The 55,792-nt window shown below is 61.3% G+C and carries 55 protein-coding genes (1 of these 55 cut by a window edge); 32 read left to right on the top strand and 23 right to left on the bottom strand.

Annotated elements, in window-relative coordinates; genetic code table 11:
• The 6 genes from AB9K34_RS17075 to AB9K34_RS17050 form a co-directional block, all read right to left on the bottom strand.
• A protein-coding gene (locus AB9K34_RS17075; protein WP_369955636.1) for a nitric oxide reductase activation protein NorD crosses the window boundary here: on the bottom strand, positions 1–1,297 show its 5' portion. 632 nt of this gene lie to the left of the window's left edge; only the first 1,297 of its 1,929 coding nucleotides appear in the window; its start codon is at positions 1,295–1,297; its stop codon lies off the left edge, out of view.
• 10 nt (positions 1,298–1,307) lie between these two features.
• Complete coding sequence (locus AB9K34_RS17070) at positions 1,308–2,114, bottom strand: CbbQ/NirQ/NorQ/GpvN family protein (RefSeq protein ID WP_369955635.1); 807 nt, start codon at positions 2,112–2,114, stop codon at positions 1,308–1,310.
• Between the two features lie 5 nt (positions 2,115–2,119).
• A complete protein-coding gene (locus AB9K34_RS17065; protein WP_369955634.1) occupies positions 2,120–3,484 on the bottom strand; it encodes a cbb3-type cytochrome c oxidase subunit I in 1,365 nt (454 codons plus the stop codon).
• Positions 3,485–3,499: 15 nt separating this feature from the next.
• The gene (locus AB9K34_RS17060; protein WP_369955633.1) at positions 3,500–3,952 is read right to left on the bottom strand and encodes a cytochrome c; all 453 of its coding nucleotides are present in this window, start codon (positions 3,950–3,952) and stop codon (positions 3,500–3,502) included.
• A gap of 97 nt (positions 3,953–4,049) precedes the next feature.
• Positions 4,050–5,240, bottom strand: coding sequence for an NnrS family protein (locus AB9K34_RS17055; protein ID WP_369955632.1), 1,191 nt, complete (start codon positions 5,238–5,240; stop codon positions 4,050–4,052).
• Complete coding sequence (locus tag AB9K34_RS17050; protein WP_369955631.1) at positions 5,237–7,276, bottom strand: 4Fe-4S binding protein; 2,040 nt, start codon at positions 7,274–7,276, stop codon at positions 5,237–5,239. Before AB9K34_RS17050 ends, AB9K34_RS17055 begins: the two co-directional genes overlap by 4 nt.
• A 112-nt stretch (positions 7,277–7,388) precedes the next feature.
• Here AB9K34_RS17050 and AB9K34_RS17045 point away from each other — a divergent pair, with 112 nt between their 5' ends.
• From AB9K34_RS17045 to AB9K34_RS16990, 12 genes are all read left to right on the top strand, one after another.
• Positions 7,389–9,146 carry a cytochrome D1 domain-containing protein gene (locus tag AB9K34_RS17045; RefSeq protein WP_369955630.1) on the top strand — a complete coding sequence of 586 codons (1,758 nt, stop codon included), beginning with the start codon at positions 7,389–7,391 and terminating at the stop codon, positions 9,144–9,146.
• A gap of 86 nt (positions 9,147–9,232) precedes the next feature.
• The gene (gene cobA / locus AB9K34_RS17040) at positions 9,233–10,015 is read left to right on the top strand and encodes a uroporphyrinogen-III C-methyltransferase (RefSeq protein ID WP_369955629.1); all 783 of its coding nucleotides are present in this window, start codon (positions 9,233–9,235) and stop codon (positions 10,013–10,015) included.
• On the top strand, positions 10,008–10,307 hold the full coding sequence (locus AB9K34_RS17035) for a cytochrome c (RefSeq protein WP_369955628.1): 300 nt from the start codon (positions 10,008–10,010) through the stop codon (positions 10,305–10,307). The genes cobA and AB9K34_RS17035 overlap by 8 nt, the downstream gene beginning before the upstream one ends.
• Complete coding sequence (locus AB9K34_RS17030) at positions 10,304–11,452, top strand: cytochrome D1 domain-containing protein (protein WP_369955627.1); 1,149 nt, start codon at positions 10,304–10,306, stop codon at positions 11,450–11,452. The genes AB9K34_RS17035 and AB9K34_RS17030 overlap by 4 nt, the downstream gene beginning before the upstream one ends.
• Positions 11,452–12,444, top strand: coding sequence for an Lrp/AsnC family transcriptional regulator (locus AB9K34_RS17025; RefSeq protein ID WP_369955626.1), 993 nt, complete (start codon positions 11,452–11,454; stop codon positions 12,442–12,444). The genes AB9K34_RS17030 and AB9K34_RS17025 overlap by 1 nt, the downstream gene beginning before the upstream one ends.
• On the top strand, positions 12,441–12,890 hold the full coding sequence (locus AB9K34_RS17020; RefSeq protein WP_369955655.1) for an Lrp/AsnC family transcriptional regulator: 450 nt from the start codon (positions 12,441–12,443) through the stop codon (positions 12,888–12,890). The genes AB9K34_RS17025 and AB9K34_RS17020 overlap by 4 nt, the downstream gene beginning before the upstream one ends.
• Positions 12,887–13,381 carry an Lrp/AsnC family transcriptional regulator gene (locus tag AB9K34_RS17015; protein ID WP_369955625.1) on the top strand — a complete coding sequence of 165 codons (495 nt, stop codon included), beginning with the start codon at positions 12,887–12,889 and terminating at the stop codon, positions 13,379–13,381. Before AB9K34_RS17020 ends, AB9K34_RS17015 begins: the two co-directional genes overlap by 4 nt.
• The gene (gene nirJ, locus AB9K34_RS17010) at positions 13,369–14,577 is read left to right on the top strand and encodes a heme d1 biosynthesis radical SAM protein NirJ (RefSeq protein WP_369955624.1); all 1,209 of its coding nucleotides are present in this window, start codon (positions 13,369–13,371) and stop codon (positions 14,575–14,577) included. Before AB9K34_RS17015 ends, nirJ begins: the two co-directional genes overlap by 13 nt.
• A complete protein-coding gene (locus AB9K34_RS17005) occupies positions 14,552–16,120 on the top strand; it encodes a cytochrome D1 domain-containing protein (protein WP_369955623.1) in 1,569 nt (522 codons plus the stop codon). The genes nirJ and AB9K34_RS17005 overlap by 26 nt, the downstream gene beginning before the upstream one ends.
• Before the next feature lie 75 nt (positions 16,121–16,195).
• Entirely contained in the window at positions 16,196–16,423 is a 228-nt protein-coding gene (locus tag AB9K34_RS17000) for a hypothetical protein (RefSeq protein WP_369955654.1), read from the top strand.
• 141 nt (positions 16,424–16,564) lie between these two features.
• Positions 16,565–17,200 (top strand): sigma-70 family RNA polymerase sigma factor, encoded by a 636-nt coding sequence (locus AB9K34_RS16995; protein WP_369955653.1) that lies wholly within the window; start codon positions 16,565–16,567, stop codon positions 17,198–17,200.
• Positions 17,197–17,835 carry a ChrR family anti-sigma-E factor gene (locus AB9K34_RS16990; RefSeq protein ID WP_369955622.1) on the top strand — a complete coding sequence of 213 codons (639 nt, stop codon included), beginning with the start codon at positions 17,197–17,199 and terminating at the stop codon, positions 17,833–17,835. The genes AB9K34_RS16995 and AB9K34_RS16990 overlap by 4 nt, the downstream gene beginning before the upstream one ends.
• 47 nt (positions 17,836–17,882) lie before the next feature.
• On the opposite strand, the gene AB9K34_RS16985 is transcribed toward AB9K34_RS16990, so the two are convergent.
• Positions 17,883–18,608 carry an SDR family NAD(P)-dependent oxidoreductase gene (locus AB9K34_RS16985; protein WP_369955621.1) on the bottom strand — a complete coding sequence of 242 codons (726 nt, stop codon included), beginning with the start codon at positions 18,606–18,608 and terminating at the stop codon, positions 17,883–17,885.
• Positions 18,605–19,378 carry a DUF1365 domain-containing protein gene (locus AB9K34_RS16980; protein WP_369955620.1) on the bottom strand — a complete coding sequence of 258 codons (774 nt, stop codon included), beginning with the start codon at positions 19,376–19,378 and terminating at the stop codon, positions 18,605–18,607. The genes AB9K34_RS16985 and AB9K34_RS16980 overlap by 4 nt, the downstream gene beginning before the upstream one ends.
• 127 nt (positions 19,379–19,505) lie before the next feature.
• On the opposite strand from AB9K34_RS16980, the gene AB9K34_RS16975 reads away from it, so the two are divergent.
• Genes AB9K34_RS16975 through AB9K34_RS16955 form a run of 5 tightly spaced genes read left to right on the top strand, consistent with a single transcriptional unit; the run spans position 19,506 to position 24,209 of the window.
• Entirely contained in the window at positions 19,506–20,849 is a 1,344-nt protein-coding gene (locus AB9K34_RS16975; RefSeq protein ID WP_369955619.1) for an NAD(P)/FAD-dependent oxidoreductase, read from the top strand.
• Positions 20,788–21,945, top strand: coding sequence for a class I SAM-dependent methyltransferase (locus tag AB9K34_RS16970; RefSeq protein WP_369955618.1), 1,158 nt, complete (start codon positions 20,788–20,790; stop codon positions 21,943–21,945). The genes AB9K34_RS16975 and AB9K34_RS16970 overlap by 62 nt, the downstream gene beginning before the upstream one ends.
• Complete coding sequence (locus AB9K34_RS16965; protein ID WP_369955617.1) at positions 21,938–22,432, top strand: chalcone isomerase family protein; 495 nt, start codon at positions 21,938–21,940, stop codon at positions 22,430–22,432. The genes AB9K34_RS16970 and AB9K34_RS16965 overlap by 8 nt, the downstream gene beginning before the upstream one ends.
• Positions 22,432–23,658, top strand: a complete 1,227-nt coding sequence (locus AB9K34_RS16960) for an MFS transporter (protein ID WP_369955652.1) — start codon at positions 22,432–22,434, stop codon at positions 23,656–23,658. The genes AB9K34_RS16965 and AB9K34_RS16960 overlap by 1 nt, the downstream gene beginning before the upstream one ends.
• The gene (locus AB9K34_RS16955) at positions 23,655–24,209 is read left to right on the top strand and encodes a DUF3833 domain-containing protein (RefSeq protein ID WP_369955616.1); all 555 of its coding nucleotides are present in this window, start codon (positions 23,655–23,657) and stop codon (positions 24,207–24,209) included. Before AB9K34_RS16960 ends, AB9K34_RS16955 begins: the two co-directional genes overlap by 4 nt.
• An 82-nt stretch (positions 24,210–24,291) precedes the next feature.
• Here AB9K34_RS16955 and lpdA read toward each other — a convergent pair whose 3' ends face one another.
• Genes lpdA through AB9K34_RS16920 form a run of 7 tightly spaced genes read right to left on the bottom strand, consistent with a single transcriptional unit; the run spans position 24,292 to position 31,330 of the window.
• Positions 24,292–25,671 (bottom strand): dihydrolipoyl dehydrogenase, encoded by a 1,380-nt coding sequence (gene lpdA / locus AB9K34_RS16950; RefSeq protein ID WP_369955615.1) that lies wholly within the window; start codon positions 25,669–25,671, stop codon positions 24,292–24,294.
• A gap of 3 nt (positions 25,672–25,674) precedes the next feature.
• A complete protein-coding gene (locus AB9K34_RS16945) occupies positions 25,675–26,940 on the bottom strand; it encodes a dihydrolipoamide acetyltransferase family protein (protein ID WP_369955614.1) in 1,266 nt (421 codons plus the stop codon).
• Positions 26,941–27,954, bottom strand: a complete 1,014-nt coding sequence (locus AB9K34_RS16940; protein WP_369955613.1) for an alpha-ketoacid dehydrogenase subunit beta — start codon at positions 27,952–27,954, stop codon at positions 26,941–26,943. It abuts the gene before it with no gap.
• 1 nt (position 27,955) lies between these two features.
• Positions 27,956–29,179, bottom strand: a complete 1,224-nt coding sequence (locus AB9K34_RS16935; RefSeq protein ID WP_369955612.1) for a thiamine pyrophosphate-dependent enzyme — start codon at positions 29,177–29,179, stop codon at positions 27,956–27,958.
• A 2-nt stretch (positions 29,180–29,181) separates the two neighbouring features.
• Positions 29,182–29,949 (bottom strand): SDR family NAD(P)-dependent oxidoreductase, encoded by a 768-nt coding sequence (locus tag AB9K34_RS16930; RefSeq protein WP_369955611.1) that lies wholly within the window; start codon positions 29,947–29,949, stop codon positions 29,182–29,184.
• Positions 29,946–31,097, bottom strand: a complete 1,152-nt coding sequence (locus AB9K34_RS16925; RefSeq protein ID WP_369955610.1) for an acyl-CoA dehydrogenase family protein — start codon at positions 31,095–31,097, stop codon at positions 29,946–29,948. The genes AB9K34_RS16930 and AB9K34_RS16925 overlap by 4 nt, the downstream gene beginning before the upstream one ends.
• Positions 31,082–31,330 (bottom strand): hypothetical protein, encoded by a 249-nt coding sequence (locus AB9K34_RS16920; RefSeq protein ID WP_369955609.1) that lies wholly within the window; start codon positions 31,328–31,330, stop codon positions 31,082–31,084. Before AB9K34_RS16920 ends, AB9K34_RS16925 begins: the two co-directional genes overlap by 16 nt.
• A 132-nt stretch (positions 31,331–31,462) precedes the next feature.
• Here AB9K34_RS16920 and AB9K34_RS16915 point away from each other — a divergent pair, with 132 nt between their 5' ends.
• Positions 31,463–31,924 carry an Lrp/AsnC family transcriptional regulator gene (locus AB9K34_RS16915; RefSeq protein WP_369955608.1) on the top strand — a complete coding sequence of 154 codons (462 nt, stop codon included), beginning with the start codon at positions 31,463–31,465 and terminating at the stop codon, positions 31,922–31,924.
• Between the two features lie 44 nt (positions 31,925–31,968).
• Here AB9K34_RS16915 and hisD read toward each other — a convergent pair whose 3' ends face one another.
• The 5 genes from hisD to AB9K34_RS16890 form a co-directional block, all read right to left on the bottom strand.
• Positions 31,969–33,237 carry a histidinol dehydrogenase gene (gene hisD, locus AB9K34_RS16910; RefSeq protein WP_369955607.1) on the bottom strand — a complete coding sequence of 423 codons (1,269 nt, stop codon included), beginning with the start codon at positions 33,235–33,237 and terminating at the stop codon, positions 31,969–31,971.
• A gap of 4 nt (positions 33,238–33,241) precedes the next feature.
• On the bottom strand, positions 33,242–33,943 hold the full coding sequence (locus AB9K34_RS16905; protein WP_369955606.1) for an aspartate/glutamate racemase family protein: 702 nt from the start codon (positions 33,941–33,943) through the stop codon (positions 33,242–33,244).
• Positions 33,940–35,133 (bottom strand): DegT/DnrJ/EryC1/StrS family aminotransferase, encoded by a 1,194-nt coding sequence (locus AB9K34_RS16900; RefSeq protein ID WP_369955605.1) that lies wholly within the window; start codon positions 35,131–35,133, stop codon positions 33,940–33,942. Before AB9K34_RS16900 ends, AB9K34_RS16905 begins: the two co-directional genes overlap by 4 nt.
• Positions 35,134–35,147: 14 nt before the next feature.
• Positions 35,148–36,161: a D-cysteine desulfhydrase gene (locus tag AB9K34_RS16895; RefSeq protein ID WP_369955651.1), complete on the bottom strand. Its 1,014-nt coding sequence runs from the start codon at positions 36,159–36,161 to the stop codon at positions 35,148–35,150.
• Between the two features lie 293 nt (positions 36,162–36,454).
• Positions 36,455–38,890, bottom strand: a complete 2,436-nt coding sequence (locus AB9K34_RS16890; RefSeq protein ID WP_369955604.1) for an FAD-dependent oxidoreductase — start codon at positions 38,888–38,890, stop codon at positions 36,455–36,457.
• 177 nt (positions 38,891–39,067) lie between these two features.
• Between AB9K34_RS16890 and AB9K34_RS16885 the strand changes: the two genes are divergently transcribed.
• Positions 39,068–40,588, top strand: a complete 1,521-nt coding sequence (locus tag AB9K34_RS16885) for a trimethylamine methyltransferase family protein (RefSeq protein WP_369955603.1) — start codon at positions 39,068–39,070, stop codon at positions 40,586–40,588.
• A gap of 2 nt (positions 40,589–40,590) precedes the next feature.
• Here the strand turns inward: AB9K34_RS16885 and AB9K34_RS16880 are convergent, their stop codons facing one another.
• Entirely contained in the window at positions 40,591–41,565 is a 975-nt protein-coding gene (locus tag AB9K34_RS16880; RefSeq protein WP_369955602.1) for a LysR family transcriptional regulator, read from the bottom strand.
• A gap of 179 nt (positions 41,566–41,744) precedes the next feature.
• On the opposite strand from AB9K34_RS16880, the gene AB9K34_RS16875 reads away from it, so the two are divergent.
• The 4 genes from AB9K34_RS16875 to AB9K34_RS16860 all read left to right on the top strand — a co-directional run bounded on the left by AB9K34_RS16875 (position 41,745) and on the right by AB9K34_RS16860 (position 45,730).
• Positions 41,745–42,707 (top strand): ABC transporter substrate-binding protein, encoded by a 963-nt coding sequence (locus AB9K34_RS16875; RefSeq protein WP_369955601.1) that lies wholly within the window; start codon positions 41,745–41,747, stop codon positions 42,705–42,707.
• Between the two features lie 72 nt (positions 42,708–42,779).
• A complete protein-coding gene (locus AB9K34_RS16870; protein WP_369955600.1) occupies positions 42,780–43,805 on the top strand; it encodes an ABC transporter permease in 1,026 nt (341 codons plus the stop codon).
• A gap of 6 nt (positions 43,806–43,811) precedes the next feature.
• Positions 43,812–44,876: a glycine betaine/L-proline ABC transporter ATP-binding protein gene (locus AB9K34_RS16865; RefSeq protein WP_369955599.1), complete on the top strand. Its 1,065-nt coding sequence runs from the start codon at positions 43,812–43,814 to the stop codon at positions 44,874–44,876.
• A 341-nt stretch (positions 44,877–45,217) separates the two neighbouring features.
• The gene (locus AB9K34_RS16860; protein ID WP_369955598.1) at positions 45,218–45,730 is read left to right on the top strand and encodes a flavin reductase family protein; all 513 of its coding nucleotides are present in this window, start codon (positions 45,218–45,220) and stop codon (positions 45,728–45,730) included.
• Here the strand turns inward: AB9K34_RS16860 and AB9K34_RS16855 are convergent.
• Complete coding sequence (locus AB9K34_RS16855) at positions 45,720–46,754, bottom strand: FAD:protein FMN transferase (RefSeq protein ID WP_369955597.1); 1,035 nt, start codon at positions 46,752–46,754, stop codon at positions 45,720–45,722. The genes AB9K34_RS16860 and AB9K34_RS16855 overlap by 11 nt on opposite strands.
• 220 nt (positions 46,755–46,974) lie before the next feature.
• Here AB9K34_RS16855 and AB9K34_RS16850 point away from each other — a divergent pair, with 220 nt between their 5' ends.
• From AB9K34_RS16850 to nqrM, 8 genes are all read left to right on the top strand, one after another.
• A complete protein-coding gene (locus AB9K34_RS16850; RefSeq protein ID WP_369955596.1) occupies positions 46,975–47,499 on the top strand; it encodes a CBS domain-containing protein in 525 nt (174 codons plus the stop codon).
• A 120-nt stretch (positions 47,500–47,619) separates the two neighbouring features.
• Positions 47,620–49,005: a Na(+)-translocating NADH-quinone reductase subunit A gene (locus AB9K34_RS16845; protein ID WP_369955595.1), complete on the top strand. Its 1,386-nt coding sequence runs from the start codon at positions 47,620–47,622 to the stop codon at positions 49,003–49,005.
• Positions 49,006–49,007: 2 nt separating this feature from the next.
• Positions 49,008–50,216: an NADH:ubiquinone reductase (Na(+)-transporting) subunit B gene (locus AB9K34_RS16840; protein WP_369955594.1), complete on the top strand. Its 1,209-nt coding sequence runs from the start codon at positions 49,008–49,010 to the stop codon at positions 50,214–50,216.
• Positions 50,209–51,003, top strand: coding sequence for a Na(+)-translocating NADH-quinone reductase subunit C (locus AB9K34_RS16835; RefSeq protein ID WP_369955593.1), 795 nt, complete (start codon positions 50,209–50,211; stop codon positions 51,001–51,003). The genes AB9K34_RS16840 and AB9K34_RS16835 overlap by 8 nt, the downstream gene beginning before the upstream one ends.
• Positions 50,996–51,652 carry an NADH:ubiquinone reductase (Na(+)-transporting) subunit D gene (locus AB9K34_RS16830; protein ID WP_369955592.1) on the top strand — a complete coding sequence of 219 codons (657 nt, stop codon included), beginning with the start codon at positions 50,996–50,998 and terminating at the stop codon, positions 51,650–51,652. The genes AB9K34_RS16835 and AB9K34_RS16830 overlap by 8 nt, the downstream gene beginning before the upstream one ends.
• Positions 51,653–51,654: 2 nt before the next feature.
• Positions 51,655–52,263: an NADH:ubiquinone reductase (Na(+)-transporting) subunit E gene (gene nqrE / locus AB9K34_RS16825; RefSeq protein ID WP_369955591.1), complete on the top strand. Its 609-nt coding sequence runs from the start codon at positions 51,655–51,657 to the stop codon at positions 52,261–52,263.
• A 10-nt stretch (positions 52,264–52,273) separates the two neighbouring features.
• Positions 52,274–53,500, top strand: coding sequence for an NADH:ubiquinone reductase (Na(+)-transporting) subunit F (nqrF, locus tag AB9K34_RS16820; protein WP_369955590.1), 1,227 nt, complete (start codon positions 52,274–52,276; stop codon positions 53,498–53,500).
• Between the two features lie 29 nt (positions 53,501–53,529).
• On the top strand, positions 53,530–53,736 hold the full coding sequence (gene nqrM / locus AB9K34_RS16815) for a (Na+)-NQR maturation NqrM (protein WP_369955589.1): 207 nt from the start codon (positions 53,530–53,532) through the stop codon (positions 53,734–53,736).
• Between the two features lie 65 nt (positions 53,737–53,801).
• Here nqrM and AB9K34_RS16810 read toward each other — a convergent pair whose 3' ends face one another.
• Entirely contained in the window at positions 53,802–54,272 is a 471-nt protein-coding gene (locus AB9K34_RS16810; RefSeq protein ID WP_369955588.1) for an Lrp/AsnC family transcriptional regulator, read from the bottom strand.
• Positions 54,273–54,478: 206 nt separating this feature from the next.
• On the opposite strand from AB9K34_RS16810, the gene AB9K34_RS16805 reads away from it, so the two are divergent.
• Complete coding sequence (locus tag AB9K34_RS16805; RefSeq protein WP_369955587.1) at positions 54,479–55,543, top strand: Glu/Leu/Phe/Val dehydrogenase; 1,065 nt, start codon at positions 54,479–54,481, stop codon at positions 55,541–55,543.
• The last annotated feature ends 249 nt before the right edge of the window (positions 55,544–55,792 follow it).

Genomic DNA, 55,792 nt, shown 5'->3' with positions numbered 1-55,792 from the left:
CGTGGCGATCCGCCTCGGACCGCACGACGGCCTCGATATCCAGCGAGTCACCATCCAGATGGCCGCGTGTCGTCACGCGGGCAGGGCACAGCGCCTCGAATTGACGTTTGACCGCACGTATGCGCCGCGTAGCGGCGGGATCATGTGCATAGGTTTCGTCCGCGGGCGGGGCCACGGATGCCAGAACGCAGGTGTGATCGGGAAGGTATGCGCCGGTGCGACAATCCCATTCCGGATAGGTCAGCCTGTGTGACAGACGCTCGCGATCGACATCCTCCGGTGCAAGATCGAGGTGAAGTTTCAGCTTGGTCGGCGGTGCCTTGGTGATTTGCCCCAGCCCGATTTCGTCCTGGTCATCGGCGGCCTTGCGCGCGTTTTCCGGGTCGTCGTCATCGACGCGCCGGTTGATGTTGAGAAATTCGGCCCAGGACAGGATCGCTTCGAACTTGTGGAGGATAAAGCTGTCGCTGCGTTCGGCCTGATCGGATTTGCGGCGGCGGGCGCGATGTGTCTTGCCCTCGCTATCGTCTGGGGGCGTTTCGCCGGTTTCAGACCCGTCGTTTTCGTGCCGGGCGCTGATTTCGATGGGGCGCAGTTCCGGCCAGAGCGGTACAGGCCGGAACCGGCGGTAGCCGCGCGGCGCGGAAATGTCCGATAAATCGCCGCGTTCGATCGCAGTCCATAGCGGGCGGGCATCGTCGGATAGCGGGGCACCGAGCATGTGGCGTATCGCGGCTTCGACCCGTGCTTCGGCAGCTGGAAGTTTGGGGTCCGGACGCCGGATGCGGATCGCCTCGGCCAGCGCGTCATGGAGTTTGTGCAAGCCCGGAGCGTTTCGCAGTGTTCTTGCGGTCATTTTTCGCGCTGCGCGCAACGCAAGAATATCGCTGCGCAATGGATCATCGTCAAACGCGCGCTTTGGCGCATGCGCCGCGACCGCCGCGAGCCAGACATAGAGCGCGGCATTGGCTTCGCGTGTCGGCAAGACGGACAGCCGCGCCGGCAGGCGCAGTACTTCTCCGTCAAAGCTGGCACGTGGTATCAATTCGGCCGCCGTACCGAGTTTTCGCCGCCAGCTTAGCCGGTGGTGACTTGTCTCTTCCGACACCGGGCGCAGTTCGACGGATGAGTGCCCGCCCAGACCGCGGAAAAGAACCGCCAGCCGCCCGCCGACCTCGGACAGGTCGACCGCGGCTCCCCCGTGCGCCTCAGGCGCATCCAGGCGGCTGGCGAAGGCATGCCACAGTTTCCCGATGCTTTCCTCGGGTTCCCATGGCTCGAACGTGATCCGGGACATCGGCCGAGCCTCACCCAAAGACGGCCGTGACCAGATCGAGGAGCCCGCGTTTGATATCCTCGTCATCGGTGAGCGTTTCCACCATCGCGGCGCGGATCGCCCGTTCCACCGGCATCCCCTGCCGGATGAGCGTCGCGGCGTAGACAACGAGGCGTGTCGAGACACCTTCCTCAAGGTCCTGTCCCCTGAGGCTGCGCAGCTTGCCCGCAAGCCGGACCAACGCCTTGACCCGCGCCGGGTCAAGCCCGCTTTCCTGCGCGACGATCCGTTGCTCTTCTTCCGGTGCGGGAAAACCGAACTCGATCGACAAGAAGCGTTGCCGTGTCGAGGGTTTGAGGGTCTTGAGAATGTTCTGATAGCCCGGATTGTATGACGCGACGAGCATGAAGCCGGGTGCTGCCTCAAGCTCTTCTCCGGTACGGTCAATCGGTAGAATGCGCCGGTCGTCGGTCAGGGGATGGAGCACGACGGTCACGTCCTTGCGTGCCTCGACGACCTCGTCGAGATAACAGATCGCACCTTCGCGCACCGCACGGGTCAGCGGTCCGTCCACCCAGACCGTTTCACCGCCCTTCAGCAGATAACGTCCGATCAGGTCTGCCGCCGAGAGATCATCATGACACGCGACGGTGTAAAGCGGGCGGTCCAGCGTGGCGGCCATATGCGTGACGAAACGGGTCTTGCCGCAGCCTGTGGGCCCCTTCAGCAAGAGCGGCAGGGCATTGGCATGTGCGGCGGCAAAGATGTCGCATTCGCTGCCTTGTGCGAGATAGAAGGGGGCTTGCACCCCCTCCTGCTGGTCAAAGGGTCCATCCATCGATGTCACTCCCCCGGAACCGAAGCTTCATCCGAGATCACTTCCCTGCGCGGCATGGCAAGCGAGTAGATCAGCATCAGCAGGCCGATGAAAACGATCACACCCGAGAGGAAACGCATCCAGTAGAAGATCGCCAACTGGTCCTGCACGTCCATGAAATACTCGCCGATGACCCGCTGCATGTGGGTTTGCACCGTGCCCGCAAAGGTCAGGGTAAACGTCATGAAGCACATGCCGCCGGACATCAGCCAGAATGACGCCATGTTGAGCACCTGATTATAGGGATCGCGGTTGCGCAGGATCGGCATCGCATAGGTGAAGATCGCGATGTTGAGGCAGACATAGGCGCCATAGAACGCAAGGTGCCCGTGCGCAGCGGTGATCTGGGTGCCGTGGGTATAGTAGTTTACCCCGTGCAGGGTATGCAGGAAGCCCCAGACACCGGCGCCGAAAAAGGCGAGCGTGGCACAGCCCAGCGACCAGAGCAACGCCGCCTTGTTCGGGTGGTCGCGGCGACCTTTCCAGACCATGACGAAGGCAAACGCCATCATGGCAAAGAACGGGATCACTTCGAGCGACGAGAAGATCGAACCGATCCACTGCCAGTAGCCGGGTGCGCCGATCCAGTAATAGTGGTGTCCCGTACCCAGGATGCCGGAGAACAGTGCCAGCGCGACGATGACATACAGCCACTTTTCGACAACCTCGCGGTCAACACCGGTCAGTTTGAGCATCAGATATGCCAGGATCGACGCCATGATCAGTTCCCAGACGCCTTCGACCCAGAGGTGGATCACATACCACCAGTATTGCTTGTCCAGCGAAAGGTTGGACGGGTTGTAAAAGGCAAAGAGAAACAGCAGCGCGAGCCCCCAGAGGCCAAGCAACAGCACATTGGTGATGGCCGTCTTCTTGCCCTTCAGCACCGTCATCGAGACGTTGTAGAGAAAGATCAGCGCCGCAACGACGATGCCCATCTTGACCCATTTGGGCTGTTCGAGGAACTCGCGCCCTTCCTTGCCAAGCAGCCAGTTGCCTTCAAACAGGTTGAAAACATAGGTCAGCACCACGCCCAGCGTTCCGATCACGAGGATGGCGAGTTGCAGATAGGCCAGCATCGGCGAGTGAATGTCGCGTTCGGCCTCTTCCGGGATCAGGAAATAGGCGGCACCGAAAAAGCCCAGCAGCAACCAGACGATCAACGAGTTCGTATGCAGCATTCGCAGGATGTTGAACGGTAACAGCTCGGACAGGAAATTCGGATTTACGTAGACAAAGCCGACGAGCAGGCCGCCGATGATCTGAATGGCAAAAAGCCCGATTGCCACTGAAAAATAGGCCAGTGCGATCTTTTGGGATTGGTATTTCATCTGTTGTTCCCTTCCTCAGCCGGCGTCGTTGGGCGGCCAGCCCTGGGTGTCGATCCTGCTCGTCCAGAGCAGGAAATCGGCCAGTGCGCGGTATTCTTCTTCGGACAAGTCAAACGCCGGCATCTGTCGGCGTCCTTCGATTCCCGTGGGCATCGCTTCCATCCAGCTGCGCAGCGTTTCATATGCAGCTTCGGGGTCGTCATCGACGCCCCAGCGGATCATCACGTTGCCGACCTCGGGGGCGAAATATGCGCCTTCGCCAAGCAATGAATGACAGTTGATGCAGGCGTGCTTTTCCCAGACATGCTTGCCAAGCACGACGCTGTCGGTCAGCCCCTCGGAGTCGGTTGACGTGGTGACGATGTAGCGATGCGAATGCACCGTCAGCCCCACGAAGATGAGAATGAAGAACAGTGACCCGCCATAGAAAATGTTTCGGGCCATGCTCTTTGTCATGACTTCGCGCATAGCGCTCTCCTTCGCCCGGTTGTGCTGCGTCGTTATGCCGGGCCGGACGCGAAACAGCCTTAACGAAAGTCAAGGGGCGGCAATTTCCGCGCGAGACTCAGCCTCGGCGGCGGGGGCCGGTCAATGCGGGCCAGAGCGAGACGACAAACAACGCAAAGGCAAGGCACCAGAGGGCCGCCGAGAGCAGGACGAGAGGAAAGTACCAGTTCCCCGCCAGTTCGGACGCCGCCCAACGCAGAGCTGCGGAGACGGGTATCAGGGCATAGGCAATCGCCACGGGGCCAGGTGCCCTGAGCTCTCGCCCGCTGTGGCCGAGCACGGCCCGGCTCATCACCGCGAGGGTCATGCCGCCAACCGCGCCGATACCCAGGACATGCAGTGCCGCGACCTCGCTGCCAAGACCCATCACGGCGAGTCCCCACATGATGAGGCCGAGACCAAGCATCGACAGTCCGGTGTGCAACGCGATCAGGATCGGCTGGCGCATTGCCCAGACCGGCCGCCACCGGGTCAGCCGCAGGACTTGTATGACGCCGAGGGCGATGGCCAGTGGCGCCGCCCAGTCCTGCGCCCCGAACAGGATCGGAACGGGAAGCAGAATTGCAATGGGAATGGCTGCGCGCTCGATCGCGGGGAAATTGCCCGGCAACGCCTCTTCCGGTTCATTCTCGCGCCGCATGGCGTTGCGGGTAAAGGCCGGCGTAACGCGCCCGCCGAGGACCGAGATCAACGCGCAAACGGTAAAGAGCCCGCCATAGAGCCCGCCGGCTAGCGTATCGTCCGTGACGCCGGTCCACTGCAGGTGCGTGAGCAGATTCGAGAGCCAGAACAGGGTCAGGAAGACAAGGAACATCACGTTCTGCGGTTTCGGGCGTTTGGCCAGTTGCCAGGCGACCTGGGCAATGAGGACGGGGAGAAAGGAAAGGTCCAGTGCCGCGACCAGCCAGGGCGGGATGCTGGCCGACCACCACATGGCCATGCGACCCAGCAGCCAGAGAAGCGCTACGAAGCCGATGAAGAACGGCTTGGCCGCGCTGCCGCCGGTCCAGTTTGGCACCGCGGTGAGCAGAAAGCCACCGATGGTCGCGCCGGCAAAGCCGAAAATCATCTCGTGCCCGTGCCAGAAATGCGGTGCCATTGCATAGGGCGGATCGGTGACCAGCCCGCCGGTCATGTGCACGCCGAGATACATGCCCCATGCAAGCCCTGAAAAGACGGCAAACAGACCCGCGGCCAGAAAGAAGACACGAAAGCCGTCGGAAACCACCCTGAGCAGGGCAGCTTTCATGATGCGGCCTGCCGCGCCCGGGCCCGCCGTTTGAGCGTCGGACAGGTGTTGGGGTCGTTGTAAATGATCTGGCATCTCAGGCATAGCACACACTCGTTGGGGTTGATCCGCCCGAGCGGGTCGATCGCTCCGACGGTGCATCGTTGTTCACACAGCCGGCATTCGCGGCCGCATTGCGTGCGTCGGCGAAGCCAGTCGAATATCTTCAGCTTGGCGGGGATCGCAAGGGCCGCGCCAAGCGGGCAGATGTAGCGACAGTAGAAGCGCTCGATGAACAGCCCGGCGCCGAGGATTGCAAATACGAACGCGACAAAGGGCCAGGCCCGTATCATGCGCAGGGAAATGGCGGTCTTGAACGGTTCGACTTCCGCCAGGATCAGAGCGTCTTTCATCGAATAGAACGAGATCGCGAGAATGGCGAGAAAGAGCGTATACTTGATGACCCAGAGCCGTTGGTGGAGTGCAAACGGCACGCTGATCTGTTTCACGCCCAGTTTCTGCGCCGCCTGGTTGGTCAGTTCCTGAAGCGCGCCGAACGGACAAAGCCAGCCGCAGAACACGCCACGTCCCCAGAACAGAAGCCCGAGTGCGACGAAACCCCAGAGCATGAAGATCAGAGGTTCCACCAGGAAGGTTTCCCAACGAAATCCGCTGAGAAGCGATTGCAGAAACGCAACGACCTGCACCACCGAAAGCTGTGCGTTTACCCCCCATCCCAGCCATACGAGCGTGACGGTCAGAAACCCCAGCCGCAGCCTGCGCCAGACACGCGGACGGCGGGTAATACTGTCCTGAAAGAGCAGGATACCTGTCAGGGTCGCAAGCATGATGGCCAGCACCGCGATTGCCGGTCTCTTGCGTTCCCACATCTGTCGCCAGAGCGGCGTTTCCTGCGGCGGAACAGGGAGCAGGAACCTCTCGGGCAGCACATAATCGACACCGATGGGTACCGTAAGCGGACCATCCATCGTAGTGCGGGTGGCGCTCACTTCCACACGAAACGGTGCAGTCGGGTCAAAACCGTCGCCCTCGATACGAAACAGGCTTCGCTCCCTGAGAACCGGGGCACCGGCAATTTCGAGCCGGTCTATACGCAGGTAGCCCTGATCGGTGACGGGGTAACGATTGGCGTTCTGAATGACCGATAGCCGCTCGAACACACCGGATTTGCGCCAGCCAAGGCCGCGATGCGAATGCAGGCCGCGCGATGCAACGAAAAGCGCGGCGCTATCGGGCGGCATGTCCGCCATGACGCCGGAATAATCCCGTTCACCCAACAGGTTTCGGCCGATTTCGGGCGGATCGAGCAGGCCGACATACAGGTCGAGGAATGGCTCTGACCCCGGTTCCGGCGCATTCTCGGCCCCGGAGAAAACCTCTGCCGCCTCTGCCATCGTCATGGTGGCGGATTGCAACCCGCCGATCCGCAGCAGCGCCGTCCAGTCATGCGGCTCAAAACCCATCCGATCGATCCTGCCGGCGCCGGTGCCGCCATCGGCAAGGGCGAGAACGCGCCCCGTGCGCAGGATGGCGTCGCGGATGACCGCCGTCGATACGGTTGCGCGCGAGATATAGCGGGGGGTCTCGCTGCGGTCCGCCGACCGCAGGTCGGTTCCGTCGAAAGCACTGACAAACCGGGCGATGTCGTCGTCGCTCAGGCCAAGTGTCAGGATCGGCTCGGATTGTTGCATGAGGCGGGCCGCAGTGATCCTCGCCTCGGTATCGACGGCCACGAGCATGTCGATGGGGCGGCCCGAATACCCCACGGATGAAGCGATTTCCCAGCTTGATCCGATCCGGCCAATTGCGGTGCCGTCAGAGTCGCGAACCTGCCAACCGGGGACCGGCGCCTCGCTCCGGACCAGCGAGATCGGCAGCGGTACTCCGAACATTTCGGCTGCGAGGGCGGCATCGGGAATGGCCGCCGTGATTTCGGTTTCGAACCCTGTGCGGGACTGGGCAAAAGCCGGAACAGCGCACAGGAATATTGAAACGATAACCGCTGCGAGCCGCATGGGGTGAAACGCGATTTTCATGCCTCCAGCGGTATCTCCGCGCGGTGGTGCGATCCTTAACGAAAGTCAAGGACCGGGATCCGCTACGGTGCAACCTTGCCGTCGGCCTCACCAGCTTCACGGAGACAACGTCATGCAAAGTATCAAAGCCATACGTAGCCGACTGCTGTTGACCAGCGCCGCGCTGGCGTTGGCCGTCGCGGGGCCGTTGACGGCCCAGGAAGACCCGGAACAGGTGCACGATTCAAGCCCGGCCGGATCCTACGTGGGCGAATACGACACGCTGGGAAAACTGAACCTGGAGATTCCGGGACGTCGCCCGAATGACCCTGTGATCAACCAGGATGAGTACAATATCGCGAACAAGATTTACTTCCAGCGCTGCGCCGGGTGTCATGGCGTACTGCGCAAGGGCGCAACGGGCAAACCTCTGACGGTCGATATCACCCGCGAGCTGGGCTATGACCATCTGCACAGCTTCATTACCTATGGATCACCGGCCGGGATGCCGAACTGGGGCACGTCGGGCGATCTGACCGAGGAGGAAGTCGACATCATGGCGCGATACCTGCTCCTGGATCCGGCCTCGCCGCCGGAATGGGGCATGGACAAGATGCGCGAGAGCTGGCAACTCGTGGTCGCCCCCGAGGATCGCCCGACCGAAAAGATGAACGATATCGACATCGACAACCTGATGTCGGTGACGTTGCGGGACGCCGGTCAGATTGCGCTGATCGACGGCGGCACCTATGAAATCCACGCGGTGATCGAAACCGGCTATGCGGTTCACATCAGCCGTATTTCCGCATCCGGGCGCTATCTCTTCGTCATTGGCCGCGATGCCCGTGTCAACATGATCGACCTGTGGATGGAAACCCCGGCGACGGTGGCGGAGATCAAGATCGGCATGGAGGCGCGTTCGGTCGAGACGTCAAAGATGGCGGGTTACGAAGACAAATACGCCATCGCGGGCGCGTACTGGCCACCGCAATACGTGATCATGGACGGAGATACGCTTGAGCCGCTCAAGATCAAGTCGACCCGTGGCAACATCTATGACGAACAGACCTATCACCCGGAACCGCGCGTTGCCGCGATCCTGGCGAGCCACTACCGGCCCGAATTCATTGTCAACGTCAAGGAAACCGGCAAGATCCTGTTGGTCGATTATACGGATCTGAAGAACCTCAAGACCACTGAAATCGAAGCCGAGCGGTTCTTGCACGATGGCGGTCTGGACAGCACGCGCCGGTATTTCATCACCGCCGCCAACGCACGCAACAAGCTGGTGGTCATCGACACCAAGGAGGGCAAGCTGGTCGCGATCACCGATACCCAGGGTCTGACTCCGCATCCGGGCCGGGGCGCCAACTTCGTGCATCCCGACTATGGCCCGGTCTGGGCGACGTCGCATCTTGGCGATGATTCCGTCGCGCTGATCGGGACCGATCCCGAAGGGAATGAAGACAATGCGTGGAAAATCGTCGAGACCTTCTATGCGCTTGGCGGCGGATCGCTGTTCATCAAGACGCATCCGGAATCCGAAAACCTCTATGTCGATGCGACTCTGAACCCGGATGCCGAGACATCCGCGTCGGTTGCGGTGTTCAAGATTCCCGACATGAAGGCGGGTGAGGAGCCGGAATACACGACGCTTCCGATCGGGGAATGGGCCGGTATCGCCGAAGGCCAGCCGCGTGTCGTTCAGCCGGAGTTCAACCGCGAAGGCACGGAAGTATGGTTTTCGGTCTGGAATGCCAAGGATCTGGAAAGCGCGATCGTCGTCGTCGATGACAAGACGCTTGAACTCAAGAAGGTCATCAAGGACGAGCGGCTTGTGACACCGACGGGCAAGTTCAACGTCTACAATACACGGGCCGACGTTTATTGAGCCCTCGCGACAGGCCCGGCGCAGCCCCTGCTGCATCCGGCCTGCCGCATTCCTCTTCCAGCCGTTGCCAGACAGGAATCCAAGCCATGACGCGTGCAGGACAAGTGTACCTTATCGGTGCCGGACCGGGCGATCCGGAACTTTTGACCGTGCGGGCGCAACGCTTGCTGCAAGGGGCCGAAATCGTTGTGCATGATCGTCTGGTGTCGCCGGATGTCCTCGCGGTTTGTCCCGAAACCGCCATACGCATTTCGGTCGGGAAGGCATCGGCATGTCATCCGGTACCGCAGGACGAAATCAATGCCCTGCTTCTGACGCACGCGGAACAGGGGCGCATCGTGGCGCGCCTCAAGGGGGGAGACCCGCTGATCTTCGGTCGCGGCTCGGAGGAAGCGGCGTTCTTGCAGTCGCACGGGATCGAGGTGCATGTGGTGCCGGGCATCACCGCCGCGCAGGGCGCCGCCAGCGCCACCGGCGTGCCGCTCACCCATCGCGGGCTGGCCGGGGCGGTACAATATGTCACCGGACACCGACAGGCGGGCCAGGTTCTCGACCTTGACTGGAGGCGCCTCGCTGATCCCGATACGACGCTGGTGGTCTATATGGGTGTTGCCAATATCGGGCAGATTGCGATGGGTCTGATGACCGCGGGACTTGACCCGACCACCCCGGTTCTGGCGGTCGCCGAGGCGACGACCCCGCGTGAACGGCGCTTGTTCTCGTGGCTTGACAAGATCGCGCATGACCTGCGTGTCGCGGAACTCGAACCGCCGGTTCTGTTCATGATCGGGCGGGTCGTCTCCCTTTATTCCGAAACCGGAGTGCCGCAGGAGATGGCGGCCAGCGCAATGGTGTCGGCCAATGCGTAACCTGCTCGCCCTCGCTCTGGTCGGCACACCGCTATGGGCGCAGGAACCGGACCCTGAACGGCTGGAAAGGCTGGTGCATCAGGATTGCGGTTCCTGCCACGGGATGACGTTGAAAGGCGGGCTGGGTCCGGAGCTGCGCAGGCAGACGCTCGCCCATTACGACCGAGAGGCGCTGGCCGGGGTGATCCTGAACGGTATCCCCGGCACACCGATGCCGCCCTGGGCCCCGCTGATGTCCAACGCCGAGGCGCTCTGGATCGCCGAATACATTCTGAAAGGAGCGGGCGAATGAAATTCCTGCACATGCTGTTTGCCGTGTTTGCCCTGATCGGCCAGAGCGCCACAGGCGAAACGCTTGCGACCGGCGATCTCGGGCTGGTGATCGAACGCGCCAGCGGGTCCGTTTTGCTGGTCGATCAATCGGAGCGTGCCGTCCTGCATCGAATCGAAGGGTTGGGCGACCTTTCGCATGCGTCGCTGGTCTATTCGCCGGATCAACGGTTTGCCTTCGTCTTTGGGCGGGATGGCGGATTGACCAAGGTGGACATCGTGCAACGGCGTATCGCCAAGCGCGTGGTTCAGGCGGGCAATTCCATCGGCGGCGCGATTTCGGACGATGGTACGCTGGTGGCGGTGTCGAACTATGAACCGGGCGGCGTGCGCGTTTTCGACGCCGAAACGCTCGAACTTGTGGCAGACATCCCGACCGGGTCCAAGACCGTCGGGTTGGTGGATGCTCCGGGTCGGCGATTTGTCTTCAGCCTTTGGGATGCGGGCGAAACCTGGATCGCGGATTTCGCGGGGAACGATGCCAGGATCACCCGCGTTGAAGGGATGGGCGCCAACCCTTATGACGCGCTGATCACCGGTGATGGGCGCCAATATATCGCGGGCCTGTTCGGTGAGGACGGGTTGAGCGCGCTCGATCTCTGGGCGGAAACGCCGCAACCGGTCCGCGTGCTCGCGGGATATGGTCGCGGTGAGACGCCCTTGCCCGTCTACAAGATGCCCCATCTCGAAGGCTGGGCCCTGACAGGTCGGGAATTTGTACTGCCCGCGGTGGGACGTCATGAAGTGCTCTGGGTCGATGCCCGTGATTTTGTCGAAACCGGACGCACCATCACCCACGGGCAACCTGTTTTTGCCATGGCACGACCGGACGGGCGGCAGGTCTGGGTCAATTTCGCGCATCCTCTGAATGACACGATTCAGGTGATCGATACGCTGACCCGGCAGGTGGTGCATGAGTTCAAACCCGGCCCTGCCGCGTTGCACATGGAATTCACACCTCGCGGGCACGAAGTCTGGATCTCGGTGCGCGACGCTGGAAAAGTCATGATTTACGACACGCGGACTTTCGAAAAGCTCGGCGAGATCGACGCGCAAGACCCGTCCGGAATTTTCTTTACCGCCCGCGCGCATCGGATCGGCCTGTGATGGAGAACGTCGCCGATCCTGTCGATGCTGCCCTGCTGAACGATTGGCAAAGGGACTTTCCGATCGTTCCGGAGCCGTTTGCCGTTTTGGCACGGCGGCTGGGCATCGGGGATGCCGAGGTTCTGGAGCGGCTGCGCCGCATGCGTACCTCAGGGAGGATCGCGCGCGTCGGTGCAACCTGTGCGCCCAACACCGTGTCTGCCAGCACTCTTGCCGCCTTGCGGGCCAAGTCGGAAGAGCTGGATATGATTGCCGGTATCGTGGGCGAGGAGCCGGGCGTAAACCATTCTTACCTGCGCGAGGATGCTTGGAACCTCTGGTTCGTCGTCACCGGCCCGGATCGTGCGCATGTGAACGGCACGATCGCGCGGATATCCGAACGCGCTGGGCGTCGGGTGCTTGATCTCCGGCTCGTGCGGCCGTTCAATGTCGATCTTGGCTTCCACATGAATGGTCGGGCCGGCGATGTTCCAGCGCCTCGCCCGGCTGATCCGGACGTGATCAGGGCGGGAGACCGGGGTATTCTGCAATGCCTGACGCGGGGTATGCCGTTCGAACTGCGGCCCTGGGCGGTCATTGGCCGATTCCTCGGTCGGGACGAGGCGGACGTGCTGGAGCGGGTGGCTGTGTTGCACGAGGCCGGTGTCATTGCCCGTCTTGGCGTGATCGTGCGCCACCGGGCGTTGGGCTGGACGTCGAATGCGATGTGCGTCTGGGATGTGACGCCCGGGGTGGCCGCCAGCGTGGGACCGGACCTTGCCCGGGTTCCAGGGGTCACGCTGTGTTATGAGCGGCGGCCTGTCGACGGTATCTGGCCCTACCGCCTTTACAACATGATCCACGCACGCAGCCGGCCCGAGGCGCTTGCGACGCTGGATCAGGTGCGCGCCCTGCCGGCATTGGCCGGAGCGGCGCACAAGGTGTTGTTTTCCACGCGCTGCTTCAAGCAGACGGGCGCGTTGATCAAACTGAACAAGGGAAGGGCTGCCTGATGCTGGATGCCATTGATCGTGCCCTGATCAACCGTTTGCAGGACGGGGTTGCCCTGCACCCGTCACCGTTCGACGGTATTGCGGCAGAGTTGTCGATAACGGTCGATGACCTGCTGCGACGATTGCAATGTCTGAAAGAGGCCGGGGCGATCACCCGGTTCGGTCCATTCTTTGATGCGGCGGCGATGGGGGGCGCCTTTTGCCTGTGCGCCATGAACGTGCCTGCGGCCCGGTTCGAAGAGGTGTGCGGCCGGGTCAACGCCTTTCCCGAGGTCGCGCATAATTACCAGCGCGAGCACAGTCTGAACATGTGGTTCGTGCTGGCGACCGAGGATGCAGTGGCGATCACAGAAACCGCGGACGCGATCGAACGCGCAACCGGGTTGCCGGTGATGCGCTTTCCCAAACTGCGCGAGTTCTTCATCGGCTTCAGGGTGGCGGCATGAGTGTGACCGACCGCGATATCGTGAGCGCCCTGCAGGGCGGGCTGCCCCTGGTCGCCGAACCATATGCGGCAGTGGCCGCAGCGCTTGGACTGCGCGAAGACGAGCTTTTGGCAAGGCTTCAGGCCATGCAGGACAGCGGCGTGATACGCCGGATTGCCGCAGCTCCGAACCATTTCAAGCTCGGCATGACCGCAAATGGCATGACGGTCTGGGATGTCGAGGATACGCGCGTCGCTTTACTGGGGGCGCAGGTGGGGGCGTTGCCATTTGTAACGCATGCCTATGAACGTCCGAGGGCATTGCCCGACTGGCCCTACAACCTGTTTGCAATGGTGCACGGACACACCCGCGACGAGGTCGAGGACAAGCGCCGGCAGATTGCCGACCTGCTGGGCCGTGCATCACGGGGCAATGACATCCTCTATTCCACCCGCATTCTGAAAAAGACGGGGCTGCGGCTTCGCAGGGAGGCGCCGGCATGTTCCGACTGAGCGAATATATGCGCCAGCTGGTCCACCCGACCCCGGTGCGACAGCGCAAGGGACCGGTCAAGCCCGTGGTGATCTGGAACCTGACGCGCCGCTGCAACCTGAAATGCCGCCACTGTTATACCGTGTCCGCCGATGTCGATTTTCCGGGCGAGTTGTCAACCTCACGGGTGTTCGAGGTGTTGGATGATATTGGCGAGATGCGCGTGCCGGGCCTGATCCTGTCAGGGGGCGAGCCGTTGTCGCGCCGGGATTTCTTTGAAATCGCCGAACACGCGCGTGGAAAATCCCGCATGCTGGCATTGTCGACCAACGGAACGCGGATTTTTGGCGATGCCGCGGATCGCGTGGCGGAGATCGGCTTTCACTATGTCGGGATCTCGATCGACGGGATCGGCGCGACCAATGACTGGTTTCGCGGGGTAGATGGCGCATTTGCCGAGGCGTTGAGAGGCGTGCGCGCGTGCAAGGCGCGGGGGATAAAGGTCGGCCTGAGGTTTACCCTGACCGAAGGCAACCACCAGAGCCTGCCCGACATCCTGCAACTGTGCGAAGACGAGGGCGTCGACAAATTCTATCTGTCGCACCTTGTCTATGCCGGGCGCGGCGACAAGAACCGGGGCGAGGATGCCGAACATGATCGCAGCCGCCGGGCGATGGATCTGCTGATCGAGCGGGCCTGGGCGGCCGAGAACGGTGCTGCCGCGCTCGATATCGTGACCGGCAACAACGATGCGGATGCAGGATATTTCCTGGGATGGGTGGCGCGCAATTTCGATACGGATCGCCTTGCGCATGTCCGCGAGCATCTGGTGGCCTGGGGCGGGAACTCGTCCGGCCTGGGGGTGGCGAATATCGATTTCCTCGGCAATGTCCATCCTGACACATACTGGTCGGATTACACCGTCGGGAATGTCAAGACCGCGCGGTTCTCCGAGTTATGGACCGGCGATGATCCGATGCTGGCGCTGCTGCGCACACGTCCCCGGCCTCTCAAGGGACGGTGCGGGACGTGTCGGTTGCAGGATGTCTGCGGCGGTAATACCCGCATTCGCGCGTTGCAACTCACCGGCGATCCCTGGGCCGAGGATCCGGCCTGCTACCTGAGCGGCGAGGAAATCGGCGTCGCGGACACGGACAGGCTCAAGACAACTCCTTTTCGAGGCAAACGGCATGATCCGGCGCATAGTTTCTTTTGATGGTCTGACCAGCCTGATGCTGGGGATGATCGCATTGACCGGAACGGTCAACGCGGATGCGAAAGACGATTATGAAACCTATTGCGCTGTTTGCCACGGCGAAACCCGTCTGGGCGGGCTTGGCCCGGCGCTGATCCCGGAAACGCTGGGCCGCATGCGTGGCCCCGCTCTGGACGATGTGATTGCCCTTGGCCGCCCGGCGACGCAGATGCCCGCTTTTGGCGATGCGCTTGGGGCGGAGCGGATCGCCAATCTTGCCGCATTTCTCAAGATGCCGTTGGATGACGTGCCAGACTGGGATGTCCGGGACATCCTCGCGACTCGCAACATGAGCGACACATATGTGGCGGCCACCGCGCCGATCTGGCAGGCCGACCCGATGAATATAACGCTGGTCGTGGAAACCGGCGACCATCATGTCTCGGTCCTTGATGGTGATACTTTTGACGTGCTCGACCGGTTTTCAACGCCCTTTGCGGTTCATGGCGGACCAAAGTTCACGCCCGATGGCCGATTTGTCTTTATCATGTCACGCGACGGTTGGGTGCAGAAATACGATCTCTGGTCCCTGCAGGAGGTCGGCCGTGTGCGCGCCGGACTGAACAGCCGGAACATCGCGATCAGCAAGGATGGCAAATGGCTGGCGGTTGCCAATTACCTGCCCATGTCCCTTGCGATCCTGTCCACCGATGATCTTATGCCGAACCAGGTGATGCCGGTCGTCGACAGCAACGGAATCCCAAGTCGTGTTTCCGCCGTCTACCAGGCACCGCAGCGAGACAGCTTCGTGCTCGCCCTCAAGGACGCCGCAGAAATCTGGGAATTGTCGACTGCCCCTGATGGCCGCCCGGTCCAACGGGGAATTGCGCAGGATCACGAACAGAACAAGGCAGGGGCGTCCACTGCGTCCGCAGGATCATTTGCGCTGCGACGGATCGGGATTTCCGAACCCCTCGATGATTTCTTCTTTTCGGATGATTACAGCAACCTGATCGGTGCGGCCCGCGATGGCAAACGGGCGGTGGTTGTCGACCTCGTGGCCGGCCGCGAGATCGCCGAGTTGCCGCTCAATGGGATGCCGCATCTGGGATCGGGAATCACATGGGCCAGAGAGGGCCGGCGCGTGATGGCGACGCCGCATCTGAAAGAGGGCAAACTGTCGGTGATCGACACCGCGAACTGGGAACTGATAACGACAATCGAAACCCTCGGGCCGGGCTTTTTCCTGCGCAGCCATGAAAATTCACGATATTTCTGGGCAGATGTCTTTTTCGGCCCCAATCGCGACGTCATGCACGTTATCGACAAGCAATCGCTTGAAATCGTCAGGACATTGCGCCCGGTACCGGGTGCGACGGTGGCCCATGTCGAATTTACGCGGGATGGACGATATGCGCTGGTGTCGGTCTGGGAAAATGACGGTGCGGTGATCGTCTACGACGCGGCGACGCTGAAAGAAGTCAGGCGATTGCCGATGAAGAAACCCTCGGGGAAATACAATGTTTGGAACAAGATCAGCTTTTCCGAAGGCACCAGTCACTGAGGCGGGCGCGGCGGTCCGGCAAATATGTATCAAGGGTATCGCGCGCGCGCCCATGACGTGCAGCACGTGGCCGCGATGAGCGGGCAGGGCAAATGGTCGGTGCGCAGGCTGGCCCTGCTGCTATACCCGTTCGCGATGGCTGCGGTTGCCATCAATCTTTTCATGCTGGGGCTGATGGGGCAGGCCATCGGGTTGACCGCGCTGTCTCCGGTGCAGGCGCTCGTGATTGCGGTGCCTCTTGGCATTCCCGCAACAATCGCGGCGGGGCGATGGGTACGCGGCCTGATGGATGAAGCCGACTGATCAGGCCCTGCTCGCGCCGGGATTTTCTGCACCGGTATTTGCGGAGACGCCTTGTGGTTCATCAGAGGTGCAAGACGTCGGCTGATAACGCGCTATCAAAAGAATTGTGATCCATATTTCATGATCGGCCGTAGTCTGGTTATGTTGACACAGCTCGCATATATCGGGCACCGCCCGCGCCGTGCCCGCACGGCCTTCCGCAAGGATAAGACCGCCGTGCCGCAGACAAATGCCGACCTGTCACAGCAGACGATCTGGATGATCGCGGTGCGCGATGAACGCGACCGCACCGCGTTCTGCGCGCTGTTCGACTTTTTCGCACCAAGGCTCAAGGGCTTCATCATGCGTTCGGGGACATCCGCGCATCAGGCGGAAGAGATCGTACAGGATGTGATGCTGACCGTTTGGCGCAAGGCCGCGCTGTTCGACCCGCATCGCGCTCAGGTCTCGGCGTGGATTTACCAGATCGCGCGCAATCGCCAGATCGACATCGCCCGCAAGGACAGCCGCCCAATGCCGGAAGAGCTGCGTGAAGAACCCGGAGCCGAGCCGGATGCGAGCCAGATACTCGGGCTCGAGCAGGAAGCAGGCATGTTGAAGGAAGCCCTGGGAAAACTCACATCCGAGCAGCGCGAGATGATCGAGAAAGCCTATATGGGCGAGATGACCCACCAGGAGATCAGCGCACAGACAGGGATTCCGCTTGGAACCATAAAATCGCGCATCCGCTTGGGCCTGCAACGCCTCAGACACGAATTGAAGGACCTCAAGCAATGAGTGGTGTCATTACTCATCACGTACCGGACGCATTGTTGGCTGCTTATGCCGCAGGGAACCTGTCGCATGCGTTTTCCGTTGTCGTTGCAAGCCATGTTTCGATGTGCCCGCAATGTCGTGCGGGTCTTGAGGCGCATCGGGCGGTTGGTGGCGTCCTGCTTGAAGATACCGAAACCGTGGCCGTGTCATCCGGCCTGAAGGACGATATTCTGTCCATGCTGGATGCGCCGTTCATTCCGGAGCCGGTCTATGAGCGATCGGGGGTGTATCCGGGGCCCGTCATGCAGGCGCTCAAGGGGCGGGCACCGCGCTGGAAAACGCTGGGTATGGGGGTGCGGCAGGATATCCTGTCCAAAGATAAATCCGGGTCTGTGCGCCTGCTCCATATTCAACCCGGACAGGCGGTGCCGGATCATGGGCACAACGGAATGGAACTGACCCTCGTCCTGCAGGGCAGTTTCAGTGATGAGACCGGCCAGTTTGGCGTCGGCGATCTTGAAATTGCCGACGAAGATCTCGAACACACGCCCATCGCGGATGACGGGGGGGCCTGTATCTGCCTCGCGGCGACCGATGCGCGTCTGCGCTTCAACGCCATCGTCCCACGATTGCTGCAACCGGTTTTTAGAATCTGAGCCAATCCGCTCCGCTCACGGACCGCGCGTTGCCACAGCGAGCGAAGTCAGCGGCCCCGATAGACCAGCCAATCCGGCAGATACGGAAGAAGCCGGATCAGCCACGCAAACGGCGCAGGGAAATCGGTGCGAAACCGTCGCTTGCACATCGCCCGGAAGACCCGTTCCGCCGCCTGATCGGCGGTCATCAGCATCGGCATGTAAAAATCGTTCTTTTCCGTCAGTCTTGTCTTGATAAAGCCGGGGTTCACCACCCGAACCACCACGTCGGTATCCCGAAGATCGAACCGCATGGTTTCGGCAAGGCTGATCAGGGCGGCCTTGCTGGCGCCATAACCGATTGCGGCGGGCAACCCGCGATAGCCGGCCAGTGAACCGATCAGTGTGATATCGCCGTGACCCTGCGCCGTGAATGTCGGCATGACCTGTCCCAGAACGCGCATGGCGCCCATGAAATTGGCGTCGCACATCGTCAGCGCCGCGTCACTGCTCCAATCGGTTGCACGCATCGGATCATAGGAACCCACATTATAGATCACGCCATCAAGGTGATCGATTTCGCCATACGCGCGACGTATCGCATCGATATCGGTGACATCCATCGGCAGGCTGCGCGCGTGTGTCAGGTCCGCGCACAGGCTCTCGAGCCGGTCGGCGTTGCGGGCACTCAGAATGAGATGTGCCCCCTCCTGGTCAAGGCGTCGCGCCAACTCTCGCCCGAGGCCTTCGCTGGCACCGACGAGCCAGTAGACTTTGCCGCTGACCGAAATCATCCTGCCGGGTCTCCTTGGGTGTGATGGCCATCCGAGACAAGCGCGGCGGGCGGCGGCTGGCGACGCAGGAATGGTGCGCGTTTGAACGCGAGGATCAGGGCCTGCCAGTGGATCAGGGCGAGGACCCGTGCGGCCCCCATCGGTCGCCGCAACGCCGCGCCGAGCAGGGCGCGGTTCGTTGCGGGGCGGCGTTTGCCGGACAGGGTTGCAAGAACGCCCTGATCGCCGTTTTCATAGGAAATGCGTATGTTGATCGCGGTTTCGGTCATGCCGAAATTGAACAGGTATCGGCCCTGCACCTGCTGAAACGGGGACACGTGCATGCGCTTTTCCGCGATCATCCGGTCGGAGGCGACGATGGGTCGAAAATCGTCATGGGCGCAAAAATAGCAATGCCGCTGGCCAAAGGTGCTGTTGACCTCGGCCACGAAGGCCCGCGGCATGCCGTCGACCATGGCGATCCAGAAACTGACAGGATTGAACCGGAACCAGAGATATCCGGGCTGCGTGAGCAGCAAGAGCCGTGCATCCGGGTTGTCAAATCCGTGCTCTGAAAGAACATCTCTGAACCAGCCGGCGCCGCGGCCATCGCCACGCGGGCCACCATGATCCCGGTCGCGAATTGACCACAGGTTGAAGCGGTTTCGCGAGATCAGCGCAGGCCAGCCTGCGTCGAAATCGGTCAGGACATAATCCACCCCGTAGGCAAAGGCGTTCTTCAACGCGCCCTTTCGGCTGTGATGGGTTCTGGCAGCGATATGTTCAATCATCTCGCCCCTTATACGCCAGCCGGCGCGACGCGGATCAGTCGCACGTCGAATTTTCTTTGAAAAGCAAATGATCCGACCCGCCCGCTTGCACGTAACTGCTTCATAACGATTGAAAGATGAGGACAGAATGCTCGATCAGACCCTGGGTGCGCGCAAGAAGATTGCCATTGTCGGGGGGGGCATTTCCGGCCTGTCCGCCGCTTATTATCTGGCACCATACCACGACGTCACCCTGTACGAAGCGTCCGAACGGCTCGGAGGTCATGCGCGGACAGTGATCGCCGGGCGCAACGCCGATCAGCCCGTCGATACCGGCTTTATCGTGTTCAACTATGCGACCTATCCGAACCTGACCCGGCTGTTCCGCGATCTGGATGTTCCCGTGATCAAAAGCGAAATGAGCTTTGGCGCAAGTATCGACGACGGGCGCTTCGAATACGGTCTGACAAATCTCGGTGCGATCACGGCGCAGAAAAGCAACCTGTTGCGGCCACGGTATTACAAGATGATCGCCGATATCCTGCGTTTTGGAAAACAGGCAGTGGCGGCGGCGCAGAGCGATGACATGACCATTGGAGAGCTGGTTACCGAACTCGGACTGGGCGACAGTTTCCGCGAACATTACCTGATGCCTATGTGCGGCGCGATCTGGTCCACCCCGATCGAGGAGGTCGACCAGTTTCCCGCAAGATCGCTGGTGCAGTTCTTCAGGAATCATGCGCTGCTCGCCGGCTCGGCCGAACATCAATGGTGGACGGTCAGGGGCGGAAGCATCGAATATGTCAAACGTCTCGAAGCCGCATTGGTCGCGCGTGGTTGCCGCATTCGCAAGGGTACGGCGGTTCGCAATGTCCGGCGTGGCGAGGCAGGGGTTGAAATCGGAACCGAGGGGAGCGCGCCCGATCTTCATGACGAGTTGATCCTGACCTGCCATTCCGATCAATCGATGAGAATACTGGGCGATGGAGCAACGTCAGCAGAAGCGGACGCCCTGTCGCGCGTGCGTTATCAGACCAACCGCGCGGTTCTGCATCGCGACGCCAGCCAGATGCCGCGCCGCCGGGCCTGCTGGTCGAGCTGGAGTTATCACTCGCAAGCGGGAAAAATCGGCGTCACCTACTGGATGAACAGGTTGCAAGGCATTCCCGAGAGCGATCCGCTATTTGTCACGCTGAATCCCGCGCGCGAAATCCCCGGCGAGATGACTTATGACACCGTCGATTTCGAACACCCGGTATTCGACAAGGCGGCGCTTGCCGCGCAGCGCGATATTGCTGGTCTGCAGGGACAGAACCGAACCTGGTTTGCCGGTGCCTGGAACCGTCACGGATTTCACGAAGACGGAATTGCCAGCGCCATGCGGATCGTGCGCAGGCTGAATGACCCCCACCACCAGAAAGGAATGACCCATGCGCTTGACCAACAGGGCCTTGAAGGCGAACTTCCTGTCGACCTGCGCGCGTGTGCGTGAGGGGCAGCTTATCCTGCGGACACCCGAGGGCGAACGGTATCAGTTCGGCACGTCCGGACCGGAAGCGGAAATCACCATTCGGGATTGGGCGGCGGTATCGGCGATGGCAGCGCATGGCCAGGTGGGGCTGGGCGAGAGCTATGTTCAGGGGCTTTGGGATACGCCGTCGATCGAAGGCTTGTTGTCGCTCGTCATGCGCAACCGCGATCATCTTGCGGAGTATGACCATGCCGGATCGCTGAGCCGTGTCAGGTTCCGCATGGTCGATACGCTGCTGCGCGCCAATTCGCGCCGTGGCGCCCGCAGGAATATCCGGTCGCATTACGATGTCGGTAATGAATTCTACGGTCTCTGGCTGGACGAAGGCATGACATACTCCTCGGGCCTCTTCGGCGATTCCGAAACCGATCTTGGCCGGGCGCAGACCCGCAAGAACGCCCGCGCGCTGTCACGGTTGGGATCGGGGGAACGGGTTCTGGAAATCGGTTGCGGCTGGGGCGGGTTCGCCGAACAGGCCAGCGCCGAGGGGCGGAACGTGACCGGCATCACGATTTCGCCAAACCAGCACAGCTATGCCGACTCGCGTCTTGACGGTCGTGCCGACATCCAGTTGCGGGACTATCGCGATATCACCGGTACATATGACAACATTGTCTCGATCGAGATGATCGAGGCCGTGGGCGCACGCTACTGGCCCGGCTATTTCGCCACGCTCAAGCGCAGCCTTGCCGATGGCGGACGCGTGCTGTTGCAGGCGATCACCGTGCAGGACAGCTTTTTCGAACGCTACCGCACCTCGTCCGATTACATTCGCCAATATGTCTTTCCCGGCGGCATGCTGTTGTCCGACGGGGTGATCCGGCAGCAGGCAGGGGCAGCGGGGCTCAGGATAGAAGACAGCTTTGCTTTCGGGGCCGATTACGGCCGAACCTGCCGGATATGGGCCGATCGTCTGGTGACGCAGAAGGCCCGGATAACCGAGCAGGGTTTTGGCGAAGCGTTCTTTCGGAACTGGCGATATTACCTTGAGAGCTGCGCCGCGTCCTTTGCCATCGGGCACACGGATGTTGTTCAGGTCGAGCTGGCCCATGCTTAGGATCATCTGTCTCTGCGTCGCGATGCTTGCGCCGCTGTGCGCACAGGCATCCACCATCGCCAACAACCTGCCCGGTGCCGAGTTGCGCGGCGAGGCGGTGTTCCGGCTGTTCGGTTTTCCTCTTTACAGGGCGCGGCTTTACACCCAGGCGGGCGCACCGTTGGACTGGAACCGTGATTTCGCACTGGAATTGACCTATATGCGGAATCTCAGCCGCGACGATCTGACCAAATACACCCTCCGCGAACTTGAGCGGACCGGCGGCGCCTTGCCGGTGCGCCAGCAACTGGACCGGTGTTTCGCGGATGTGCAAAAGGGGGATCGGTTTGCCGCCGTATCAAAGGGGCAGGACCGGATCGGTTTCTGGCTGAACGGCCGGCGAACCTGTACGTTGCAGCATCCCCGGATCAAATCCCGCTTCATGGCGATCTTTCTGGGTGAAGACACCCGCTCACGCCGATTTACGCGCAAGCTCCGGGGCGAATGATGGTCTATCCGCGGGTCAGTCTCTATGCGCTGATGCTGGCCGCCGCCGGTATTCCGCTCTACATCCACCTGCCGCGCTTTGCTTCGGTGAATCTCGGTCTTGGGCTGGGTGCGATCGGGACCATCCTGTTGCTGATCCGCCTGGTCGATCTGGTGCAGGATCCGCTGATCGGGTGGGCCATCGACCGTTGGCCCAGGGCGCAGGTGGCGTTTGCCGTTGCGGCGGCGTTGGGGCTCGCCGTCGGGTTTCCGGCGCTTTTCACATTGCAGAGCGGTCCGGATGTGATGGTTCAGCTGATTGCGGTCCTGATCCTTTTGTTCTCGGCCTACAGCCTGGGAATGATCCTGCTATACGGGCGGAGCGCGACTCTGGCCAGCGACAGGACACCCGATGCCCTGATGACGCTCGCCGCCTATCGCGAGGGCGGTATGCTCGCTGGCGTGATCGTCGCCGCCATCGCGCCCACCGTCTTTGTGTCGATGGGCGCGGCCTCACAGGGTTATCCGGCATTCGGGGTGTTTCTTGGCGCGATCGCCCTGATCACGGCATTGGTGACGCTGCCGATCTGGCGTCGCCCGGTTGTGGCCGGTGATCGCCTGTCGCTCGCCGCTCTCGGAGACGCGGGGGGATTGCGGCTGCTGCTGCTCGCCCTTGTCAACAGTCTGCCGGTGGCGATCACTTCGACTCTGTTCCTGTTTTTCGTCGAAGATCGTCTTGGGCTGGTGGGCAGGGCGGGGCCGCTGCTGATCCTGTTCTTTTTCAGTGCCGGGCTGAGCGTGCCGCTCTGGACCCGTCTGAGCCAGCATCTGGGGCCGCGCACCACGCTGCTGATAGGCATGCCGCTCGCCATTCTCGGCTTTGTTGGCGCGGCGTTTCTCTCTGCTGGAAACCTGTTCGGCTTTGCCGTCATCTGCGTCATTTCCGGCGCCGCATTGGGCGCCGATCTGGTGATCCTCCCGGCGATGTTCTCGGTCGCGCTGACACGGGCCGGGCTGCGTGCATCGCAGGCGTTCGGCATCTGGTCCTTTGCGGGCAAGCTGGGGTTGGCGCTGGCCGCGTTTTCGGTGCTCCCGGTGCTCCAGAGCTATGGGTTCGAACCCGGTTCCGCCAACGATGCGGCGGCGTTGGGCGTGCTGAATATCTGTTACGCGGTGATACCCTGTATTCTGAAACTCGGCGCAATCGGGCTGGTCCTGGCGCTTCCGACAGAGGAACGACGTTCATGAAACTCCTGATTGCGTTGCTGGTGCTCGTGCTTGTGGTGATCGTGGTCAAGGCCATGTTCTTCAGTTTCCGCGCCCAGTCTCCTGCTGATTATGCAGAGACAACCCCGGCCTTCTCGCTCAAGACGCACCTGTCGGGACCGATCCTGTCCGAGGGGCTGATCTATGGGCCGGGCGGTCGTGTCACCAGCCGCTTTACGGCAAAGATGCATGGCATTTGGGACGGCGACACCGGCACATTGTCCGAAGAGTTCACCTATTCAACGGGTCGCAAGCAAAGCCGGAAATGGTATTTGACGCTTGGGCCTGGCGACACGTTCACCGCCACCGCCGACGACATCGTGGGCGAAGCAAAGGGCGTGGTGTCCGGGGCGACGTTGCGCATGGAGTACGAGATCATTCTCCCACAAGAGGCGGGTGGGCATACGTTGAAGGTGACCGACTGGCTTTACCTGACGCAGAACGGTGTGATCATGAACCGGTCCGAATTGCGAAAATTCGGGATCAAGGTCGCCGAATTGATGGCGACCATGCGTCCCGATCCCGGTCGGTAACCATCTGGTCCGGTGCAGACGGGGCAGGCTTTAGACCCACCTGCACCATCCATTGGCTACGACCGGTTGCTTCGCCGTAGTCTCAGATATGCAGCGCCTGTCCGAGTGATTTCAGGGCGGTTTCCTGCACGGTCTCTGACAATGTGGGGTGGGCGTGAACGGTCGCGGCGATATCGGTCAGCGTTGCACCCATTTCGATTGCCAGGGCGAACTCTCCGGACAATTCCGAAACCCCCGCACCCACGGCATGCAGGCCCAGGACCAGCTCGGTATCGGGATCGTGGACGACGCGGACGAATCCGTCATCACGTTCCATGGTCATCGCACGGCCATTGGCGGCGAACGGAAACATCGCGGTCTTTGAGCCCTCAACCTCACCGGGCAGAACGCCGACGGTGACGATTTCGGGGTCGGTAAAGCACACGGCAGGCACGGCGCGCTTGTCCCAGACCGAGGGATGCCCGGCTATATGCTCGGCAACGATTGCGCCCTGCGCCATCGCGCGATGGGCCAGCATCGGGTCGCCGGTAACGTCACCGATGGCATAGACACCGCGCATCGAGGTCGCACAATGATCGTTGATGGCCACAAAGGGGCCGTGCATCGTCAGGCCCAGATCGGCGAGGCCAAAGCCTTCCGTCACGGGCTTGCGTCCCACGGTCACGAGAATCTTGTCAGACGGAATTTCCAGTGCGCCATCCTGTGTCTCTGCGCGCAGGGCGCTGCCGTCTTCGGACAGTCCCCTGGCTTTGGCCGACAGGTGCACCGTGATGCCGAGCGCCCTGAGCCGGTTCAGAACCGGTTTGGTCAGTTCGACGTCATATTGCGGCAGGATGCGGTCTGCGGCCTCGATCACCGTGACGGTCGCGCCAAGCTTGGCCAGCGCGGTGCCGATCTCAAGCCCGATATATCCGCCGCCGACCACCGTGAGCTTTTGCGGAACCGTTTGCAGCTCCAGCGCCTCTGTCGATGAAATGACCGGTCCACCAAATGGCAGGAAGGGCAGTTCGAGCGGCCGCGATCCAGTGGCGATCACGAGGTTTTCGCAATGAATCCGCAGCAGTCCGTCGGCGGTGGCGACCTCGACGGTCTTGCCGTCGACAATCTGCGCCGTTCCGGACACATATCGCGCCCCGGCCTTTTTCAGCAGTCCGGCAACCCCGCCAGTCAGCCGCTTGACGATACCGTCCTTCCACGCAACCGTCTTTGCCATGTCGATCGTCGGTGCCGCCGTTGCGATGCCCAGATCGTTGTCGCTGGCGAAATGTGTCGCCCTGGCAAATTCGTCGGCGGCATGGATCAGCGCCTTGGACGGGATGCAGCCGACGTTCAGGCAGGTGCCACCGGGGTTTTCGCGCTCGACCACGACCGTGTCGATGCCAAGCTGCCCCGCGCGGATGCCGCAGACATATCCCCCCGGGCCCGCACCGATAATCAGCAGCTTGCAGGTTTCGGTTTTCACGGATCATTCCTCCATAAAGATCAGCGCCGGGGTTTCCAGCAGGGTCTTGATGCGCTGCACAAAGACGGCCGCATCCCACCCGTCGATCACGCGGTGATCGAAGCTGGCCGAGATGTTCATCATCTTGCGCGGCACGAACTGGCTGCCGTCCCACATCGGGCGGGTGGCCATCTTGTTCACGCCAAGGATGGCGACCTCGGGGTGGTTGATGATCGGCGTGGTGGCAAGTGCGCCAAGCGGGCCGAGCGAGGTGATGGTGATGGTCGACCCGGTCAATTCGTCGCGCGTGGCCTTGCCCGCGCGCGCGGCCTCGGACAGGCGGGAAATCTCGGCGGCGGTCTGAAACAGGCCAAGGCTTTCGACATGCCGCAGAACCGGCACGACCAGCCCGGCATCGGTCATTGTTGCCATTCCGATATTCACACCGGCATGGCGAACGACGATGCCGTCATCATCCATGTAATGGGCATTCATCTCGGGATGGTCGACAACGGCTTTGGACAGGGCCGCCGCGATGAAGGGCAGCACCGTGAGTTTCGGCTTGTCCCCGCGTCCCGCATTCATGCCGGCGCGCAGTTCTTCCAGCGAAGTCACATCGACCTCTTCGACCACGGTGATGTGCGGTATACGCGCATTGGCGAGCGCCATGCGTTCGGCGATCTTGCGGCGCATGCCGATGACCTTGATTTCCTCGGTTCCGGTCCGTGCGACGCGTCCGCCATGCCCTGCGGGCTGGGATGGCCGGGCAAAAAACTCGTCAAGATCCTGCTGGGTGATGCGCCCGGCAGGTCCCGAACCGTGGACCTGCCGCAGGTCGATGCCGCCCTTGCGCGCGCGGGCGCGCACCGAGGGTGAGGCCAGAGGCGGGGTGCCTTCGGCGCGCGGCGGAGCGGAACCGGTCGGGATGCGTGTCGGTTCCGGGGCGGGTGGTGGCGGCGGTGCATCCGGCGTGGGGGTCGGCTCCGGTTCCGGCTCGGATGTTTCGTCATCCTGATCGCTGGCCGCGCCGGGTTCGGCCACGGCCTCGGCATCGGTTTCGATGCGCACGAGATCGGAACCGACGGCCAGGATGTCGCCTATTTCGCCTGCGATCCATGTGATCTTGCCGCCGTAGAGCGAGGGGATCTCGACGGTGGCCTTGTCGGTCATGACGGCGGCGATCACGTCGTCTTCCTTGACGATGTCGCCGACCTTGACGTTCCACTCCGCCAGTTCGGCTTCGGTCACACCTTCGCCCACGTCAGGCAGCTTTACGGAAAGAATGTTCATTCAGTCCTCCATCGATGTCTGAAGGGCGCGGATCACGCGATCCGGACCCGGGAAATAATCCCATTCAGTGGCATGCGGATAGGGGGCGTCCCATCCTGTGACCCGTTGCAGCGGCGATTTCAGGTGCCAGAAACAGGCCTCCTGAAACTCGGCGATCAACTCGCCGCCAAAGCCGCTTGTGCGGGTCGCCTCGTGGACCACAACGCAGCGCCCGGTCTTTTCCACCGATGCCTTGATGGTCCCGAGATCCAGCGGCAATAGGCTGCGCAGGTCGATGATCTCGGCGTCGATGCCTGATTTGTCGGCGGCGGCTTCGGCGACGTAGACCATCGTGCCATAGGCAAGCACCGTGACATCCGACCCTTCGCGGCGGATATCCGCCTTGCCAAGGTCGATGCTGTAATGTCCCTCGGGGACATCACCCGCCGGGTGCTGGGCCCAGCCCACCGATTTGCCGGAATGATCGCCATAGAACGGGCCGTTATAAAGCCGCTTGGGTTCCAGAAAGATCACCGGGTCCGGGTCTTCGATGGCTGCGATGAGCAGGCCCTTGGCGTCGTACGGTGTCGAGGGGATCACCACCTTGAGACCGGCGACATGGGTAAACAGTGCCTCCGGGCTCTGGCTGTGGGTCTGGCCGCCGAAAATACCGCCGCCCGTCGGCATCCGCACCACCAGCGGGCAGGTGAACATCCCGTTCGAACGGTGCCGCAGGCGCGCGGCCTCTTGCGTGATCTGGTCATAGGCGGGATAGACGTAATCCGCGAACTGTACCTCGGCACAGGGGCGCATGCCCTGCGCGGCCATGCCGACCGCCATGCCGACGATGGCGCTTTCGTTGATGGGGGTGTCAAACACCCGGTTTTCGCCATGCTTGGCCTGAAGTCCGGCAGTACAGCGGAACACGCCGCCGAAATACCCGACATCCTCGCCAAACACCAAGACCTTCGGGTCCTGGCTCAGCATGACATCCATGGCGTCGCGCAACGCTTCGATCATTGTCATTCTTGGCATGTCAGTACCCCATCTCCTGACGTTGGCGGCGCAGGTGCTCGGGCATGTCCGCGTAAACTCCCTTGAATATCGTCGAAGGTGACGTGGGTTGCGGATTCACGAATGTCCCGTGTCTTTCGACCTCTTTCTGAACAGCGGTCACACCGTCCAGTATCTCGGCCTCGGTCTGCACGTGGCGGTCATCCGACCAGTCTCCGCGCAACACCAGATGGGTCTTGAGCCGTTCGATCGGGTCGCCCAGCGGCCAGGCCTTTGCCTCGTCCTTCGGGCGATAGGCTGACGGGTCATCCGAGGTGGAATGCGCGGCGACACGATAGGTGAACCATTCGATTGCCACCGGCCCGTGCCCGGCCCGCGTGCGCTCGACCGCCCATCTCGACACCGCCGCGACCGCGAGATAATCGTTCCCGTCGACCCGCATCGCCGGTATGCCATAGCCCCGTGCCCGCGCCGCATAGGTGCGCGAGCCGCCGGTGGCGACGCCGGTATATGTCGAGATCGCCCATTGATTGTTGACGATGTTCAGGATCACCGGGGGGCGATAGACCGAGGCGGTCAGCAACGCGGCGTGAAAATCGTTCGAGGCGGTCGCGCCGTCGCCGATCCATGCCGCGGCGATCTGCCCGTTGTCGCTCAGCGCATTGGCCATCGCCCAACCAACCGCCTGAATGTACTGGGTGCCCAGATTCCCGGAAATGCTGAAAAACCCGTGCTCGCGCGAGGAATGCATGATCGGCAGTTGCCGCCCTTCCAGCGGGTCGAGATCGTTGGAATAGAGCTGACCCATCAGGCTTTCGAGCGGATAATCCGCCGCGATGAGCAGGCTTTGCTGCCGATAGGTCGGAAAGTTCATGTCACCCGCGGCAAGCTGGCGCTGGAACCCGCACCCGATGGCTTCTTCGCCTGTGCATTGCAGGTAGAACGATGTCTTGCCCTGGCGCTGTGCATTCAGCATGCGCTTGTCCACTGCGCGCATTCGCAGCATGTCGCGCAGCCCCTGCAGCAGTGTCCCGGAGTCCAGATCGGCAATATAGTCGGCCCAGGGTCCGACGGCCTCGCCGTGTTCATTCAGCACCCGGATCAGGCCGTTGGCATAATCCCGGCTGTCGACGGCCGCGATGTCCAGCGGCGGAACATCGAGCGCGCCGGCAGGCGGAATATCGAGGGCTGAAAAATCCGGAGTTTCGTTGGGTCGCGCGGGCGGATGGGGAAAGTTGAGCTTCATGGTCATTTCGCCTGCATTCGGGTGGCGGCGTCCAGCCGGATGACGTCTCCGTTCAGCATGCCGTTCTCGGCGATATGCAGCGCGAGATCGGCGAACTCCTCGACCCGGCCCAGTCGCTGCGGGAATTCCGAGGTCCGGGCCAGCGCGTCCTGCACCTCTTGCGGAAAGGCGGTCACCATGGGTGTCGCAAAGATGCCCGGTGCGATGGCCATGACGCGGATACCGCTCTTGGCGAGATCCCGGGCCATCGGCAATGTCAGCCCGACGACCCCCGCCTTGGACGACGCATAGGCGAGCTGTCCCATCTGGCCTTCATACGCGGCAATCGAGGCGGTGTTTATGATGACTCCGCGCTCGCCGTCCGGGTTCAGCGGTTCTGCCGCCGACATGCCGAGCGCCGATTGCGTAGACACGTTGAACGTGCCGATCAGGTTGACGCCGACCACCTTGGCATAGAGCTTCGGATCATGTGCCGCGCCCCGCGATACGGTCTTGGCCGCCGGGGCGATGCCGGCGCAGTTGACACAGATGCGTTCCTGCCCCTGCTGTTCGCGCAACCGGACAAGCGCGGTGGTGACCGCGGCGGCATCTGCAATGTCGCATTCTGCAAAGCTCGCGCCGATCTCTGCCGCGAATGCGGCGCCGGCGTCGGCGTTCATGTCGAGAATGCCGACGGGCACGTTCCGACCGCGCAGGGCGGTGGCAACCGCCGCGCCCAGCCCCGAGGCCCCGCCCGTGATGATGGCGGGCGTGGTTTCGCCGATCTTCATTGCTGATACCTCCGTTTCAGTTCTCGTGAAATATTGATGCGCTGAACATCAGAGGTGCCTTCGTAAATCTGGCACACGCGCACGTCGCGATAGATGCGTTCAAGGGGGAATTCGGACAGGTACCCATAGCCGCCAAGGGTCTGGATTGCGTCCGATACCACCCGTTCCGCCATTTGGCTGGCGGTCAGCTTGGCAATCGACGCTTCGCGCAGGCAAGGCTGGCCAAGGTCCTTGAGCCGCGCGGCGTGCAGCACCAGTTGCCGCGCCGCCTCGATCTGGGCATCCATGTCGGCAAGGCGGAAGGCCACGGCCTGATGGTCGAAGATCGGCTTGCCAAAAGCGGTGCGTTCGAGGGCATAGGTGACCGCATGGTCCAGCGCCGATTGTGCCATGCCAACCGATTGCGACGCGATGCCGATACGCCCGGCTTCGAGCGAGGACAGGGCAATGGACAACCCCTGACCCTCTTCGCCAATCAGGGCCTCGTGATCGAGTTTCATGTCCTCGAAGGTCAGCGCACAGGTGTCCGATGCCTTCTGGCCCAGCTTCCGTTCCGGTTCGGCGACGATATATCCGGGCGTGCCCTGCTCAAAGTAAAAGGCGGAAATACCTTTCTTGCCTGCGTCGGGGTCGGTTACCGCAAAACCGATCGTGCCCCCACCGATCCGTGCCGAGGTAATGAACTGTTTCGAGCCGTTCAGCACATAGCCGTCATTGGTGCGTGTGGCGCGGGTCCTGATCGCTGCCGCGTCGGTTCCCGTGCTTGGTTCGGTCAGTGCGAAACATCCGATAAATGCCCCCTGCGCCGCCGGTCTCAGCCAGGCCTCCTGTTGCTCGGTGGAGGCATATTTCTGCAGGATCGCGCAGAACGGAGCGTTATGCACCGACATCATCGTGGACACCGCGCCATCACCCGCCGCAACCTCCATCAGGGCGAGGGCGTAGGACACATAATCGGCCCCGGCACCGCCCATCTCTTCGGGCACCGTCATGCCGAGAAAGCCGAGCTGGCCCATCTCGCTTATGATCCCGGACTCGATCTGGCCCGCCGCTTCGCGCTCTGCCGCGCGGGGCGTCAGTTTTTCCCGTGAAAACTGGCGAGCCATGTCTCGGATCATGGTCTGTTCTTCGGTCAGGGTTGCGGACATTGGATCACTCCCTTTTTAATCGTGACGGCGAGCGGCTCGTCGCCATTTACGTTCCTGCGGTCGTGATCGACGTCCAGCAGCGGGTCGTTCACGGCGTTGCCCGGCGCCCCGGCCCGGGCAGGGGCGCTGTGGATGGCAATTTCCCGCAACCCGGTTGCGGTCACGCTGCCAAATCCACCCTGCAAACCACCTGTCGGCATGTGTTTTGCACCGATGATAACACTCGCTGCCATCGGTCTCCTCCTAAATGTCTGAAACCTGCAGCCACTATCGCACGCCAGACGCGGCTAGGATTTCCAAAGCTGGACATATCCGATGAAGTTTTGCATTATTTTGTCGCCATTTATACAAATTGGGTCTGCATCATGCCTGATCTCGACGAAACCGACATGCGTATCCTTCGCGCATTGCAGGCTGACGGTAGCCGGACAGTCACGGAAATCGCCGAAAGGGTCGGTCTCTCGCAATCCCCCTGTTCGCGCAGGATCAATCACCTGCAGGAGCTCGGGGTGATCCGGGGCAAAAACGTCGATCTTGACCGGAGACAGCTCGGCTTCAACATGCTCGTGGTGGCACGGGTCAAGCTGAACAAGCATGATAGAAAGGCGCTGGAGGCGTTCAAGCGCGAAATCCGCGCCATTCCGGAGATCCAGTATGCGGTCCTGTTGCTGGGTGGGTTCGACTATCACCTGCACATTGTCGTGCGTGACATCGACCACTATCAGGCGCTCGTTCAGGACAAGTTGGTGACGATGCCGGGCGTTCAGGAGATGGAAAGCTCGGTCATATTGGATGTGGTCAAAAAGACCACGGCCCTGCCGATCTGACGCAACATTCATGCGCCGGGCCGGTCAGGGCGCCTTCTGGCGGATCAGGGGCGCAGGCGCAAATCGGCGGCGCGTGCGTGCCCTTCCATTCCCTCCATCCGGCTGATCCGCGCGGTGCGCAGGGCCAGTTCGTGGGACGCATCGGCGTTGCAGCGCTGCCAGGTCACGGTCTTGGTGAACTTGTGCACCGACAGCCCGCCGGTATACCGCGCCGCGCCGCTGGTGGGCAGCACGTGGTTCGGCCCCGAGGTCTTGTCGCCAAAGGCGACCGTTGTCTCCTTGCCCAGAAACAGCGAGCCATAGGCCGTCAGCCGCTTCAGCCACCAGTCGGGATCCTCGGCCAGAACCTGAAGATGTTCCGGCGCATAGCGATCCGCGACCTGTGCCGCTTCTTCGCGCGTGTCGCACAGGATTACTTCGGCGCGTTCGGCCCATGCGGTGCGCGCTGCGGAGGCATTGGGTTCGGGCAGGCTCGCTATCAGGTCCGGTACCCGGTCAAGCACGGCCCTGGCCAGCGCCCGGTCGGTGGTCACCAGCCAGACCGGGCTGTCCGTGCCGTGTTCCGCCTGGCTGACCAGATCCCAGGCGACGGTTTCTGCCGATGCCGTGCGATCGGCAATGACCAGGGAATCCGTCGGGCCGGCGAACATGTCGATCCCGACGCTGCCAAAAAGCATCCGCTTGGCCTCGGCCACATAACTGTTGCCGGGACCGACAAGAATATCCGCCGGCCTGCCGCCGAACAGACCCTGCGCCATGGCGGCGATCCCCTGCACGCCGCCAAGGTTCAGGATCAGGTCGGCGCCGCACAGGTTCATCGCGAACACGATAGCGTCAGGTATTCCGGTGTCTGGCCGCGTGGGCGATACGGCCGTAATATGCTTTACCCCCGCGACCTTGGCCGTGGTGATCGTCATCAGCGCGCTGGCGATATGGCTGTAGCGACCGCCGGGCACATAGCAGCCGGCACTGGAGACCGGAATTTGCTTTTGACCTGCGATCAGGCCCGGCATGACTTCGATTTCACACTCGCCAAGCGTCGCCTTCTGCGCTTCGGCAAAGCGGCGGATATTGGCCTGCGCAAAGCGGATGTCGTCCTTGAGCCCTTCGGGGACGCGCGCGCAGGCGGCCGCGCGCGCGGCGTCGGACAGCACGATATCGCCGCTCCATCCGTCGAGTTTCTGTGCGTAATCCCGCACCGCCGCCTCGCCCTCGCGTTCGATATTGGCCAGCATGATGGCCACGATGTCACGGATATCCTGGTTTTCCACAGACGGTCGGGGGTCGGCGGATTTAAGATAGGTGATGGCCATGGTGTCAACTCGGTTGTGTCAGCGTGTGGTGATGAATGGCGTCGGCCAGCACATCGATCGTGTCGATGACGGGAACCCCGGCGGACAGTGCAGGGGTCAGCAGCGAGAATTCCGAGCACGCCACGAGCAGCATCCTGGCCCCTGCGCCGACCAGTTCATGCGCCGCGTCGGCCAGCACCTGCTGCGCTTGCACGGTTGCGCCATTTGCCTTGATCGACCGGATCGCGCCAAGCATCCGGTCGGCATTTTCGGGCCAGAGCGGGGCAAGGTCTGCCCGTTCAAGCGCGCCGTCAAACACGCCGGCAAGCCGGACCGCAGGCGAGGCAAGAATGCCGATCCTGTCGCCGGCTGCGGCGATTCTGGCGGCCCGCTCCACAGCAATCTCGACCATGTTCAAAAGCGGAATGGACACCGCTGCCGAGATTTGCGGCGCATAATGATGCGCGGTGTTGCAGGGCATCGCCAGCGCCGTTGCCCCGGCGGTCTGCAACCGCTGCGCCATTTCCACGAGAACCGGCACCGGGTCGGGTCCGGTGCCCTCGATCAGATGCGCGATGCGCGACGGCACCTGGGGGTTCATGTCGATCAGCAGCGGCAGGTGATCGGCGTCGTCCGTGGCACGGACAGTCGACAGGAGGCGCTGCTGAAGCAGGATCGTCGCCTCTGGCCCCATGCCGCCGAGTATACCGACAACCTTGCGCGTCACTGGCCGACCTCGCTGACCGCCTCGCCGATCAGTTCGCCGATCAGCGTGCAATCCGCTTCGGAAAAGCTCAGCGGCAGGCGCATGTCGAACAGGGTTGCCATGATGCGGTCTGTCTCGGGCAGGTCCTGCTGTTTCATATATCGCCAGCTGTGATGCGACGAGGTGAAGCCCACGGGCTCTCTGGCGCCAAACCACTTCAATTCGACCCCGCGCCCGGCCGCCGCCGCGATCACAGCGCGGCATTGGTCGGCGGTGAAGTCCGGCAGGCGGAACTGGATCGAGGACCCTACGTGAACCTCCTCGGCGGGCACCGCGATCGTGGCGATCCGGTTATGTGGCTTGAGCGCGCGCTCTACCGCGTCGTACCGGGTGTTCCATCGCTCGATATTGGCGTCGAGGGTCGCGAGTTGCGGGCGCAGGATCGCGGCGCGCAGGGCGTCCATTCGTGCGGAACAATTGGGCATTTCATAGCGTGGCCGGTCGAACTCTTCGCGCGCCGGACCCGCCCCGTGACGTTCATAGAGCATGTAGCTGCCCGACAGGATCGTCGCGCGGGCGGCGAGGTCGGGATCGTCGGTTGTCAAAAAGCCGCCTTCGCCCGAATTCAGGTGTTTGTAGGTCTGCGTCGAAAAGCAGGCGACCTTGCCGAAATTGCCCGAGCGCTTGCCGTTCCATGAAGCGCCCATCGTGTGCGCGCAATCCTCGATAACCGCGACCCCGGCGGCATCGCAGATGCTCATGAGTCGTTCCATGTCGCAAAGGTGCCCGCGCATGTGCGACAGCAGCATTGTCCGCGCGCCCGACTGCGTGATCTTGCGGCCAAGGTCATCGAGATCGAGACGCAGGTTCTCGTCGATTTCGACGAGAACCGACTGTGCGCCGACCGCCTGAATAGCGCCGGGGACCGGGGCGAGCGTGAATCCGTTGGTCAGAACCGCGTCGCCGGGCGCAACGCCGCAGGCGCGCAATGCAATCTGCAGGGCCTGCCCCCCCGAGGTGAGCGCAAGGCAATAGGCGCTGCCTTGCCAATCGCGGTATTCTGCTTCGAGCGACGCCACCTCGCCGGTTTCGCCGGCGGCGAGGTTGTATCGGTGCAGACGCCCCGATTGCAGAACAGCCACCGCAGCGTCGATGGCTTCTGCCGGGATCGGTTCCTGCTGGGTGAACGAGCGGGTAAACCTGCGTGTCACGACGCGATACCTTTCTAGAGTTCGACCCAGCGGTCGGCGTTGTCAAAGGCGAAATCATATCCGCCAAGTGCCGCAGCCCCGCCAGTGTGCAGGAACACGATGCGCTGGTCCTTGAATTCGCCCTTGCGGGCAAGGTCGATGAGGCCCGCAGCGCCCTTGGCGGAATAGCATGGGTCAAGCAGGATGCCTTCGAGTTCGGCGAACATGCGGATGGCTTCGATGCCGCTGTCGGTGGGCAGGCCATAGCCGTCGCCGACATAATCGGTATTGGCCATCACGTCCTCGCGCTTGACCACGTCGTCACAGCCCAGTTTCTGCGCCGTGCGGCAGGCCAGGTCGTAGACCATCTGCTCTTGTTTGGGCTGCGGCGCACGGGTGCCGATGCCCAGAACCGGGATTTGCGCATTCATCGCACAAAGGCCCGTGACAAGCCCCGCCTGCGTGCCGGACGATCCTGTCGCGTGGACCAGCCGGTCGATGACCAGACCGGCATCGTTCGCCTGTGACACCAGTTCAAACGCGCAGTTCACATATCCCAACGCGCCGGTCGGGTTCGATCCGCCGCCGGGGATGACATAGACATTGCGGCCTTCGGCGCGCTTTTTCTCGGCGGCACGCTCCATTTCGCCGGGCATGTCGTGTCCGCCGGGGAATTTCTGGGTCGTTGCCCCGTGCAGGTGATCCAGCAAGACGTTGCCGTTGTGGTTGTAGTTCGCGTTGTTATATCCGGTGCGATCCTCAAGCAGGATGTGGCAGTCAAGGCCCAGCTTGGCCGCATAGGCCGCCGTCTGGCGGCCGTGATTGGTCTGGGTCGCGCCCTGGGTCATCACCATGTCGGCGCCTTGTTCAAGCGCCTCGCCCATCAGGAACTCCAGCTTGCGGGTCTTGTTGCCACCGGTCGACATGCCGGTGCAATCGTCGCGCTTGATCCAGATTTCAACGCCCAGTTCCCTGGACAGGCGTTTCATCGGCTCCAGCGGGGTGGGAAGATGTGCGAGGCGAACGCGAGGAAAACGGGAAAGATGCATCTTGAGGTCCTTGTGACTAAAGATCGTTGCGCGCGTCATGCGCCATTGCCGGGCGGCGGGTCCGGTATTTTGTGGCAGAGATACCGAATTCCCACATGAAAATCTTGGAAAAACTTGGGGTGCGGACAAAGGTGATTGCGAGCGCCCGAAGCGCGGTCTTTCGGTGTGGAGTTGCCGCGCGACGGAAAGAACGTCGCCGGGGTAGGATCGATGAAACAGGGCCCTCGGTGGGGTCGCCCCGCGTGAGCCCCGTTTCAACGAGGGCTGTGACAGAATTGCACTCGACCAACCGCTTATGCCCGCATCAGCGCGTGTTGCGGATCGTAGGGGGATGGCTCGATCACCTCGGCCCCGATCAGATCACCGCACAGGTCGAGCTGCATCGTGCGGCCCGCCTCTGCCAGTTCGGGCGCGACAAAGGCATAGGCCAGGTTCATACCGACGCGATGGCCCCAGTCGCCCGAGGTGATGGTGCCGACAACCTTGTCGCCCTGCATCAGCGAGGCGCCGCCGCGCGCCGGGGCGTGCGTGGTATCGATCCTGAGCGTCACGAGCTTCCGGCGTGGCCCGTGCGCGTGCCGCTTTTGCAGCGCGTCCTTGCCGATGAAATCGGCCTTGTCCAACCTGACGAAGCGGTCCAGCCCGGTTTCGAACGGATCGAACTCGGTCAGGAGGTCGGCCTTCCAGTGCAGGAACCCCTTTTCCATGCGCATCGATTCCACCGCACGCGCGCCAAAGAGCTTGAGACCATGCGCCTCGCCCGCCTTGCGCAGGGCCAGATATGCGGCATAGAGCGCGGCGTTGGGAACGTGGATTTCATAGGCCAGTTCGCCCGAGAAGCTGACACCCATCACGGTCGCGGGAGCGAAACCGACGAAGCATTCGCGCACGCTCAGCCAGGGAAAGGCCTCTCTTGACCAGTCACCCCGTGCCGCCGCGGACAGCACGTCGCGCGCCCTGGGGCCGGCCAGAACCAGAATGGTCTGGTCGTTGGTCAGTGATTTGATCTGAACATCCTCGTCCGGGCGGATATGGGCGGTCAGCCAGTCCATGTCATGATATTCGCTGGCCGCCGCCGACCCGTACCACACGCGTTCCGGTCCGCGGTCGCTGGCAGGCAGGTTGGCAACGGTCGCTTCGCCCTTGACCATTCCGTGATGGTTCAGCAGATATCCCAGCCCGACGCGACCCGCGCGTTTGGTGACATTGCCGCAGAACATGCGATCAAGGAAGATATGACGGTCTGCGCCGGTGATCTCGAACCGGTTGAACCCGTTGACTTCGCACAGACCGACGTTGTCCTGCACATTCCTGACCTCGGCGGCGACCGCGCCGAACGCCTCGTCAAAGTTGAAGGACAGCGTCGGGTGGAAATCGGCGGATGGCTTGATGTAGTCGACCCGCTCCCAACCGTTGACCACGGTGAACTCGGCCCCTTCGGCGGCCATGATCGGGGTCAGCGGCGTGGTCTTTGCCGGTCGGCCCGCCGGCCGGTGCTCGTGAGGAAAGTGAAAGCGGAACTCGTTCTGGTAATCCTCGATTGCCTTGAGTGCGGTCAGTTCCACATTTGCGTGGCCGGTAAAGCGGCGCGGATCGATGCACCAGGTGTCGTATTGCGCCTCGCCATGCACGATCTGTTGCGCCAGCAGCCAGCCGTGGCCACCGCCTTCGCCCAGCCCTGCGCGCAACCCGATGATGCAGAACGCATTGCGCTTGCCGGGAATCGGACCGACCAGCGGCGCGCCGTCGATCGTATAGGTGATCGGGCCGTTCACGATCGAGCGGATGCCGGTTTCCTCGAGCACGGGCATGCGTTCGAACGCGCCGGCCAGAACGTCCATGACGCGCTCCAGGTCATCGGGGCAAAGCGCGTTGACGAAATTCGGATCGATCCCGTCCATGCCCCATGTCTTGCAGTTCTGCTCGTAGAAACCGACCAGCAAACCGCCCTTTTCCTGACGGCTGTAATAGTCGCTGATCGGGCAGCGCAGCAGTGGCATCCGATGCCCTGCCTCGGCGATGGCGGGGATGTCTTCGGTCAGGAAATACTGGTGCTCCATCGACGAAACGGGGTGATGTACACCCATCATCGCACCGACTTCGTTCACGCGGTACCCGCAGGCATTGACCACGATGTCGCAATCGATGTCACCCTTTTCGGTGTGCACGGTCCAGGTGTCGTCCCGGTGCTGGGTCAGCGCGGTCACCGGGGTTTCGCGATAAACTTCGGCGCCGGCCTTGCGGGCATGATAGGCGAGCGCCTGGCACAGCTGCGCCGGGTCGATGTCGCCATCCAGCGGATCCCACAACCCGCCCAGCAGGTTCGTCGTCGAAATCAGCGGGTGCCGGCGGGCGCATTCCTCGGCGTCGATCACTTCGAAATTCACCCCCATACCGCGCGCCATGGATGCGAAATGCCGGTAGCCCTGCATCTGTTGTGGCGTGTTGGCAAGGCGGATACCGCCATCGGCGTGATGATAGTTGATCGGATATTCGGGGTTCTCGGACAATTCCTTGTAGAGGTTGATCGAATGGGTCTTGAGGCCCACCATGGTCTGGTTCATGCCGAAGTTGGTGACCTGCGCCGCCGAATGCCAGGTGGTGCCGCTGGTCAGTTCGTTGCGTTCGACGAGAACCACATCGGTCCATCCTTCCCGGGTGAGGTGATAGAGGGTCGAGCAGCCGGCAATGCCGCCGCCGATAACAACAACCCTGGTCCGCGATTTCATGGCGCCTCCGAATGCAAGTTGCGCATAAATGGCACCGGGAGGCACAGGCGATGCAAATTGTTCACCAAAACTTCGAGAATATGAAAATCTATTTGCGATAATTTGCGAAATTTGACGGCGGGTTTGCGGGGAACCTCTCCAAGTGTCTTGAATTCAAGGCAAAATGGGAGGAGCGCGATGTCTGTGGTGCGTGGTCGGAGAACAGGAAGACGGGAGAGAATGGCTCTGCGCGCCGCCAAGCCCACGCGGGACCCCTGCCCGCCCGGTCAGGTCGGTGGCAGTTACAAGCCGCTCTCCGACGCCGAGTTGCGCCGCATCTATGACACCGCGCTCGACCTGCTCGAAAAACTGGGCATGGGAGAGGTACCGGCGCGCCTGCGCGAGGACCTGATCGCGGTGGGCGCGGTGGATGACGGGGCGGGGCGGGTGCTGTTTCCGGCTGCACTTGTCGAGAGCGCGGTGGATCAGGCCGCCAAGACGTTTGTTCTGCACGGGCGCGATCCCGATCGCTCGATCGAGGTGGGCGGCAACCGGGTCTATTTCGGCACGGGCGGCGCAGCTGTACAGACTCTGGACATGGAGAGCGGGCTGTATCGGCCGGCGACGCTGAAGGATCTGCATGATTTCACGCGGCTGCAGGACACGCTGGCCAATGTCAGCTGGTTTACCCGCTGCTGTGTGGCGACGGACGTGCCGGACAACTTCGATCTTGACGTGAATACAGCCTACGCATTGCTCAGGCACACAACCAAGCCGACTGCGACCTCGTTCACGCTGGCCAGCCACGTCGCGCCGATCGTGCGGATGCTCGATATTGCGGCGGGGGGCGAAGGCGAGTTTTCCAGACGACCCTTCATGAAAGCTCATATCAGTCCGGTGATCTCGCCCATGAGGTATGGTGAGGACGCAGTTGACGTGGTCTATGAATGCATCCGGCACAATATCCCGATTTCCTGCATCACCGCAGCACAGGCGGGGGCGACGGCGCCGGCAACACTGGCCGGGTTTCTCGCGCAATCGCTGGCAGAGACACTTGCCAGCCTTGTCATGGTCCACGCGATCCAGCCGGGGTTTCCAATGGTATTCTCGAACTGGCCGCTGGTGATTGACCTGCGCTCGGGTGCCTTTTCGGGCGGCGGCGGCGAGACCGCAGTGCTCAACGCGGCGTCGGCGCAATTGTCGAACTGGCTGGGGCTGCCATCGGGGATTGCCTGTTCCATGACCGATGCCAAGGCGATTGACGCGCAATACGGAATGGAAAAAGGCATAACCTCGATGGCGGCGGCATTGGCGGGCGGTAATCTGATTTATGAAAGCTCGGGTATGACTGCATCGCTTTTGGGGGCGAGCTTCGAGGCCTTCCTGCTGGATGATGAGATGCACTCCAACACCTATCGTGCGCTGCGGGGCATCGAGGTGACGGATGAAACCCTGGCATTCGAGGCGATCCGCGACACGGTTCTGGGGCCAGGACATTTTCTCGGTGCGCAGGCAACTTACGCGGCGATGGAGCGGGACTATTTCTATCCCGTGATCGCGGATCGGGATGAACCCCGGACCTGGGCCGAAAAAGGGGCGCAGGACGCCTGGTCGCGCGCTCGCGCGCGGGCGCGTGCGATCTTGCGCGATCATTGGCCCGACTACCTTGCGCCGGATCGCGACAGGGATATTCGCTCTGCCTTCAATATTATTCTCTGAGGTCAGTTGATCAGCTTGAAACTATCCCCGAGCCACGGGTTGGCCTTGTGTATTGGCAACAGCGCGTGATCTCGGATCAGGCTACGCATCTTGCCATCGACGAGTTCGATGACCGAGCGCGAACAATCCGGCGTCGCGACGATCGCCAGCGTCCTGGAAAAGCTCTTGCCGGGAAACCGATGCATGCGAAGCCGGGGATGAAATCGCTTGGCGCGCGAAAACAGCAAGGGGGTGGTGATTGTCCACCCCGCACCGGCGGCGACCATTGCCATCAGCGTCTGATTGTTGCTGCATTCGAACTTGTGTGATGTGGCGACCCCCAATCGGCGCAGCTGACTTTCGATCTGGCGGGCAATCATCAGATTGCTGGAAAAATGCAGGAAGGGCAGCTTGGTGCGGTTTTCGACGATGTCGCCGAGGGACTGTTCCTCGATCAGGGGCAGGACCACGATAAAGGGGTCGCGCAACAGCGGGCGGTCTTGCAGCGCGCCCAGCCGCTCGCCCGGCGCCGCTGCGATTCCCAGGTCGAGTTGGCGGTTGCGGAGCATGTCGATAATCGTGTGGCTGGACTCGGTCTGGTACATGAAATCGCAGGCCGGCATGTAGGAGGACAGGAACACCGCAAGCTCGGGCACGATGTCGCTGTCGAAATCCTCGATTGTGCCGATACGCAGATAGCTGGCCTCGGTCAGACTTCCGGCCGATGCCTCGGCCTTGGCCTTGCGAATGGCAAAGAGGGCACCGTCGATATTTCGCAGGAATGCTGCGCCCTTCGGGGTCAGCACCATGGGGCGCCGCGCATGGTTGAAGAGATCGACGCCCAGATGATCTTCGAGATTGCGAAGATGGTGCGAAACGGTGCTCACGGTCAGCCCGGTTTCCCGCGCCGCAGCCTGAAGCGATCCCTTCTGGGCGCAGATCTGGAACAGCTCGAGCGACTTGAGGCTCAGGTCCTTGGCGGCGGCTTGTCGTGGCATGGGATCTACCGGGATCGTTGCATATTCAAGGCCACCTTAGTCGCAAAAATTATAACTATAAATCTCAATAAATCGTACAAATTCAAATCCGGTCAGTGCCGAGCGGAAAACATGGAAGCGTTACTCACCACGACCGGCCGCTCGGAAATTCGGCCCGGCGCAGTTTAAGAGGAGCGATCATGAAAAGAGTGTTGCTGGCATCTGCATGTGTCCTGGGTCTTGTCGCCCCGGCCGTCGCGGAAGAATGTGGTGAAGTCACGATTACCCAGATGGACTGGGCCTCGGCGAATGTGGTCACGTCGGTCGCCAAATTTCTGATGGAGCAGGGTTATGGATGCGCGGTCACCATGGTTCCATCCTCGACGCCGACGGCGCTGACCTCGGTTGCGGAAACCGGCAAGCCTGACATTCTGACAGAATTGTGGATCAATACCGCGCCCGCCTATGCCAAGCTGGTCGAGGAAGGCAAGCTGGTCGAACTGGCTGATGTGTTGTCGGATGGCGGCATCGAAGGCTGGTGGGTGCCGCAATACGTGGTTGATGCCAACCCCGAGGCGGCAACGCTGGACGGAATCCTTGCCAATCCCGATCTGGTCGGACGACGGTTTGACAATTGCCCCGATGGCTGGGGCTGCCGGACGGTCAATGACAACATGAACCGCGTCATCGACATGGAAGGCGCCGGTATCGAGGTGTTCAATCACGGATCGGGCGAAACGCTGGCAACGGCTATTGCCTCGGCTTATGCGAACAAGGAGCCGTGGTTCGGGTTTTACTGGGCACCGACCGCAATTCTGGGAAAATATCCCATGGTACTTGTCGAGACGGCGGCCTATGACGCCGAGACGCATACCTGCAACAGCAGCAAGGAATGTGCCGAACCCGGTATCTCGGCCTATCCGCGCGCGGCGGTCAAGACCGCGGCGACAAGCAGCTTTCAGCAAAGAGAGCCGGAAATTGCCAAACTGATGTCCAACATCACTTTTACGAATGAACAGATGGGCGGCATCCTGGCCTGGATGGAAGACAACAACGCATCCGCCGAAGAAGGCGCCGTGTACTTTCTGACCAGCGACCCGGATATCTGGGCCGGCTGGCTCAGCGATAGCGCGAAGGACAAGCTGTCGGCCCTGCTGCAATAGGCCGAAGTCAGCATCGCCCCGGCCGGGAAAAGCCGCCGGGGCGCAGGCAATTTTCGCGCAGGAGACATGCGGGTGTCGAGCTACGACAGGATTTTTGACCGATTGGGATTGCGAGACTGGTGCGATGCCGAAGCATCAGATGCGCCCATGAGCATGGCGCAGTTGCTGGCCAAGAGCAGCGGGGGAGAGGAGGGCGATACGCTACCGTTCCCGTCGCTGGATACCCTTCACGAGGCGTGTGACGCGATCCCGCAGACTCGGGACATCACCCTCAGTGTCGAACAGGGCTTTCTTGCCATCAAGGACAGTCTGAAATTCGTGTTCGACCCGTTGACGCAACCGCTTTCATGGATGCTCGAGGCGGCGCTCTGGGCGTTTACCGCGACCCCGTGGTGGGTGTTAATCCCCTTGCTGGTCTGGGTGGCGTGGGTGGCCACGCGCAAGGTTGGCATCACGGTCTTCGTGGCTGCGGTCTTTGTTTTTTTCGGTTTGATCGATCATCTGGATGTGGCGCTCCAGACCCTGTCGATCATATTTGTCTGTACCGGGCTGAGCGTCCTGCTCGGGGTTCCGGTGGGGATCCTGATGTCGCGATCCGACCGGATGCAAAAAGTGATGCTGCCGATCCTCGACATGCTTCAGACCCTGCCCAGTTTCGTCTACCTGATTCCGCTGATCTTTCTTTTTTCCGTGACCGAGCCGAAACTCTACGGGATCGCGATCATCCTTTACGCCATCGTGCCGGTCATCCGCCTTACCGATCTTGGTATCCGGCTGGTGGACAAGGACGTGATCGAGGCCGCCTCCGCATTTGGCATGACCGACCGGCAAAAGCTCTTTGGTGTGCAATTGCCGCTGGCGCTTCCAAATATAATGGCGGGTGTAAACCAGACGATCATGATGAGCCTCGCCATGGTGGTCATCGCCTCGCTGGTGTCCGCGCCGGGGCTTGGTGTGCTGGTGCTGCGCGGCATCCGCAATCTTGAACTTGGTGTCGGTCTGGTGGCAGGCTTTGGCATCGTCCTGCTTGCGGTGATGCTGGACCGGTGTTCCAAAGCCGCGCTGCAACGTATCGATCCCACGCACGAGACGGACTAGATCGCGATGACAGCCCCCAAGATCCGCGTCAGGAACCTCTACAAGATCTTCGGTCCAGATCCGCAGCGCGTTTTGCCAAAGGTGCGCGACGGTGGGATCGGCAAAGCCGAACTGATGGAACGACATGGGCACGTACTGGGTTTGCGCGACATCTGCATCGATATGCAGGCGGGGCAGATTTCGGTTATCATGGGCTTGTCGGGGTCTGGAAAATCCACCCTGATCCGCCACCTCAACCGTCTCATCGAACCCACTGCGGGCGAGATTCTGATGGACGGTCAGGACGTCATGCAGCTCGATGAAGGGAGCCTGCGCCGGTTGCGCCGGCGTGCCATGTCGATGGTGTTTCAGAAATTTGCGCTGCTGCCGCACAACACGGTGCTGGAAAACACCGCCATGGCGCCGCGCATCCGTGGCGAGGCGCGCGAAACGCGCGAGGCCGAGGCCCGAAAATGGCTGGATCGCGTTGGTCTGTCGGGTTTCGAGGATCGCTACCCCCGGCAGTTGTCCGGCGGAATGCAGCAGCGGGTCGGGATCGCAAGGGCGCTGACTGCGGACACAGATATCATGCTGCTTGACGAAGCCTTCTCGGCGCTCGACCCGCTTATCCGCACCGACATGCAGGACCTGTTGCTCGAATTGCAGACCGAGTTGCACAAGACCATCGTCTTTATCACACACGATCTGGATGAAGCTCTCAAGCTGGCGGACCATCTCGTCATTCTCAAGGACGGGGCGGTCGTACAGCAGGGTGCGCCGCAACAGATCGTGATGCGCCCAGCCGACCCGTATATCGAAGCCTTCGTGGGCGACATCAACCGGGCGCGAGTTCTGCGGGCGGGCACGATTGCAACCACCGGCGAGCCGGCCGGAGCCGTGATTGGCGAGGTCGATTGGCACGATACGCTGGAAGACGTCATCCGTGTGGCCGAGGGGCGCAGCGACGCTACGGTCATGGTGTCACGCGATGGCAAGGCTGCGGGCAAGATCGAGACGCGTGATCTCCTGTCGGCGCTGATCCCTTATGCGTCAGGTCGTGGCGACGCGGCGCGCGCTGCTTCCGCGCGCTGAAGCAAGCCGCGCTTCAATTTCCGGGAGTGCGCGGATAACCATCCCCTCCGGTGGTCTGATGGGCCGTTACAAAATGCCGCGAGCAGTCTCGGCCATCGGACAAATGGGAAATGAGGCGACGCCGGAACATGGATCGTACTCCAACCGTGCGGTGCCTGATCTTGACGCGTTAACATGTTCTACCGTTGGAACCACTTTCGGGCAAAATGCGTTTCCCGGCCAATCGACACGCCAGGCTCGCGGCGTGCGCGATGCTTGCTCTGACCGCTTTCTATGATTAATGCACGTCACGAACCACGATAGGTGGCACTGCATCCGGGCCGAAATGGGGGGGGCGAGACGTGAAGAATGCGCCGGACGGCGGTCAGCCGTTTCAGGAACCGTCGCCGGCGCGGATGCGCGAGGCTCTCGGTGGGTTTGCCACCGGGGTTGCGGTGGTAACCTGCGGCGAGATTGGCAAAGATGCCTGCGCGGTCACCGTAAATTCCTTTACCTCGTTGTCGCTGGAACCACCGCTGATCCTGTTTTGCCTCGACAAGTCGGCCTTTCATCTCGGGCGTTTCCTGACCGCCGGATGCTTTGCCGTGAATGTTCTGAGCGATGCGCAGGTCGAGCTTTCAAACCGGTTTGCGCAGGAAACAATCGATGGATTGGAGGGGCTGAAAACTCGGACGCTCACCACGGGTTGCCCGGTGTTCCCGGAGGCATTGACTGCGCTGGATTGCCGAAAAGAGCGCGTACTCGACATGGGCGATCATCACATCCTGATCGGACGGGTCGAGGCGATTCGGCCGCTGATTGCGGCCGATCCGCTATTGTATTTCAACGGGCGTTACGCCGCGATCAGGCGCTGAGCAGACGCTCGAAGGCCGGCGAAGCGGAATCGGTAAAGGTGCCGTCGCGACCCGAGATCAGGAAGGCGGCGATATCGTGCTCGCGCGCAAAGCTCATTGCCTTCTCCGCCCCCATCACCAGCATTGCCGTCGACAGGGCGTCTGCCTGCGTTGTGCTGGTCGCGATGACGGTCGCCGAGGCCAGATCATGGGTCAGGGGGCGGCCGTTGCGCGGGTCGATGATATGCGCATAACGCTGGCTGTCGGCTTCGAAGAAGATACGGTAATTGCCGGATGACGCCAGCGCATGTCCGGACAGGCCGATCACCTGCTGGATGTCGCGCACGTTCGGGTTGGGCTTTTCGATGCCAAGCCGCCAGGCCCGGTCTTCGGGAGACATCCCGCGTGTGCGGATTTCGCCGCCGACTTCGACCAGGTAATGTTCGATGCCCTCGGAATCGAGCAGTTCGGCAACCTTGTCGACCCCATACCCCTTGGCAATTCCGGACAGGTCGAGCCGTGCCTGCGTGGTCTTGCCAAGCTCCTGGTTGGAAATGGAAATGTTCCGGTATCCCAGGTCGGACATCGCCGCCGCGATCTCGGCGTCCGCCGGGATGCCGGTGCGGGTGCCGCCGGGGCCGAACCCCCAGAGATCGACCAGCGGGCCGACCGTCGGGTCGAACGCACCATCCGTCATGTCGGCAACGGTCAGGGCCGCTTCGATCACCCGCGCGGTGTCGGGCGATACCGACCGGCGGCTGCCGGGGGCGTCAGCGTTGAACAGCGACAGTTCCGAGGTCGTCCGATAGGTCGACATCAGGCCTTCGACACCATCGAGGCTGGCCTGAATGCGTGATGCGAGGTCCTCTCCGTCGACCGCCTTGGGGGCACGGGCGACCTTGACGTTATAGGTCGTTCCCATGGTCTTGCCGCTGATGCTGTGTACACCATCGGCGCGGGTGTCGTCGCATCCGATCAGGCCGAGAAACGGTATCGTCAGCGCGATGCCGTTTGCGCCACGGATGAAGGCTCGCCGTGAAAGCATGGGTCAAAATCTCCAAAATTCTTCAGGTCGCGCCGCCATCGGGGGCGGGCATTTGTTCAGACTCTTCCCTAAAGCGTCTCGTGCTTGGTTTCCAGATGCAAACCACCTTTTTGCGTCGCGGCATGCTTGGTCGGAATGGCGCAGGGTGCGTGACGCTTCCGATTTGAATATTGTGAAATCCGGCAAACTATGCAGTCTGAATTGGGCAAGGAGGACGATCATGGCACCAACTTCTTATCAGGGCAGAATGGAAAAAGACGACAAGGATGCGCACACGCACTCGCAGACGGAGGAGTGGAGTCTCGGGGTCAACTCTCCGGGCATCAGGGTCGAGGACATCCTGCGTCACAAGGGCGACGACGTGCATTCGGTTACGCCGCACACGGCGGTGCGAGAAGCGGTCGGCAAGCTGACCCGAATGAGAATCGGAGCGCTGGTTGTGGTCAATTCCAAACTGGAGCCTGTCGGGATCGTGTCGGAACGCGACATCGTGCACATGATCGATGCGGGCAAGGACATCGATGGCGCTGTCGAAACCATCATGACACCCGATCCGATCACCTGCACACCCGACTATACCATCGAGGAAGTGATGAAAATCATGACGAACCGGGGCTTCCGTCACATGCCTGTTCAGAAAGATGGTCATCTTGTGGGGTTGGTTTCCGTGCGAGACGTCGTTAAGCACCGGCTTCAAGAAGTCGAATACGAGAACCTCAAGATCAAGCAAGCCATGGTAGGCTGACGCTCTGGCGGTACGCCTCTTTGTCTCATGTGATTCCGTGAGGTGATTCGCGACAAGGCACGTTAACTGCGCCCAGGAGCATGGCCGGGGCTGAAATGCGGATTGGAAAGCAAGACCGAAATGTCAAGCGCTGCACAAACCTCTGACAGAGGCAGGAATGTTGTACTCAGTCGCGGCTTGGACCTGCCGATCGATGGCGCGCCGCAAGGCGGTAGTATCGAGCCTGCGGTAAATGTCGCCTCTTGTGCGGTCGTTGCCGCCGATTTCGTGGGCCTCAAACCAAGGATGCTGGTTGAAGAGGGTGACAAGGTCGCGCTTGGCCAGCCGCTGTTCGAGGACAAGCGGTTTGACGGCGTTGTCTATACCGCCCCGGCGGCAGGGCAGGTCCGTGCCGTGAACCGGGGTGCCCGGCGGGTGCTGCAATCGGTGGTGATCCAGGTCGAGGACCGCGACGATGCGATCGAGTTTCAGTCGGTTGCGCCTGACGCGCTGGCCGGGCTCGTCCGTGACGAGGTCGTGCGCACCCTGCTGGCGTCGGGTCTCTGGACCAGCCTGCGCACGCGGCCCTATTCCAAGGTCCCCGATCCGACGACAACGCCCGCGGCCCTGTTCGTCACTGCGATGGATACCCGACCGCTGGCTGGCGATCCGGCAGCTGTAATCGGGGCGGCAGGCGAGGATTTCGCCAATGGCGTCGCGATCCTGTCGAAGCTGACCGAGGGTACGACCCATGTCGTCCATCAAACCGGTGCGCAATTGCCCGAGATCAGCGGCGACACCGTTTCGGTCAGCAGCTTCAGCGGGCCGCATCCGGCCGGCCTTGTGGGCACGCATATCCATTTCCTTGATCCCGTCGATGGCAACAAGACGGTCTGGCATATCGGGTATCAGGACGTCATCGCCGTGGGCGAGCTGTTTCGCACCGGGCGGCTGCCGACATCACGCGTGGTCGCGATTGCCGGCCCCGCGGCGGCGAATCCGCGTCTGGTGCGCACCCGTCGCGGAGCGTCTCTGGCCGAGCTGGTCCATAACGAGAGCAATTGCGACGACATGCGCGTAATCTCGGGCGATGTCCTGAGCGGCATGCATGCGCAGGGTGCGTTCAACTATCTCGGATCGTTCGACAACCAGGTTACGATGATGCCCGAGGGCAGGCACCGTGATTTCTTTGGATGGATCGTGCCGTCCTCCAAGAAGTTCGCCACCGCCAAGGTGCACCTGTCGAGCCTGCTCGGGCTGGACAAGATCAAGTTTCACACCAATCTCAACGGATCGCCGCGTGCGATGATCCCCATCGGTCTTTATGAAGAAGTGATGCCGATGGATATCCTTGCGACGCAGATGCTGCGCGCGATCCTTGTTTCGGATACCGACGTTGCCCAGCAGCTAGGGGTTCTTGAGCTGGACGAGGAAGATCTCGCGCTCTGTTCTTATGTCTGCATGAGCAAATACGAATACGGCTTGGCCCTCCGGGTCAATCTCGACAAAATCGAAGCGGAAGGCTGACAATGGGTTTGCGCAACATACTCGACTCGCTCGAGCCGCATTTCACCAAGGGCGGCAAGTACGAAAAATACTATGCCGTCTACGAAATGTTCGACACGATCTTCTACAGCCCCACGACCGTGACGAAATATGCGCCGCACGCGCGGGCGGCAATCGATCTGAAGCGGGTGATGACCTATGTGGTGATCGCGACGATTCCGGCGATCCTGTTCGGTCTCTACAATACAGGCTTTCAGGCCAACACCGCGCTTGCCAATCTGGGGCAGGACACCGCCGGAGGCTGGCGTGGATGGGTGCTTGAAACGCTCGGGATCGGCTATGATCCCGGCAATATCCTCGCCTGTTTCTTTCATGGCTTTCTTTACTTCGTACCGATCTATCTGACCACGCTGATCGTCGGCGGTATTGTCGAGGTGACCTTTGCCGTGATCCGTGGTCACGAGGTGAACGAGGGTTTCTTCGTCACGTCGATGCTCTATTCGCTGATCCTTCCCGCGACCATTCCGCTCTGGCAGGTCGCGGTGGGCATCATATTCGGTGTCGTGATCGGCAAGGAAGTGTTCGGCGGGACGGGCAAGAACCTGTTGAACCCGGCGCTGGTCGGTCGTGCTTTTCTCTATTTCGCCTATCCGGCCCAGATGTCGGGCGACTCGGTCTGGGTTCCCGTCGATGGGTATTCGGGTGCAACCGCGTTGAGTGTCAGCGCCAGCGACGGCTACCAGGCGCTGCCCGCGGTCGGGCTTGATTGGTGGACCGCTTTCTGGGGCTTCATGGATGGATCGATCGGGGAAACCTCGGCCTTTGCGATTCTGCTCGGCGGATTGTTCCTGCTTTATACGAGGATCGCCAATTATCGCCTGATTGCCGGTTGCCTGGTCGGGACCGTCCTGATGAGCAGCCTGTTCAACCTGATCGGCAGCGAAACCAACCCGATGTTCGCGATGCCGTTCTGGTGGCATATCGTTGTCGGCGGCTATATGTTCGGTCTGGTCTTCATGGTGACCGAGCCGGTTTCCGCCGCGATGACGAATGCCGGACGCTGGTGGTATGGCGGGCTGATCGGTGTCATGTGTGTTCTGATCCGGGTGGTGAACCCGGCTTTCCCAGAAGGCATGATGCTGGCCATCCTGTTCGGTAACGTCTTTGCTCCGCTCATCGACAATTTTGTCGTCAGTGCCAACATCCGGCGGAGGGCTCGTCGCAATGGCTGATAAGAAGTCGATCTTTTCGAACGATCATCCGTTCAAGATCATTTTCATGGCGGTGGCTCTGTGCCTCGTGGGGTCCGTGCTGGTTTCGGCGGCGGCCATCGGATTGCGGCCCCTGCAGGAAGCGAATGCCAAGCTGTCCAAGCAGACCAACATCCTGCAGGTGGCGGGGCTGTATAGCGACGGCACCGATGTCGGTGCGGTCTATAGCGACCGCATCGAACCGCGCGTTGTCGATCTGGCCAGCGGTGAATTCACCGACGCGGTCGATCCGGAAACCTATGACGAGCGGATTGCCGAGCGTGACCCCGAACTGAGCACCGCCCTGACCTCGGAAGAAGACCCTGCCCAGATCAAGCGGCGCGTGAAATACGCGACGATCTACCTGGTCAAGGACGAGGCGGAAGACGGCTTTGACACCATTATCCTGCCGGTGCACGGATATGGCCTGTGGTCCACGTTGTACGGGTTCGTGGCGCTCAAGCCCGATGGCAACGAGATTGTCGGTCTGCAATTCTATCAACATGCAGAAACGCCGGGCCTTGGCGGGGAAGTCGATAATCCGGCGTGGCGCGGGCAATGGCGGGGCAAAAAGCTTTATGACGACGATGGCGACGTTGCGATCGAGATCGTCAAATCCGGCGCTTCGGGTGACTATCAGGTCGACGGTCTGGCCGGTGCCACGCTGACCTCGCGCGGGGTTCACAACCTGGTCCGCTATTGGGTGGGCCAGGACGGGTTCGGCCCGTTCCTGAAGAACATGACAGAGGAGTTGTCAACCAATGGCTGACCGCAAGAAGCTCATCCTCGATCCGGTTCTCAACAATAACCCGGTGATCCTGCAAACGCTGGGCATCTGTTCGGCGCTCGCGGTCACATCATCGCTTCAGGTCTCGCTGGTGATGTGCATCGCGCTGACCACGGTAACCGCATTCTCGAACCTGTTCATCTCGATGATCAGGCACCATATTCCCGGCTCGATCCGGATCATCATCCAGATGGTGATCATCTCGTCGCTGGTGATCGTGGTCGACCAGGTGCTGCGCGCGTTCCTCCCGGATATCGCCAAGACGCTGTCGGTCTTTGTCGGACTGATCATCACCAACTGTATCGTGATGGGCCGTGCCGAAGCCTATGCGATGGCCAACCCGCCGTTGCCCAGTTTCCTTGACGGGATCGGCAACGGTCTGGGCTACAGTGCGATCCTGATCGGGGTCGCGATCATCCGCGAGCTGTTCGGCGCCGGCAAGTTGATGGGGATCGAGATTTTCCCGACCGTATCCAATGGCGGCTGGTACGTGCCCAACGGTCTGCTGCTGTTGCCGCCATCGGCGTTCTTCATCATCGGCGGTTTCATCTGGATCTTGCGTAGCTGGAAATCCGAACAGCGGGAACGTGTTGAAAACGTCATTCTCGACGTACAGGTGAGTGAGCACTGATCATGGAAGCCCTGCTTAGCCTCTTTATCAAGTCCATATTCATCGAGAATATGGCGCTGTCCTTTTTCCTGGGCATGTGTACCTTCCTTGCGGTTTCGAAAAAGATCACCACCGCCTTCGGGCTCGGCGTTGCCGTGGTTCTCGTGCAGTCGATCACGATTCCGGCCAACAACCTGATCCTGAACCTGTTTCTGAAACCCGGCGCGATGTCCTGGTTGGGCTTTGAAGAGACCGACCTGATGTTCCTCGGCCTGATCAGCTATATCGGCGTGATCGCGGCGATGGTCCAGATTCTGGAGATGCTTCTCGATAAGTTCTTTCCCGCGCTCTACAACGCGCTTGGCGTGTTCCTGCCTCTGATTACAGTGAACTGTGCCATCCTGGGCGGGTCGCTGTTCATGGTCGAGCGGGACTATAACTTTGCCGAGAGCGTGGTGTATGGCATCGGTTCAGGCACCGGCTGGGCACTGGCGATTGTCGCGCTCGCCGGGTTGCGGGAAAAGATGAAATACTCTGACGTGCCGGCGGGCCTGCGTGGTCTCGGGATCACCTTCATCACCGCCGGCCTGATGGCCATGGCGTTCATGTCGTTCTCCGGCGTTCAACTCTGAGGATCAACAAATGACCGATTTCTTCCTCGGTGTCGCGCTCTTTACCACGATTATCCTGGCGCTGGTGGCGATCATCCTGGCCGCCCGTTCGGTGCTGGTGTCGTCGGGCGCGGTGAATATCGAGATCAACGGCGAAAAGACGATTTCCGTTCCGGCCGGCGGCAAGCTGCTTGGCGCGCTGGCGGGTGAAAACCTGTTCGTCCCGTCCGCTTGTGGCGGCGGCGGCACCTGTGCGCAATGCCGCGTCAAGGTGCAGGAGGGCGGCGGCTCTATCCTGCCAACCGAGCTGAGCCATATCACCAAGCGAGAGGCGCGAGAGGGCGATCGCCTGTCCTGCCAGGTGGCTGTGAAACAGGACATGAAGATCCAGATTCCGGACGAGGTGTTCGGCGTCAAGAAATGGAAATGCAAGGTTCGCTCGAATGACAACGTGGCGACCTTCATCAAGAACCTCGTGCTGGAACTGCCGGAAGGCGAGAATGTCGATTTTCGCGCCGGTGGCTATATCCAGATCGAATGCCCGCCATACGAGATCGGCTTCAAGGAATTCGATGTCGCCGAGGAATATCGAGAAGACTGGGACAAGTTCGCGCTTTGGGACATTCACGCCAGCAATAACGAGCATGTCGAGCGTGCCTATTCGATGGCGAACTATCCCGAAGAACGCGGCGTGATCATGCTCAATGTGCGGATCGCGACACCGCCGCCCCATGCCGATCCGACCAAGGTGCCGCCGGGCAAGATGTCGACCTACATCTTCAACCTCAAGCCCGGCGACGAAGTCACGATTTCCGGACCCTATGGCGAGTTCTTTGCCCGCGACACCGACAAGGAGATGGTGTTTGTCGGCGGCGGCGCCGGCATGGCGCCGATGCGCAGCCACATCTTTGACCAGCTCAAGCGCCTGAGCACGGATCGCAAGATCACCTTCTGGTACGGGGCCCGCTCGAGGCGCGAAATGTTCTTTGTCGAGGATTTCGACCAGCTTGCTGCGGAGAACCCGAACTTTACCTGGCACGTGGCGCTGTCCGATCCGATGCCGGACGATGACTGGGACGGTTACACCGGGTTCATTCATAACGTCCTCTACGAACAGTATCTCAAGGATCACGCGTCGCCCGAAGAATGCGAGTATTACATGTGCGGGCCTCCGATCATGAACTCATCGGTGATCAACATGCTGCTCGATCTGGGTGTCGAACGCGAAGATATCATGCTGGACGACTTCGGCGGCTGATCCGCCGGAGCCCGAACGGGAGAGAAACCATGGAAACGGTTATTGTCGCCTTCGGTGTCTTCCTGCTGGTTGTCGTGGGAATGGCGGTCGGCGTCATCTTTCAGGGCAAGCGGATAACCGGAAGCTGCGGCGGGCTGGGTGCAATAGACGGGGTCGATCAATGCGGTGTCTGCGGTCGCAGTTTCGATGATGTCGACGTCGATGCCTGTGACGGCGTGCCCAAACTCCGGACCTGACTGCAAACACGGCTGGTCGGCGGATCGGTTTCTCGCCGATACCCGCCGATCACGTTACCTGCCGGTCATGGGGTGTCCGGGACAAACCCCGGTTCATTCTTGAAGCACTTCAGCGAGAACGAAGATCGTGAGCTCCTGATTCCCTTGATGCGATAGAGCTTCTTGTTGAGAAAATTCTCAAATCCGCGCGTGCCGTCGACGGCCACCTTTATAAAACAATCGAACTCGCCCGACGTCAGATGCACCTCCAGCACCTCGGGTATCTGGCTGAGTTCTTCGCAGAGCTCGGATATGCGTGAAACCTGTTCGTGGGTAGCGGCGATTTCCACCAGGACAATATCGGAATAGCCCAGCATCGCGTGATTGATCACGGCGTTGTAGCCGGTGATATAGCCGTCGCGTTGCAGCCTCTGAACCCGTTGCCAGCATTGGCTCGTCGACAGCGCCACGATTTCCGACAAGCGGGTGTTGGGCAGGTTTCCCTCGCTCTGCAAGGCGCGAAGGATTCGAATATCTGTAGTATCCAGCGGTTTCACGAAAAATCCTTTTGGATGCGCGGTAATACTCAAATATTTATCCTATTCTGCCGCGCCTTCAGCACGAATTCAAACATTCATTCTGAAACAGTGCGGTTAGAATTGTCTGAATTCGATCGAAAACCTCGACTTGGGCACCCCCTTGCAACGACGTTTGTTCGCGGTGTGCCGGAACAGATTCGTGCTTGCCATAGGAGGGGCAAAACATGACTGAAGCCGCAACGAAACACAGCTTGTCCATTCGCGATCTCACGCCCGGCGAGGGTTATGCACGCCTCGTCGAGGCACGGGACGAACAGACCGGCCTGCATGCGCTGGTTTCCATTCATTCCCTGCAGCGCGGGCCGGCCGCAGGGGGCTGCCGGATGTTCAATTATGCCAGAGTCGAAGACGCGATTTATGATGTCGAACGTCTGTCGCGCGGTATGACCTACAAGAATGCTGCGGCGGAGCTCCCTCTGGGTGGCGGCAAGTCGGTGATCATCGGTGATCCCAAAACGCTCAAGACGCCGCAACTGATGCGGGCTTTTGGCGCGTTTATCGACAGTCTGGCCGGTGACTACTACACTGCCGAGGATGTCGGTGTATCCACGCAGGACATGGCCCATGTTGCCGAAAGCACCGCCTATGTCGCCGGGCTGGATGGCGGAGATTATGCCAGCGGCGATCCGTCTCCGGTTACGGCACGGGGTGTGTTCCTGTGTGTCAGGCAAACTCTGGAGCATGGCCTTGGCTCCGACGATCTGACTGGCAAGGTCGTGGCGATCCAGGGGCTCGGTCATGTGGGCATGAGTCTTGCCGGCATGCTCTATGGCGCGGGTGCCAGGCTGATTGTCAGTGATATCAATGAAGAAGCCGTGCGGCATGCAGAGAAGGAATTCGGCGCGACCGTGGTCGCCCCCGACGCGATCCTGCACCAGGACGCCGACATATTCGCACCCTGTGCCATGGGCGGGGTGCTGACGCCTGATGCGATCGACGCTCTGAAGGTCCGGTTTGTCGTTGGCGCCGCCAATAACCAACTGGCCGACGACACATGTGGTCAGAGATTGCAGGACAAGGGCATCCTTTACGCGCCCGACTACATCGTCAATGGCGGCGGAATCGTCAACGTGGCAATGGAAATCCTCAAGATCTCCGACCCCACCTATCGTGAAAGCCGGATCTCCGGATTGGCGACGACGCTAAAACAGGTTTTCTCGCGCGCGGACGAGACCGGCGAACCCCCGCATGTCGTCGCGGACAGGCTGATCGAGCGCCGCCTGGCGTGACGGGAGGATAGGGCGCCGGCACGACTCGGCAACGCCGGTCGGAGCACCGGGACCACCTCGGCTGAAACTCGCATCTCATACAACCCGGCCCTCACAGGCCGGGTTGTTTTGTTTTTGCGAGTGTTGGGTTGAGTGATTCTGTTGATTGATTTGGATTGAGTTGTGTTTTTTTGGGGTTGTTGTGGCAGATTTGGTGTTTTGTTTTGTTTTGTTTGAGGGGGATTCGGTTTGTGTTTTGTGTTTTGGGTG

The sequence above is a fragment of the Sedimentitalea sp. XS_ASV28 genome (assembly GCF_041224545.1).
GTDB lineage: Bacteria > Pseudomonadota > Alphaproteobacteria > Rhodobacterales > Rhodobacteraceae > Sedimentitalea.
The sequence above is the reverse complement of the archived record's forward strand: the minus strand, read 5'-3'. Positions and strand labels throughout refer to the sequence as shown.

Bases quoted from the DNA above. Each gene is read 5' to 3' on its own strand.
- AB9K34_RS17025 (WP_369955626.1), top strand. From the start codon at position 11,452: ATGGAGAACGTCGCCGATCCTGTCGATGCTGCCCTGCTGAACGATTGG.
- AB9K34_RS16945 (WP_369955614.1), bottom strand. From the start codon at position 26,940: ATGAACATTCTTTCCGTAAAGCTGCCTGACGTGGGCGAAGGTGTGACC.
- AB9K34_RS16985 (WP_369955621.1), bottom strand. From the start codon at position 18,608: ATGATTTCGGTCAGCGGCAAAGTCTACTGGCTCGTCGGTGCCAGCGAA.
- nqrE (WP_369955591.1), top strand. From the start codon at position 51,655: ATGGAAGCCCTGCTTAGCCTCTTTATCAAGTCCATATTCATCGAGAAT.
- AB9K34_RS17035 (WP_369955628.1), top strand. From the start codon at position 10,008: ATGCGTAACCTGCTCGCCCTCGCTCTGGTCGGCACACCGCTATGGGCG.
- AB9K34_RS16965 (WP_369955617.1), top strand. From the start codon at position 21,938: ATGCTTAGGATCATCTGTCTCTGCGTCGCGATGCTTGCGCCGCTGTGC.
- AB9K34_RS17015 (WP_369955625.1), top strand. From the start codon at position 12,887: ATGAGTGTGACCGACCGCGATATCGTGAGCGCCCTGCAGGGCGGGCTG.
- AB9K34_RS16835 (WP_369955593.1), top strand. From the start codon at position 50,209: ATGGCTGATAAGAAGTCGATCTTTTCGAACGATCATCCGTTCAAGATC.
- AB9K34_RS16940 (WP_369955613.1), bottom strand. From the start codon at position 27,954: ATGCCAAGAATGACAATGATCGAAGCGTTGCGCGACGCCATGGATGTC.
- nqrF (WP_369955590.1), top strand. From the start codon at position 52,274: ATGACCGATTTCTTCCTCGGTGTCGCGCTCTTTACCACGATTATCCTG.
- AB9K34_RS16930 (WP_369955611.1), bottom strand. From the start codon at position 29,949: ATGAAGATCGGCGAAACCACGCCCGCCATCATCACGGGCGGGGCCTCG.
- AB9K34_RS16840 (WP_369955594.1), top strand. From the start codon at position 49,008: ATGGGTTTGCGCAACATACTCGACTCGCTCGAGCCGCATTTCACCAAG.
- AB9K34_RS16915 (WP_369955608.1), top strand. From the start codon at position 31,463: ATGCCTGATCTCGACGAAACCGACATGCGTATCCTTCGCGCATTGCAG.
- AB9K34_RS17005 (WP_369955623.1), top strand. From the start codon at position 14,552: ATGATCCGGCGCATAGTTTCTTTTGATGGTCTGACCAGCCTGATGCTG.
- AB9K34_RS17060 (WP_369955633.1), bottom strand. From the start codon at position 3,952: ATGCGCGAAGTCATGACAAAGAGCATGGCCCGAAACATTTTCTATGGC.
- nirJ (WP_369955624.1), top strand. From the start codon at position 13,369: ATGTTCCGACTGAGCGAATATATGCGCCAGCTGGTCCACCCGACCCCG.
- AB9K34_RS16970 (WP_369955618.1), top strand. From the start codon at position 20,788: ATGCGCTTGACCAACAGGGCCTTGAAGGCGAACTTCCTGTCGACCTGC.
- hisD (WP_369955607.1), bottom strand. From the start codon at position 33,237: ATGGCCATCACCTATCTTAAATCCGCCGACCCCCGACCGTCTGTGGAA.
- AB9K34_RS17045 (WP_369955630.1), top strand. From the start codon at position 7,389: ATGCAAAGTATCAAAGCCATACGTAGCCGACTGCTGTTGACCAGCGCC.
- nqrM (WP_369955589.1), top strand. From the start codon at position 53,530: ATGGAAACGGTTATTGTCGCCTTCGGTGTCTTCCTGCTGGTTGTCGTG.
- AB9K34_RS16855 (WP_369955597.1), bottom strand. From the start codon at position 46,754: ATGCTTTCACGGCGAGCCTTCATCCGTGGCGCAAACGGCATCGCGCTG.
- AB9K34_RS16805 (WP_369955587.1), top strand. From the start codon at position 54,479: ATGACTGAAGCCGCAACGAAACACAGCTTGTCCATTCGCGATCTCACG.
- AB9K34_RS17050 (WP_369955631.1), bottom strand. From the start codon at position 7,276: ATGAAAATCGCGTTTCACCCCATGCGGCTCGCAGCGGTTATCGTTTCA.
- AB9K34_RS16980 (WP_369955620.1), bottom strand. From the start codon at position 19,378: ATGATTGAACATATCGCTGCCAGAACCCATCACAGCCGAAAGGGCGCG.
- AB9K34_RS16895 (WP_369955651.1), bottom strand. From the start codon at position 36,161: ATGCATCTTTCCCGTTTTCCTCGCGTTCGCCTCGCACATCTTCCCACC.
- AB9K34_RS17070 (WP_369955635.1), bottom strand. From the start codon at position 2,114: ATGGATGGACCCTTTGACCAGCAGGAGGGGGTGCAAGCCCCCTTCTAT.
- AB9K34_RS16990 (WP_369955622.1), top strand. From the start codon at position 17,197: ATGAGTGGTGTCATTACTCATCACGTACCGGACGCATTGTTGGCTGCT.
- AB9K34_RS16850 (WP_369955596.1), top strand. From the start codon at position 46,975: ATGGCACCAACTTCTTATCAGGGCAGAATGGAAAAAGACGACAAGGAT.
- AB9K34_RS16880 (WP_369955602.1), bottom strand. From the start codon at position 41,565: ATGCCACGACAAGCCGCCGCCAAGGACCTGAGCCTCAAGTCGCTCGAG.
- AB9K34_RS16955 (WP_369955616.1), top strand. From the start codon at position 23,655: ATGAAACTCCTGATTGCGTTGCTGGTGCTCGTGCTTGTGGTGATCGTG.
- AB9K34_RS16875 (WP_369955601.1), top strand. From the start codon at position 41,745: ATGAAAAGAGTGTTGCTGGCATCTGCATGTGTCCTGGGTCTTGTCGCC.
- AB9K34_RS17000 (WP_369955654.1), top strand. From the start codon at position 16,196: ATGAGCGGGCAGGGCAAATGGTCGGTGCGCAGGCTGGCCCTGCTGCTA.
- AB9K34_RS17030 (WP_369955627.1), top strand. From the start codon at position 10,304: ATGAAATTCCTGCACATGCTGTTTGCCGTGTTTGCCCTGATCGGCCAG.
- AB9K34_RS16995 (WP_369955653.1), top strand. From the start codon at position 16,565: ATGTTGACACAGCTCGCATATATCGGGCACCGCCCGCGCCGTGCCCGC.
- AB9K34_RS16830 (WP_369955592.1), top strand. From the start codon at position 50,996: ATGGCTGACCGCAAGAAGCTCATCCTCGATCCGGTTCTCAACAATAAC.
- AB9K34_RS16925 (WP_369955610.1), bottom strand. From the start codon at position 31,097: ATGTCCGCAACCCTGACCGAAGAACAGACCATGATCCGAGACATGGCT.
- AB9K34_RS17065 (WP_369955634.1), bottom strand. From the start codon at position 3,484: ATGAAATACCAATCCCAAAAGATCGCACTGGCCTATTTTTCAGTGGCA.
- AB9K34_RS16885 (WP_369955603.1), top strand. From the start codon at position 39,068: ATGTCTGTGGTGCGTGGTCGGAGAACAGGAAGACGGGAGAGAATGGCT.
- AB9K34_RS16975 (WP_369955619.1), top strand. From the start codon at position 19,506: ATGCTCGATCAGACCCTGGGTGCGCGCAAGAAGATTGCCATTGTCGGG.
- AB9K34_RS16935 (WP_369955612.1), bottom strand. From the start codon at position 29,179: ATGAAGCTCAACTTTCCCCATCCGCCCGCGCGACCCAACGAAACTCCG.
- AB9K34_RS16890 (WP_369955604.1), bottom strand. From the start codon at position 38,890: ATGAAATCGCGGACCAGGGTTGTTGTTATCGGCGGCGGCATTGCCGGC.
- AB9K34_RS16960 (WP_369955652.1), top strand. From the start codon at position 22,432: ATGGTCTATCCGCGGGTCAGTCTCTATGCGCTGATGCTGGCCGCCGCC.
- cobA (WP_369955629.1), top strand. From the start codon at position 9,233: ATGACGCGTGCAGGACAAGTGTACCTTATCGGTGCCGGACCGGGCGAT.
- AB9K34_RS16865 (WP_369955599.1), top strand. From the start codon at position 43,812: ATGACAGCCCCCAAGATCCGCGTCAGGAACCTCTACAAGATCTTCGGT.
- AB9K34_RS16845 (WP_369955595.1), top strand. From the start codon at position 47,620: ATGTCAAGCGCTGCACAAACCTCTGACAGAGGCAGGAATGTTGTACTC.
- AB9K34_RS16920 (WP_369955609.1), bottom strand. From the start codon at position 31,330: ATGGCAGCGAGTGTTATCATCGGTGCAAAACACATGCCGACAGGTGGT.
- AB9K34_RS17055 (WP_369955632.1), bottom strand. From the start codon at position 5,240: ATGAAAGCTGCCCTGCTCAGGGTGGTTTCCGACGGCTTTCGTGTCTTC.